The sequence below is a fragment of the Acinetobacter lwoffii genome (genome assembly GCF_019343495.1).
Classification (GTDB): Bacteria; Pseudomonadota; Gammaproteobacteria; order Pseudomonadales; family Moraxellaceae; genus Acinetobacter; species Acinetobacter lwoffii_P.
The window spans coordinates 2,766,838-2,824,508 of record NZ_CP072549.1 but is presented as its reverse complement, the minus strand read 5'-3'; the positions used below and the strand labels follow the sequence as shown (position 1 = coordinate 2,824,508).

The following is a 57,671-nucleotide window of genomic DNA, read 5'->3' as shown; positions in this document are numbered from 1 at the left end:
CCCTAACCCCAGCCCAAGCCCGAAATCTGGAACAGGTGATCAAATGCCGTGTGGTCGATCGTACTGAACTGATTCTAGATATTTTTGCCCAGCGTGCCCGTACCTATGAAGGTAAGCTGCAAGTCGAACTGGCACAGCTGCAACATTTATCTTCACGTTTAATTCGTAGTCGTGGCAATCTCGACAGCCAGAAAGGCGGGATTGGTTTACGTGGCCCGGGTGAAACCCTGCTGGAAACAGACCGCCGTTTGCTGCGTATCCGTATGGGACAACTCAAGGCACGCATTGATAAAGTCCGCCAGACCCGGATGCAAGGCCGTGTGGCTCGTCAAAAAGCGGCTGTGCCGACGGTATCTTTGGTCGGTTATACCAATGCCGGCAAGTCTACCCTGTTTAATCTGCTGGCCAATAGCGATGTCTATGCAGCCGATCAGCTGTTTGCAACCTTGGACCCTACTTTACGGCGTCTGGAATGGGATGGGATTGGCAATCTGGTGCTGGCCGATACGGTCGGTTTTGTCCGTAACCTTTCCCATTCGCTGGTGGAATCCTTTAAGGCGACTTTGGAGGAAACCGTAGAAGCCACGCTGTTACTGCATGTCATTGATTCAAGCAGCCCAGAGATGCTGGAACAGATTGAAGCCGTTGAAAAAGTGCTGAAAGAAATTGGGGCCGATGTTCCCATCCTTCAGGTTTACAATAAAATTGACTGTAGCGGTGAAGAAGCCAAAATTATTTATCGACGCCCGGGTGAACCGGAACGCGTCTATGTCTCGGCACATACTGGCGAAGGTATCGACCTGCTGCGTAAAGCGGTACATGAATCTTTGATGGGGCAACTGCAGTCCTTCGATTTAATTCTCAAACCCGCCTATGGCAAGCTGCGCAACCAGCTGTACAGCTTGAATGTGATTCAGTCTGAACATTATGATGATGAAGGCCAGCTGCATCTTCATATTCGAATTGCCCCACAAAAACTGGAACAGTTGATTAAACAGGCGCATTTACCTTTAGAGGAAATTCTGGGCAAACAGGCGCAGCAATTTCAAGGTCCACTGGAAACGTTTGAAATCCAGTCAAAGATCGAGTAAAACTTGATAAGTAAACTTATTAAATATTAATGATCATAGCAATGAACTGGATAAAACGAATAGATTGGCCAGCATGGATCGGCACCCTGTTACTTATTATTGTCTTTCGGGAAGCTTCGGTCTGGTTAATGACCCAACTGAATCATCCTGAATTAGGCAATCTGGTCGGGTTATTGAGTCTTTTAATTGCGCTGTTTACCTGGCGCTACTTTGGCAAACTCCCCGCTCGCCTCGTGGATACCAATAACAAACTGATGAAGGAAAGCGCCTTTGCTTTCCTGCCTGTCAGTGCAGGTGCACTGATGATGCTGGTACATATGGGCCAGAAAATTCCGGCCTTTCTGTTCATCATGTTTTTCAGCACCCTGATTCCTTTATGGATTTACGCCAAAATGGCCAAGCGCTGGTTATAGGAGTTCCGCATGTTATCTATTTTGTATGGCTTTGCGGTTACGCTCAGCGCCTATCTGATTGCCAAACCCTGTAACCGGTTCATACCGCAAATTCCCGTCATCGTGTTCAGCATGTTCTTTGTACTGGCGATTTTATTTGTGCTAGGCATTCCCTATGAAAATTACATGGATGAAGTTAATCCACTCTTTAACCATTTACTCGGCTATGTGACCGTCGCATTGGCTATCCCTCTGGCCGCGATGCGCTATGATGACCTGCCGCTCAAGGCCATTATCGGCATTTTAGTTTTTGCCAGTATTAGTGCTGTCGCCTTGCCGATGGGACTGGCTTATCTGCTGCATATGTCCTCTGCAGACATTATGGCGTTTGCTACCCGTGCCGTGACTACTCCAATTGCGATTAATATTGCCACCCTGCTGGATGCACCCATCAGCATGGTCATTCTGATCGTGATTCTTTCTGGTGTGATTGGTGCAGCTTTTTCTCCATTTATTCTGAGACATATCAATGATGAGCGCGCTTCCGGACTGGCTTTAGGACTGGCCGCGCATGCTATTGGTACAGCTCAGGCCTGGCAGCGCGGCAGTGTTGCAGGTCGTTATGCTGCTTTTGGCATGGCGGTAAATGCGGTCTTCACCGCGATCTGGTTGCCAACTTTTATACTTTATTTGCAAAAAATGTGACTAGTGAATCAAATTATTCATTTGTTTTATAGGGTAATCGTTCTTACTATAGAGTAAGAACACTAATCCAACCTAGGAACAGATATATGAATAAGGTTCAATTTTTTTCAACTTTACTTTTAGCCTCTTTCAGCCATCTGGCTTTGGCCTCTGACCTTTCAGGGACATGGAGAAATATTGACGACAAAACTGGTTCACCTAAAGCATTCCTCGAAATTCGTGAGACGGCTTCCGGCGTCTATGCTGCCAAGATCACAAAAATCACCCCGCGTCCTGGATATACCCCGAAAGAAAACTGTGTGTCCTGTCCTGCACCTTATACCAATAAACCTATTCTCGGCCTGGATGTGCTCACTGGCTTAAAGCACATCGGCAATAACAGTTTTGCTCAAGGCAAGCTGCTTGATCCATTATCAGGGAATCTTTATAACACCAAAGCAAAATTAAGTGCTAATGGGAAACGTCTGATCCTACGCGGCTATATCGGCGTTTCAGCACTAGGCCGTAGTCAAACCTGGATTAAGCAGGATTAATTCCTGCTTTATTAAATAAAATGTGACGGGGTTATGCTTTAGTAGATAGAAGCTTGCATTTTAATGCATTAAGTTGTATGAATATTAAACATATGCTTTTTTCATGCAATATAGATTATGAAAGTGTATTAACGTAGTTTGCATCATCGTTCACCACATGGGATTAGGTGAATGTTCATAAAAAAATAAGGATAAGGATATCGCATGTATAAAATCGCACTTTTAACTCTTTTTTCAGCTTCTTTATTCACAGGCTCTATGGCTTTTGCTCAGGAGTTATCTGGTCTCTGGCAACAGATTGATGATAAAACCGGTTCACCTAAAGCATTGATTGAAATGAAAACTCAGGCTGATGGCTCGTATACCGGAACGATTACTAAAGTCACACCTCGCCCAGGTTATACACCACGAGAAAAATGTGTCAAATGTCCATCACCTTATACTGATAAACCGATTTTGGGATTAGACGTCATTAAAGGACTAAAACCTACCACCAAAAATAACTATGCACATGGCCGGGTACTCGATCCACTCACCGGCAAAATTTATGATTTAAAAGGCCGGATTTCTGCCAATGGGAAACGACTGACTTTACGTGGATATATCGGGATATCTGCAATTGGTCGCACACAAACCTGGATTCGCCAGGATTAATAAAAACAGCACTTTTGTGTTGGGGATATTTTATTCATCTATAAAAAAGGGATAAATATAATGAAACAAACTAAATTAGGATTAATGTTCATCGCTGCACTGATGACTGGGACTGCTTATGCACAGGATCTGACTGGCATCTGGCAGCAAATTGATGATAAAACCGGCTCACCAAAAGCGATTATTGAAATTCGTCAAAATGATAATGGGACTTTTGCCGGAAAAATTATCAAAGTGACTCCACGTCCAGGCTATACTCCACAAAAGACCTGCAATAAATGTCCCGCGCCTTATACCAATCAGCCGATCATGGGCATGGATGTATTGACTGGTTTAAAACATGTGGAAGGCACCAACAATTATGAAAAAGGTAAAGTGATTGATCCATTGGCAGGTAAAGTTTATGACGCTCGAGTGCGTCTAAATGCCAATGGTAAACGTTTAACCTTGCGTGGTTATGTGGGTGTGTCCGCTTTAGGCCGTAGCCAGACCTGGATTCGCCAAGATTAATACCTAATTCTCATTATTCAAAAAAGCTGCCAAATTGGCAGCTTTTTTTAGTGTATCAACTCTATAGTATTCAGATAAGTGTTGACTATTTTAGTAAGATTTCTAACATGAGCGGGCGATGATAAAAATTCTTTGGAATGACTCTCTATGTTTAAAAAAATATTACTTGCCGCGCTTACAGCAGGATGTATGACGAATTTGTGGGCAGACGATATTACCGGGACCTGGCAACAAATTGATGATAAAACGGGGGCGGCTAAAGCGATTATCGTCATTAGCAAAGAAGCAAATAATACCTATTCAGGCAAAATTGTAAAAATCACGCCTCGCCCAGACTATAATCCACGTGAAAAATGCAATAACTGCCCTGCACCTTATACCAATCAGCCTATTTTAGGCATGACCATTTTAAAAGGCCTAAAACTGGTTGAAGGCACCAAAAATTATGACAAAGGTCGTATTATCGATCCATTGGCAGGTAAAATTTATGATGCAAAAATGCGTTTAAACAATACCGGTAAACGTTTAACCTTACGTGCCAGCATAGGCGTTTCAGTTCTAGGCCGTAACCAGACCTGGATTCGAGCAGACTAAATTTTAAAACTAAAAAAGCCACGTAATCACGTGGCTTTTTTAATAGCTTTACTTACATCACCGGATTATCCACTGCAAACATCTGCTGATCTTCTAGGCGGAATGCCATGAGTTGATTACCCCAGACACAACCGCCATCTACATTCTGAATCTTGTTCGAAATGGTTTTACCGTTCAAGGCGGCCCAGTGACCAAACAGGATCTGATGAGTTTGTGCGGCCTGTGATTCAAACTCAAACCAAGGTTTAAATCCTTCCGGCATCGGATCATCCAGCGCATCTTTAAAGCTGTATTCCAGACGTCCCTCAGCGTCAGTTAAACGCATTCGGGTGAGGTAGTTCACGATACAGCGAATACGTTCATGGCCTTGTAGCTGATCCGACCAAAGTGCGGGTTCTTTCCCGAACATTTCTTTCAGAAAATCATCCAGCACCTCGAAGTCATCATGAGCAATGATCGCTTCGACTTCTTGTGCCAATTGAGCAGTTTTTTCTGCACTCCAGATATTCGGAATCCCAGCATGCGTCAGGATAGTCTGCTCATTTGGAAATAGACACATTGGCTGTTTGCGCAGCCAGTCAATCAAGTCATCACTGTCGATCGCATCAATCACATCACGAACATTGTCTTTTTCTTTCACCGGTTTGATGCCGCGGGCATAAGCCAGCAAAGTCAAATCATGATTTCCCAAGACCGTCGCAGCCGCACCTTGTTCAGCCAGCTTTTTGATAAACCGCAATGCTGCAATTGAGTTTTCACCACGTGCAACCAAATCTCCAGCAAACCAGATAAAATCTTGTTCTGCATCAAACTGGATTTCTTTAAGCAAAGCTTTCAAGGCCTCAAAACAGCCTTGAACATCACCAATCACATAATTATATCGAGCAGTACGGTTCATCGTAATTTAAGCCACCATTTGATCTGAAAGTGCAACAAACTGTTCGAGGGTCAGGGTTTCTGGACGCGCCATCGGGTCAACACCCGCTTTTTCAAAACCCTCTTCAACCAGCATACCCTTCAAGCTGTTACGCAAGGTTTTACGACGCTGGGTAAAGACATGAGATACCAGACGTGCCAGCGCTTTTTCATTCTTCGCCACAATCGGTTTAACTTTATAAGGCTCTAAACGGAATACCGCAGAAGTTACTTTTGGAGGCGGATTAAAAGATCCAGGTGGCACTTCGAACAAGAAAGTCGGTTTACAGAAATATTGAATCATCACCGACAGACGGCCATATTCTTTGGTATTGGGTGATGCGGTAATGCGATCCACGACTTCTTTTTGTAGCATGAAATGCATGTCTTGCACTTTGTCACCAAATTCCAAGAGATGGAATAACAGTGGCGTTGAAATATTATAGGGCAAGTTACCGACCACACGTAATGGACGATCTTCCTGGAACAACTGAGAATAATCGTATCTCAAGGCATCGGCTTCAATAATGGTTAAACGTTCCGGATGCGGCACACGACCCGGCAGGCCAGCAGCTAGATCACGATCCAGCTCAAGTACGGTTAAGGCATCACATTCACCAATTAAAGGTGAAGTCAAAGCAGCCAGACCTGGGCCAATTTCTAGAATGTTCTGACCTGGACGCGGATTGACTGAGCGTACAATTTTGGCAATGACACGCTGGTCATGTAAAAAGTTTTGACCAAATCTTTTTCGAGCCTGATGCCCTTCATCTTTTGGGTTTAAGGCATTAATTTGATACATAAAAACATTTCCAACGTGAGTGATGAACAATAATCAGTGGCGCGCCAGATCGAGGGCTAAATCGACAGCAACGTGCAGGCTGGAACTTTTCGCAAGTCCCGTCCCCGCAAGGGAGAGTGCTGTGCCATGATCAACAGAAGTTCGAATAAACGGTAAGCCGAGGGTAATATTAATGGCTTCACCAAAGCCCTGTGATTTTAACACAGGTAAGCCCTGATCGTGATACATCGCCAGAACAGCATCAGCATCTTTTAGGTTTTCTGGAGTAAATAAAGTATCAGCAGGTAGGCTTAAACTCATGTTGATACCTTGGGCACGATAGCTTTCGAGTACCGGATTGATCACTTCAATTTCTTCCATCCCCAAATAACCGCCCTCCCCGGCATGCGGATTTAAACCGCAAACCAGTATATTCGGCTGTTCAATCTTGAATTTGGATTTCAGGTCGTGAATCAGAATATCAATCACCTGATGCAAGCGTTCAGGCGTAATCGCATCTGCCACGGCACGTAAAGGAAGATGGGTGGTGGTCAAAGCCACGCGTAAAGTTTTGGTGGCCAGCATCATCACCACACGTGGAACACTAGCAAATTCCTGGTAATACTCGGTATGACCACTAAAAGAAATGCCTGCTTCATTTATCACGGACTTTTGTACAGGCGCAGTCGCGACGCCGACACTTTTTCCTGACATGGCATAGTCTGCGGATCGACGCAGTTGCTCCAGTACATAAGCCGCATTGTTCGGATTCAGTTCACCCAATATCACCTCGTGCTGCACAGGCACATGCTCTACAAAAAGCTGACCGATACCTGAAGATGACTCCTGTCCTTGATATCCAATCAGCTCAACCGATAGTTTGAGTGTCTGAGCACGTTGCTTGAGCATATCCATATCCGCCAACACCACAATTGGGCGCTCATCAACACGACCTGCAAGACTCAGGCAAATATCAGGACCAATTCCGGCAGGTTCCCCACTGGTGACATATAAAGGCAGCATCATCTTCTCAATTTGGCAAAGCTAAGAAATATTATAACCCGATCACGCCTACGCTGTAGTGATCATTGCAAAGAGTACTTATAAATCAATATTTTGATACGATTGAAATTATGGTTACAAATATAGTTGCAGTTTTTGCAGCATATAATGACTTAGGTCTTTCTTTCACCATGGAGATTAGATAAAATACAGCGCTTGAAATTTCAATTTTCATTTGTGATTCTTCACGTATTCGTTTAGAATCGCGTCTCCTTTAGTTTGGACAGATTCCATAGTCCAAACCAACTATAATAGGTAGTGGTTTAATGAAAACTCTCAGCGCTAAGCCAGCTGAAGTTCAACACGACTGGTACGTTGTTGATGCTTCTGGCAAAACTTTAGGTCGCCTTGCGACTGAAATCGCTCGTCGTTTACGCGGTAAGCATAAAACTTCTTATACTCCTCACGTTGACACTGGCGACTACATCGTTGTTATCAATGCTGAAGAAATCACTGTGACTGGTAAAAAGTCACAAGATAAGAAATACTATCGCCACACTGGTTTCCCTGGTGGTATCCGTGAGACTAACTTTGAAAAGTTAATCGCTCACAAACCAGAAGCAGTTCTAGAAAAAGCTGTTAAAGGTATGTTACCTAAAGGTCCTCTTGGTTATGCAATGATCAAGAAAATGAAAGTGTATGCAGGTACTGAGCATCCACACGCTGCTCAACAGCCACAAGTTTTGGACATCTAAGGGATAACAGCACATGGCTACTAATTATGGTACAGGTCGCCGTAAGACCGCAACTGCACGTGTTTTCCTATCAGCTGGTACTGGTAAACTCGTAATTAACAACCGTACTCTTGAACAGTATTTCGGTCGTGAAACTGCTCGTATGGTTGTTAACCAACCACTTGAGCTTCTTGAAGCTACTGACAAATATGACCTTTACATCACTGTTGCTGGTGGTGGTATTGGTGGTCAAGCAGGCGCTATCCGTCACGGTATTACTCGTGCATTGATCGCTTCTGACGAAACTTTAAAACCTGCTCTTCGTCAAGCTGGTTTCGTTACTCGTGATGCTCGTGAAGTTGAACGTAAGAAACTTGGTTTACGTAAAGCTCGTAAACGTCCTCAGTTCTCTAAACGTTAATTCGTTTACCGAATCGGACAAAAAACCCTGGATTTTCCAGGGTTTTTTTATGGCGGTTAGTGGGTCATTTAGAACTTTTTTCTTGTTATTGTTCATGTACATCCTTACCCCATACCCCTTCGTGACACCAGAATGACTTCATCAAATAATAATTTGCGATCCCAATACAGATAAACAGCAAAATGACAGGAAGCTTGATCAGCATCTTATTTTCCTCCAGTTGTTTTTCTTATAATCTACCTCGGCTCAAGCCGATTGATCTTTGATGCTTGGTGCTTTTTAGGTTGAATTTTAGTATCCTAGTCTATTCATTAGAAGCTCATCAGGATTTATGTCAGTCGAAAGCGCGCCTCTTCAAGGAATCACTCTCTATAGTCATGCCGATGACTTTCGTTCCCATTGGATTCGCTATGTGCTTACCGAAAAACAGATTAAATATAACCTGATTTTGGTGGATGCCGATGATGAGGATCTGGCCAGTCTCAATCCTTATAATCAATTGCCGATGCTGATCGAAAATGAACTCAAATTATTTAATACTTCAATTATCTCTGAATATGTAGATGATCGTTATCGTCAGAATAAACTGTATGCCGATGCTCCAATGCCGCGCGCAGAGCAACGACAATATATCTGGCGCTTTGAAAATGACTGGCTGAAGCTGGCTGATATCATGTTACGCCATCCTGATACGCTAGATAAGAAAGCCAGAACTCAGGCACAAAAGCAGTTACAGGATATCCTGATTTCACTAATGCCACTATTCCAGCATTTTCCCTATTTTATGTCTGAACAATTTAGTATCCTGGATTGTATGTTGGCACCAATTTTTATCCGTCTGAAACAGATGGGCGTAGAATTACCACAGCAGCAATGCCGTCCGTTTTATTTATATTGCCAACGAATTTTTAGTCGTCCTGCCTTTGTAAAATCCATGACATTGCAGGAAAAGAACCGTTATTCAGTGCAACTCAAACATCCATAGAGAAACATCATGTCCGAACAAGAATTCAACCTTAGCCCTACCCGTCCCTATATGGCACGTGCAATCTATGAGTGGGTTTGCGATAACAATATGACGCCTTACCTGCTGGTGGATGCCACACGCCCAAATACCATGGTTCCTGAGCAGTTTATTAAAGATGGACAGATTGTTCTGAATATTGTGCCACATGCCGTGCATGCGCTGCATATGAGCAATGATGCCATTAGCTTCTCGGCTCGCTTTGGTGGCGTTTCTCGTGATATTTATGTGCCTATGGCAGCAGTACTCGGTATTTATGCACGTGAAAATGGTCAAGGTTTATTCTTTGATCCAGGTGAATATGAGCATACACAAAATGATGAAGATGCTTTAAAATCAAGCACTGAAGAACAAACTGAACAACCAAAGAAAAAACCGACTTTAAGACTATTAGATTAAAAATAATGGAGCAAGTGAATGGCTTTTGATTTAGTACAATATTTTGTTGAACAGATAGAGACTCAAAAGCCTGAGCTTCTAAAAGAATATACAAAAGAAGAAAGACGAAAATATATATCAGAAATCAATGCCTTAACTTTAGGAAAACTTATTACTGAATGGCGTCATAACCCACAAAAAATTTATAATGAAATCAATCATCCTGATGAATTATATATCCTGGAAATCGTGCGTCATCTCGCTACCAGTCCGGAAAATCAATCCACTCTGGATCGAGCCCAGCTTGAGCACAGCACTTCAGAAATTTTTCATTTACAGCTTATTGAATTAAAACAACTGCATGATACCGGCAACCATAATATCCATAGCATTCAGGAATTACTGACCGGGCAAATTGAACATTTATCTGGTCAAGCAGATGATTGGGTTTGGACAACAAACAAGCTAACAGAACTCAAAGGCTCTAAACCAATTGTGCAAGAAGAGCTATCATTGGAAGCATCAATGAAGGAGTTTAATCAAATGGTAAGCCAGAATCAGCAGCATCAAGATGTCGAAGAAGTCATTGTTATCAATACCCCAACATGGGCAAAGATTGTTGAACCCATCGTGGCGATTGTCATTCTTTGGGTATTAATCGCAGCCGTAATGCGCGTGTTTGGCTAAAATAGTCTGCAATAAAAAACCAGCGATTCGCTGGTTTTTTATTTTGTAAGGTTTATAAGATCAGCTTGTAAACTCTTATAGCGCTAGTTTTACAGAGATCCCAATAGGTCAAACAAATTAACAGGAATTCTCTGTCTCAGAAGAATCTGATCAACTTTGAGATATAGATATGTTAAATATCTTATCTAAAATTCCACGCACAAAAAAATCCCCCTCTGCCTTAGCGGAGGGGGATTTTCGAATAATGAGCTGGCGATGACTTACTCTCACATGGGTAACCCCACACTACCATCAGCGCTAAGAGGTTTCACTTCTGAGTTCGGGAAGGGATCAGGTGGTTCACTCTTGCTATGGTCGCCAGCACAACTGTTTATGGATACTTGCTTTGGTCTTATTTAGTCACTTTTCAGTGTATGCCAATGCTTTTTCCAAATCTTGCACTCGTTCAAAACAGTGTTTTGAACATCGTTCATTAACAGATATATCTGAGTTGGGTATTTTGTTCTTTAGCGTTCACTAAATCAAGCTGTTTTGCTTAATATCGAATCAATTGATCCTCACTTCTTTCGAAGTTCGTACAACAACTGTTTGGGTGTTGTATAGTCAAGCCTCACGAGCAATTAGTATTGGTCAGCTTCACATATCACTATGCTTCCACATCCAACCTATCAACGTCGTAGTCTTCAACGGCTCTTTAGGAGACATAAAGTCTCGGGGAAATCTTATCTTGAGGTAGGCTTCCCGCTTAGATGCTTTCAGCGGTTATCCCTTCCGAACATAGCTACCCGGCGATGCCACTGGCGTGACAACCGGTACACCAGAGGTTCGTCCACTCTGGTCCTCTCGTACTAGGAGCAGATCCTCTCAAATTTCCAACGCCCACGGTAGATAGGGACCGAACTGTCTCACGACGTTCTAAACCCAGCTCGCGTACCTCTTTAAATGGCGAACAGCCATACCCTTGGGACCTGCTTCAGCCCCAGGATGAGATGAGCCGACATCGAGGTGCCAAACACCGCCGTCGATATGAACTCTTGGGCGGTATCAGCCTGTTATCCCCAGAGTACCTTTTATCCGTTGAGCGATGGCCCTTCCATACAGAACCACCGGATCACTAAGACCTACTTTCGTACCTGCTCGACTTGTGGGTCTCGCAGTTAAGCGCGCTTTTGCCTTTATACTCTACGCGTGATTTCCGACCACGCTGAGCGCACCTTCGTACTCCTCCGTTACTCTTTAGGAGGAGACCGCCCCAGTCAAACTACCCACCAGACATGGTCCTCGTCCCGGATAACGGGACAGAGTTAGAACCTCAATATTACCAGGGTGGTATTTCAAGGACGGCTCCATCGCAACTAGCGTCGCGACTTCAAAGCCTCCCACCTATCCTACACAAGTAAGATCAAAGTTCAATGTCAAGCTGCAGTAAAGGTTCACGGGGTCTTTCCGTCTAGCCGCGGGTACACCGCATCTTCACGGCGAATTCGATTTCACTGAGTCTCTGCTGGAGACAGCGCCCCCATCATTATGCCATTCGTGCAGGTCGGAACTTACCCGACAAGGAATTTCGCTACCTTAGGACCGTTATAGTTACGGCCGCCGTTTACTGGGGCTTCGATCAAGAGCTTCGCTTACGCTAACCCCATCAATTAACCTTCCAGCACCGGGCAGGCATCACACCCTATACGTCCACTTTCGTGTTTGCAGAGTGCTATGTTTTTAATAAACAGTTGCAGGGGCCTGGTTTCTGAGGCTGTCGGCCGCTCAAGGAGCAAGTCCTATCACAGACAACAGCGTACCTTCTCCCGAAGTTACGGTACCATTTTGCCTAGTTCCTTCAGCAGAGTTCTCTCAAGCGCTTTGGTCTACTCGACCTGACCACCTGTGTCGGTTTCGGGTACGATTCCTGTGTAACTGAAGCTTAGAGACTTTTCCTGGAAGCATGGTATCAGCCACTTCACTGTACAAGTACAGCTTGCTATCAGTTCTCAGCATAGAGTACCCCGGATTTGCCTAAGATACATGCCTACAACCTTCCACCTGGACAACCAACGCCAGGCTGACTTAACCTTCTCCGTCCTCTCATCGCATTACACAGAAGTATTGGAATATTAACCAATTTCCCATCGACTACGCCTCTCGGCCTCGCCTTAGGGGTCGACTCACCCAGCCCCGATTAACGTTGGACTGGAACCCTTGGTCTTTCAGCGTGCGAGTTTTTCACTCGCATTGTCGTTACTCACGTCAGCATTCGCACTTCTGATACCTCCAGCAGACTTCTCAATCCACCTTCATCGGCTTACAGAACGCTCCCCTACCACGCATAATAAATTATGCATCCGCAGCTTCGGCATATAGTTTTAGCCCCGTTACATCTTCCGCGCAGGCCGACTCGACTAGTGAGCTATTACGCTTTCTTTAAAGGGTGGCTGCTTCTAAGCCAACCTCCTAGCTGTCTATGCCTTCCCACATCGTTTCCCACTTAACTATAATTTTGGGGCCTTAGCTGGCGGTCTGGATTGTTTTCCTCTTGACTACGGACGTTAGCACCCGCAGTCTGTCTCCCGGATAGTACTCATTGGTATTCGGAGTTTGCATCGGTTTGGTAAGTCGGGATGACCCCCTAGCCGAAACAGTGCTCTACCCCCAATGGTATTCGTCCGAGGCGCTACCTAAATAGCTTTCGGGGAGAACCAGCTATCACCAAGTTTGATTAGCCTTTCACCCCTATCCACAAGTCATCCCCTGGCTTTTCAACGACAGTGGGTTCGGTCCTCCAGTTAGTGTTACCCAACCTTCAACCTGCTCATGGATAGATCACCTGGTTTCGGGTCTATACCCAGCAACTAAACGCCCTATTAAGACTCGGTTTCCCTACGGCTCCCCTATTCGGTTAACCTCGCTACTGAATATAAGTCGCTGACCCATTATACAAAAGGTACGCAGTCACCGAACAAGTCGGCTCCCACTGCTTGTATGCATGCGGTTTCAGGATCTATTTCACTCCCCTCACAGGGGTTCTTTTCGCCTTTCCCTCACGGTACTGGTTCACTATCGGTCAGTCAGGAGTATTTAGCCTTGGAGGATGGTCCCCCCATATTCAGACAAGGTTTCACGTGCCTCGCCCTACTCGACATCATCATATAAGCCCTTTCGTGTACAGGACTATCACCGTCTACGGTCGCACTTCCCAGAGCGTTCCACTAGAACTTATATGACTTAATGGGCTCTTCCCCTTTCGCTCGCCGCTACTGAGGGAATCTCAATTGATTTCTTTTCCTAAGGGTACTGAGATGTTTCACTTCCCCTCGTTCGCCTTGCAACACTATGTATTCATGTTGCAATACCTACCTTATGGTAAGTGGGTTTCCCCATTCAGACATCTCCGGATCACAGGATATTTGCCGCCTCCCCGGAGCTTTTCGCAGGCTATCACGTCTTTCTTCGCCTCTGACTGCCAAGGCATCCACCACATGCACTTAATTACTTGACTATACAACCCCAAACAGTCGTTTATCCTTACAAGTAGGATAAGCAACAGATCGTGTCTTTCAACACTCTCATACAGTTGGCGTTTCGTAGATTTAACTACTGTACAGCTTCAATTAGATTCATATACCAAAACGCTTGATTCAGTTAATTTCGCTAGAACTCATTTCTTGTAGTTGCCTACTTGAAACGAGTTTGAACAAATTATTTCAACTCAAATATATTCTGTTAATGATTTTTCCAGCCTTCGTCAGGTCAGGAAACTGTGATAAATCACAGAGATTATCAAGTGCGCGTATCATAACGCTTGTACTTGCTAATCTCTAGGATCTAAACACTTGATCGCTTAAGGACTAAACTAACAATCAACTGATTGTCTATTTATTAGCTTTTGTCTTTATACATTCCGTAGGAATGTATGGTGGAGACTAGGAGAGTCGAACTCCTGACCTCCTGCGTGCAAAGCAGGCGCTCTACCAACTAAGCTAAGTCCCCAGCTTATCAATAAGTCAATGTTTCTGATTTTCCGTACTTCGTCAGTAGTGGTGGGTCTGACAAGACTTGAACTTGTGACCCCACGCTTATCAAGCGTGTGCTCTAACCAACTGAGCTACAGACCCTCAGATACATCGTATGAAGAACAACTTGTTGTGGATTCTTACCAATCGTCAATCTTTCGTTAAGGAGGTGATCCAGCCGCAGGTTCCCCTACGGCTACCTTGTTACGACTTCACCCCAGTCATCTGCCACACCGTGGTAAGCGTCCCCCCTAAGGTTAGACTACCTACTTCTGGTGCAACAAACTCCCATGGTGTGACGGGCGGTGTGTACAAGGCCCGGGAACGTATTCACCGCGGCATTCTGATCCGCGATTACTAGCGATTCCGACTTCATGGAGTCGAGTTGCAGACTCCAATCCGGACTACGATCGGCTTTTTGAGATTAGCATCCACTCGCGTGGTAGCAACCCTTTGTACCGACCATTGTAGCACGTGTGTAGCCCTGGTCGTAAGGGCCATGATGACTTGACGTCGTCCCCGCCTTCCTCCAGTTTGTCACTGGCAGTATCCTTAAAGTTCCCGGCTTAACCCGCTGGCAAATAAGGAAAAGGGTTGCGCTCGTTGCGGGACTTAACCCAACATCTCACGACACGAGCTGACGACAGCCATGCAGCACCTGTATGTAAGTTCCCGAAGGCACCAATCCATCTCTGGAAAGTTCTTACTATGTCAAGACCAGGTAAGGTTCTTCGCGTTGCATCGAATTAAACCACATGCTCCACCGCTTGTGCGGGCCCCCGTCAATTCATTTGAGTTTTAGTCTTGCGACCGTACTCCCCAGGCGGTCTACTTATCGCGTTAGCTGCGCCACTAAAGCCTCAAAGGCCCCAACGGCTAGTAGACATCGTTTACGGCATGGACTACCAGGGTATCTAATCCTGTTTGCTCCCCATGCTTTCGCACCTCAGTGTCAGTATTAGGCCAGATGGCTGCCTTCGCCATCGGTATTCCTCCAGATCTCTACGCATTTCACCGCTACACCTGGAATTCTACCATCCTCTCCCATACTCTAGCCAACCAGTATCGAATGCAATTCCCAAGTTAAGCTCGGGGATTTCACATTTGACTTAATTGGCCACCTACGCGCGCTTTACGCCCAGTAAATCCGATTAACGCTTGCACCCTCTGTATTACCGCGGCTGCTGGCACAGAGTTAGCCGGTGCTTATTCTGCGAGTAACGTCCACTATCCAAGAGTATTAATCTCGGTAGCCTCCTCCTCGCTTAAAGTGCTTTACAACCAAAAGGCCTTCTTCACACACGCGGCATGGCTGGATCAGGGTTCCCCCCATTGTCCAATATTCCCCACTGCTGCCTCCCGTAGGAGTCTGGGCCGTGTCTCAGTCCCAGTGTGGCGGATCATCCTCTCAGACCCGCTACAGATCGTCGCCTTGGTAGGCCTTTACCCCACCAACTAGCTAATCCGACTTAGGCTCATCTATTAGCGCAAGGCCCGAAGGTCCCCTGCTTTCTCCCGTAGGACGTATGCGGTATTAGCATCCCTTTCGAGATGTTGTCCCCCACTAATAGGCAGATTCCTAAGCATTACTCACCCGTCCGCCGCTAGGTAAAGTAGCAAGCTACTCTTCCCCGCTCGACTTGCATGTGTTAAGCCTGCCGCCAGCGTTCAATCTGAGCCATGATCAAACTCTTCAGTTTAATACTATGTAGTGCCTTAAAGGGCACCAATCTTGGCTCATCAATTTTCTGACAAATATTTCTCAAATAAACTTCGAGTAATTTCTACCATCAATCAATGAAAATAATTTCGATCAATCAACCAGTAAAAATCCACACAAGTTGTTCTTCATAATCTCTTAATGATCTTCTTGCTGATTCGTCACCAGCAAGCTAGGTCGGCTATATTACTCTCTATCTCTAGAAAGTCAACCAGTAATGAAAACTATTTTTAAACTTTATTTCTAAAACCCAACTCAATCAAACTTAACTAAGTCACTGTTTTATCAGAAGTTTTAATCTTCATCACCGCCGATGGATGTGCATTCTACAGCATTTCAGAAGGCTTGCAACACCTTTTTCAAGAAAATCATTTTGTATGTATATTTTTTAAGCTTTTCGTGTGTTTTCATTCATTTTTTATACAAATTTGCTTAAATGATGTCTATTCGTGAATATAACGTTTATTATTTTCATACTAATAAGTAGTGCTACTTACACAGAAAAGGCCTCAGGTTACCTTATGCATCGTTCTATTTACTTATCTATATGCTTATTTTCTTTAGCTTCAAGCGCACATGTTTTCGCTGAGGTGGCCACCGGTGTGGAAAATCTGGAAAACGAGCCTGCAAAAACGCCGCTTAGAACAAAGATATCAACCAAAGCTCAACAATTACAAACGCAACTGAAAGTTGATGCCAGTGCAGCACAGGCAGAAGAAGTTAAAGATCCTTTTCAGCCCTTAAATAGAAAGATCTATCAGTTTAATGATGCGATTGACCGCACCGTGGTACGTCCCATAGCTGTACAATATGTGGAAAAGGTTCCTCAAGACGTTCGTAACAGCTATACCCAGTTCCGCAGTAACCTAAGTGAACCTTGGAATGTGGTGAATCAGTTGATTCAAGGTCGTCCTGCCCGCGCTGCTAAATCCCTAGGTCGTTTTACCATTAATACCTTAACAACTTTAGGACTGGCTGATCCAGCACGTCGCCTTGGCTTGAGCCATGAAGAGGAAAAATTTGGAATTACTTTAGGGTATTATGGCGTGCCTTCCGGCCCTTATATCATGTTACCATTTTTAGGTCCAAGTTCTGTCCGTGGCGTAATCGGTACTGCTGTAGATAGTCAAGCTCGTCCACAAAAATACATTCTCGAAGATGAAGATGGACTTTACTGGACTGATCAGTTTTGGCGTGCCATCGATACCCGTTCAGAAATACTGGACGTTGAAGGAGTGCTGACTGGCGATCGCTATGCGCAGATTCGCGATATTTATTTACAACGTACCAATTATGCAATTGCAGAAAAGAAAGGTACAGAACAAGATACGCTTTTCCTAGAAGATGATTTTGAAGATGACAATTCTGATGATGCACCTTCTAGTGATAGCAACATTGAATCTTCAAACGAAGATCTTTAAGTTTAAGCTTCATGTATGATTGCTAGTGAAAATCTGTTCGCTAGCAATACTTTGCTTGTTATAGTACATCTTATAGCCAATCCTGGGATTGAATCACTTTTTTATGTATTTCATTCAACCGACTCGTGATATTCCTTACTTAGATCAAGTACTTGATACGCTTCCTCATGTTCAGATGATCTATCTGGATGATCATGAACTGTATGACTCTACGATTATTGCGATTGCAGATGTACATGATTATCTGAAATATAAGTGGAATCTGCCTACGATTGTACTGGCCTTAGAAAATGAAGGTACTGCTTTGGCTCAGGCCTGGGAACAAGGTGCTTTAGCCGGCTGGATCTGGAACAAGCTTCCCGAGAATCCAGATCTGGCATTACAAAAAATTGATGCACAATATAAGCGTAACCAGGATAGCCGTGACCTGCCTTCTGCTGCAGAACTACAAAAAAAATTGTTACCGAATCCGATTGAACTGACCAATTACGAGGTCGAAACCTATTTTCAGCCTTCAGCCTATCTTTCAGGGGATTGGTATGATTATTGGAAAATCAGCGACAAAGAAGTGATTTTCTATTTGGCCGATGTATCCGGACATGGCGTCACCAGTAGTTTGCTCACGTCCTGGATGGCAGCTTTCCATGGTCGCTCCAAGACGCCGCGCGAGCTGATCAAGAAGCTGAACGGTATGCTGATGCAGGAAAATATTGAAAAGCACATCACCATGATTGCCGGGATTCTTAATCTGGAAACCCATGTATTGAAATGGTCTAGCGCCGGACATTATCCACCACCAATTATATTTGAACCCAATCAAGAGCCTAAAATTCTATCTTCCAGTAGTTTCCCTTTGGGCTTAACCGAAGATCTTGAAGTTGAGGAAAATGAATGGGTATTAAGTCGCAATGCGCGCTTTATTATCTGTTCGGATGGCGCACTGGAACCCTTTGATGGTGGTTTAAATGAACAATTCTCGCAATTATTACACCATTTGCAGAATCAATCTTTTCAGGCTCCCGAACATGTGGCTGACGATATCGCCTTTTTAAGCTTTATCCGCGTAAATTAGCAGTATATTTACAGGCTTTATAAGCACTTAATTTGATTACTACTTTCAGCCACTTGAGTATCAATACACCCTATGGGATAATTTAATATCCTTCTCTGCAAATGGCATTTATATGTCAACAGGTCATGTTGAATATGCAAGTCTGAATGGAACGCATATTTTTAAGCTTATCGGCGAAGTGCGTGCCCAATCTTGTATTAGTCTAGACAAATTACTGAACAAAATTGAACAGCAAGACAACGTAGTTGGCGCTATCGTTGATCTCACCGAAACCAGTTTCATTGACAGTACCGTACTCGGTGTTTTAGCGAAACTAGGACTCAAACTTAAGCAAGTACACAATATTCAGACTGTCATGCTTTCTACCAATTCTGACATTACCACTTTGGCCAACAGTATGGGATTGAGCCAAGTGTTTGTGATTCTGAATTATTGTGGTGATCCAAATGTCTGCACACGTGCGCTGATGGAAGAACATGTCACGCATCAAAATATGCTGAATACGGTTCTGGATGCGCATAAAACCTTGATGAAACTGAATCAAAGCAATCAGAACATGTTTGAACCTTTAGTGAAACAGCTACAGAAAGAGCAAGACAATTTAGATAAAATTTCCGAGCAAAAGGTATAACCATCTTATAAGAGGACCCTATGACTTTACTTTCTGTTGTACAAATGAATTCTCAAAATGAAATTGATGCCAATTTCGTGGAGATTGAATCTTTAATTCAACAAAGTAAGGCCAATGGTGCTGCACTGATTGTTTTCCCGGAAAACTTTGTCTGTTTTGCAGCAGGAAAACAGCGCGAAACTGCTGCACAATTTGAAGTGATTCAGCAGCGTCTGGAACAACTTGCCCATCAATATGACACCTGGATCGTTGCCGGTACATTACCCTGCCCTTATCGTCCGGATGGTTCGATCATTGAAGATGGCCGGGTGCGTACCGTTAGCCTGTGTATCAGTCCGGAACGGACCGAAGCGCGTTATGACAAAATTCACTTGTTTGATGTGCAAGTCGGTGATGCTGTCGGTGGTTATCAGGAATCCAAGTTCTTTGAACCCGGCACAGATGTTGTCGTAGCCAAGACCCCTTTTGGCAATATTGGTTTGATGGTCTGTTATGACCTGCGCTTTCCTGAACTGGCATTAAATTTACGAGCCAAAGGTGCAAACCTCTTGACCGCTCCTTCTGCTTTTACCTATACCACAGGTGAAATGCACTGGCAGCTTCTTCTGCAAACACGTGCTCTAGACAGCCAATGCTCGGTGCTTGGTGCAGCTCAACAAGGCTGGCACGGTGAAAAACGTCAGACTTGGGGACATGCAGCCGCCACTAATAGTCGTGGACAGCTTCTTAATATGATCCATGCAGAAGGTGCTCAACTCATTTCCGTCGACTTTGATTTAAATGAACAGCAAAAAGTGCGTGAATCCATGCCTTTAATGCAACACCGTAGACTTATGCAACTTTCCTGAATCGTGTCATTTGCTTGCATAAAATAACAAAATCCCTGCTTATTCTTCAGGTGAAATCACCGAGCATAGAAGCTCTACGAAAAATAAACAGGGATTTAACTCATGTCATTAGAAAAAGCCGTCTATACCGCACATGCCAAAGCCACAGGGGGCCGTGATGGCCGCGCCATTTCTGACGATCAGATTCTGGACGTTCAATTGGCCGTACCCAAAGAAATGGGGGGACCAGGCGGTGGAACCAATCCTGAACAGCTCTTTGCCGCAGGATATTCTGCCTGTTTCTTAGGTGCAATGAAATTTGTTGCCAATCGTGACAAGCTCAACATCAGCAAAGATGCCTATATTGAAGGTGATGTTGGAATTGGTCCGATTCCTACCGGGTTCGGGATCGAAGTGACCTTAAATATCCATCTTGAAGGCATGGATCAGAAAGAAGCACAAAAACTGGTCGATGCTGCGCATATTGTCTGCCCCTACTCGAATGCGACCCGCAATAATATTGATGTGAACTTAAACGTAATTACTTAATTTTTTTATTTAACAGCTATCCTGAAAAAAGTTTCAGGATAGCTAGACTTCAATTATAAATTTCAACTTTTAGTCACTTCACTTTCCCTCAACATCCAACTTCGTTTTCAAAATAGCAGCAAAAACTCAAGATCTTATATATAATGATTCTTATTTGCATTTATTCGATTTATATTGCTGTTAAAGCCTATTCTGTTAAGTTCTTTCTTACTCACTGTTGCTACTGCCTCTTTTGCAGATCTTTATCTCTCAGAAAAAATCCGTCCGAAAATAAAATCTCTGCTCAATACTGAAATTAAACGCCTACCCATTCCTGCAACACCCAACAATATGATTCTGCCTGAATTTGGTAAAGGGATTATTGGTTGGGGCGCTGGCTCCAAAGATGCTGAAGCCCGTTTTCTCAATATTACTCAGGCAGATGTTGAAACAATGAAACAGGAAGGACTGAGTTTAGCAATGGCACAAGCCTGGCAGAACTTTTATGAAAATGAAACTCTGCGTAATCCGGGAAATCCGACTGCACCTTTTCGTGCACAACTCATGAAAAAAATCGTCAGTCTCTGGTAAATATCCAAAAGTCCTGACGATCATTATGATAAAGCGAGCAGATTAAAAAATTATTCTACTGCTTCGTTGGTTACTCGCAATACTTCTTCAATCGTGGTTTTTCCGGCCAATACTTTACGCAGACCATCATCACGAATGGAACCTGACTGCTGACGTACATAGCTTTCGATTTCATATTCAGCCGCATTGCCATGAATCAAACGGCGCATATGATCATCGACTGGGACAATTTCATAAATTGCAGTACGGCCACTAAAGCCAGTATTGCCACAACGTTCACAGCCTTGAGGTTGCGGTAATCTTAAATCTTGGGGATGCTCAATATTGCCAAATAGATTCTTCTCGAAAGCATCTGCCTCATGCCAGGTCGCGCAATGTGGACACAAGGTACGCACCAGACGTTGGGCAATTACCCCGATTAAAGAACTGGACAGCAGAAATGGTTCAATTCCCATATCTTTCAGGCGCGTAACCGCACCAATCGCGGTATTGGTGTGTAAGGTGGATAACACCAGATGTCCTGTCAGGGATGCCTGCACCGCAATTTCTGCGGTTTCCAGATCACGAATCTCACCAACCATGACCACATCCGGGTCCTGACGCAACATGGCTTTTAACGCACGGGCAAAAGTCATATCCACTTTGGTATTGACCTGCGTTTGTCCAATGCCTTCCAGTTGATATTCAATCGGATCTTCAGCCGTGAGGATGTTTTTAGAACCGTCATTCAGGTCAGAAAGTGCCGCATATAAGGTGGTGGTTTTACCCGAACCGGTCGGGCCAGTTACCAGAATAATCCCGTGCGGGCGATGCACTAAGGTCTTGAGTCGACCATAGTCATTATTCACCAAGCCCAAATGGGTCATGTTCAAACGGCCGGCCTGCTTGTCCAGCAGACGCATCACCACACGTTCACCATAAGAAGATGGCAAGGTTGATACACGCACATCGACTTCACGCCCCGCCAGACGCAAGGAAATACGGCCATCTTGTGGAATACGCTTTTCGGCAATATCCAGTTTAGCCATGACCTTGATACGTGAAACCAGTAGCGGGGCGAGTTCACGACGTGGCTGGACAATTTCACGTAGCTGGCCATCGACCCGTAAACGCACCGACAGTTTTTTCTCAAAAGATTCAATATGAATATCAGAAGCCCCGACACGAATCGCCTCTGAGAGCAATGCATTGATCAGACGTACAATTGGCGCATCATCTTCCTGATCCATCAGATCTTCAGCTTCCGGTACGGAATCGGCCAGACTGAGTAAATCCGGATGATCTTCCAGACCGGCAGCGACCTGTTGCGATTCGCCGCTATCGCCGGCAAAACTGGAACTGAGTAACTGGTTAAATTCCTGTTCGCTACAGAGTTGAAAATGAGCCGGATAACCGAGCAGACGGCGAGCTTCCTGCAATGCAAGCATCGAGGTATTGTCACGACGCAGAATAAAGGCCTGATCTCCCTCATAACGCAACAGCACACCATGGCGCTTGGCGAAGCTATATGGGATTTGTAATTGTTTAAGTACTTGCATCGCGGATTATAATAATGATGAAAAAATTTAAATTGAGTGTACTCTAAGCATATGACAGCGTGAAGTATGTTTTCAAAGATTTAGCAAGAAAGGGTGCCAAGATTGCCGCGAGATAAAGATGAATTAATCCCGAATACAGCGAAAATGCGCTGGTGGGGAGAACAGAATTTTGAAATAAATCAGTCTAAAGCCTGGCAGTTTGGCTCCTTGCTGTTTCGGCTGACCCGAGGGATTCAGGAATGGCGACTGGAATATTTCCGCCCTTCTGTGCAATACGATTATGAACAGCAATGGCATCAGATTGATGATCCGAATTTTGCCTTTCCCCCACCTGTGAAAATTGAACGCTATATGTTCAAATCCACGCAAAACAAATTGCAACTGATGCCACGCCTTGCAGACCGTTCTGTGGTGATTAAACCAGTCGATCCGATTTATATTCCTGCCGGACAGCGCGGTACGCTTTATATCAGCACGCCCTTATGGATTGCCGGTTTTGTCGAGGGGCAGCGCGAACCGATTTTCGATTTGCCGGTAATCTTGCCAAAAGACACCTGGTTTGGACCCAATCACCGTTCGGGGGAAATCTGTTATGCCACCGCAGTCGATGGCAGAACCGAACTGAAACAGTTACATCCGCGAGCCTTTCGTGCAGTCACGCCGATTGAGTTTCACAATACCAGTAACCAGCAATTGCGCTTTGACCGGATGAATGTTCCTGTGCCTGCCCTGCCGCTTTTTTACAGTGAAAGTACCGGCCGCTTATGGACCTCACAAATCCGGGTCTTGCATGAAAGTTCAGACCGTCCACCGCGGATTCGAGTCGAAAACCGCACGCCGCCGAATGCCGGCGAAGTCGCCTATCTGCATCCACCGCGTGATCCAGCAGGTGCGTTATTTAATATGTTTGATTCATTTTTCTAAGGGCGTCTGATGCCAAGTTCAAATATTCCGACCGAAGTCACCAACAGCCTGAAGGGAGTATTTACCAATATCAATACCGACCGTTTGACCGAAGTTTTGGTGGCGGTGGTGTTGTGCTTTATTGGTTTCCTGATTGCGCGCTTTATTTCCAATACCTTTATTCGCACCATTGGTGTACGTTTTAATGCCCATCAAAAACTGGTCTGGCGCCGCGGGATTTTCTATTTTATCTTCCTGCTGTTTGTAATGGCCAGCCTGAAAGAGGCCGGTTTTAAACTCAGTGTCTTCCTCGGGGCTGCGGGGATTTTAACGGTCGCACTGGGTTTCGCTTCGCAAACATCAGCATCCAACCTGATCAGTGGTCTGTTCCTGATTGGTGAGGGTTCCTTTGAAGTCGGTGATACCATCCAGATTACCTTGATTCGTGGGCATACCATTGAAGGCGAAGTGATTTCGATTGATCTGCTCTCGGTTAAACTTTTGACCCAAGATAATATCTATGTACGGTTACCAAATGAACAGCTGATTCGGGCGCCAGTGCAGAACCTGTCAAAATTTCCGATACGGCGTATTCCAATTACTCTGGCGATCAATTTCCATGAAGATATTATCAAGGTGCGCGAAGTACTGCTGGATGTTGCCAACAAGTATCCACTGGTTCTGGCCGACCCGAAACCAGCAGTCACCGTTACTGCGTTCCGTGAATCTTCGATTGAACTGCTGTTTGCGGTGTGGTGCCAACAGGAAAACTACCTGAAAGTACGTGATGAAATGCAGGAACGGATTCGAAACGGCTTTGTCGATAACCAGATTGAAATTCCGGTGCCAAAAATGGGCTTTGTCGATCCTCCACTTTCCCGCCCTCTAGAAAATGAAGAGATCGATCAATACGCCAATGACAAGGCTCTCAAAAGAGAGTCTGGTCTGAAATAATCCTTAGATTCCCTCTCCTTTTTTAGAGGAGAGGATTCAATCAATCAGTTTTCTCTGGCATCGGTGCAATATACGCAATCAGCAGCATTACCCCGCCCGCCAGCAAGAAGGAAATCACCCGGGTCAGGGTGCCAATATGTGACAGGTCAAATAGTACGAGCTTCAAGGTCACAATCACCAGAATACTGCCGCCTAAAATCCACATCGGTTTCAGTTTTTTGAGTGTCGCCGTCCACATGGTAATCCAAGCCAGTAATACCCAGAGTATGGTCAGACTGAGCTGAACTGTTGCATTGTTCCATAATGCCAGCTCATTAAACGGTGTCTGCAGGTACACATGCAAAGCTCTTAAAACAATATAACTGGAAAGCCATAACAGGCTTAGTACCATTAAAACTGCAATCATGCCTTTATCACGTCCCACCTTGATTTGCTGTAACAGCATCCAGATAAAACTGGCAAACATGGCAATACTGATCAGGTCAAAAGGATTAAGAATCGGCAGCCAGTAATATTGAAAAGCTTGCTGGCTAAACAGCTGTGAACAAACCAGCCAAGTTGCCATCAGCAATAAACAGCTCTTGGTTTGCCAAAGCTGCTGCCAGCCTGACTGCACATCCTGCCGATAGCACCACAGGCAGAATAATAAAGGCAAAATCACCATGCTCAGATAAGGCATGTTCGGGATCAGACATAAACTTGCCAGAGCCAGACTGCTAAAAACACCAAAACTCATCCATTCCTTGGAAAGCTGCAAGCCAGCCAGCGGTCTAAGCCACAGAATGGCCAATAATATCGTTGAAAGTGCAGAAACCCCACGTTCCAGATCACTATTCCAGACAATCACCGCATTCTGACTGCGATCCAGAGTTAGAATCGCCGCAATGACCAGCAAGGGCGAGATGCCACTCCACTTCGGCAGTAACCATGACCACTCCTGATTTTTGCGCAGGATCATTTCATTGAACATTACATAACCCAGTGTGATGATAAATAAACTCAGCACATAGGCATGCTGACTCGGAAATTCATCTTCCAGCAAGGCAAATAGCATCAAACTGGCCGCGACACTTAGGCTGCTTAAAAAACTGACACTCAGACTATTCATCTGCTGCTGGTACTGCTTTTTAAGCTGACTGATGACCACGACTGCCACATAGCACAGACTCAAAATCCAGAAAATTATTCGCGGTGTTGGATTAATCTCGACCAGATAATACAGGCTGCTGAATCCGGCCATCAGCAATAAGCCCATGCTCAGATAGTGTGCTACCCGGACATTTTTTTCCAAGGCCCATAAATAAATCAGCACACCTTCAACTGCCCAGCCAATCACACTCCATTGTTCTGTCAATAAGATCGGGGGCACCAAGGCGAGAAAAATCAGCATCAGGCTCAGATAGCTCTGCGAAATGAGCAGGATAGTTTGTTTACGGCGCAGCAGTGTCCAGCAAGCGGCAAAGACCAGTGCAAAGAACAGGCTTAATCCAGCTTGCCAGAGTTTTTGATTGGGCTGATTAAAATGAATCAGATACAGAAAAATATATGCCGTGATCGGTGCAGCAAAAATCAGCGCTAAGTCCAATACCGGTTTTAACTGAAAACGTGAGAGATCCTGTCGTGCCAGCAACTGGCTAAAGCGGAAACCTAGCCAGATAAACAGCGCACTATGTGCCAGAATCAACGCAGTCATGGCATAACGCTCATATGTATAACCATGAATCAGGCTATATATCCCGCCAACGACCGCAGTCACTAAAAAGGCAATTTGATTGAGAATCTTCCATGGCCGGAAACTGCTCAGCACTGCCACCCCGATATTGATCAGCAAATAATAGCTAATCAGCTCAACGGCAGAAGCATCGCGGGTCGGTAAGGTAAACGGCGCCAGATAAGCAATCAGCAAAGCCATCAAAGCCAGTTCGATGCTTTCCTGTTTCAGGCTTAAATATAGAGTGATGGCCAGAATAATGAGAAATAGCAATGTTGCCAACGGTAACGTGGGAATCACCAGATTGTAATAGGCAAAAAATAAGGTCAGGAACAGACTGCCCAAACCCAGTCCTTCTAGTGCCAGAGCAAAACTCCGATTTTTCTGCATCAGGCGATAACCCAGCCCTGCTATACACCCACTCGCCAGTGCAACCAGGCCCAATTTTGCAGCCAGACTGAGTTGCCAGTGCTCAGTGGCAAAACGCAGCAGTAAAATAATCCCAATCACCAAAATACTAATCGCGACTTTTAAGACTGGATTCCCCTGGAAAAGCCAGCGCTGCAGTTGATCTACCAGATGAGGAGTGTCGTTTACCTCTTGGGCAGACTCAGTTTTCACGAATGGAACAGAATCGGATCGATCTGGTGATCGCTGTAAGGGATCGGCAGAATGAGATTGTGATTGCAACTGTATCAAACGTCCTTCCAGACGTTGCAGCCACCTGAGCAAAAAGAATACCCAGGCCGTAATCCCGATTCCCATCAACCAGTCCAGTTCAGCCAACCCGCCGACAATGGCAGTAATTGATGAGATATATAAAGGAACTTTAGAATTGCGCTCCAAGGACATCTGCTGCTGTCCGGCCAATTGATTCATCGGTGCTTCTACCGCAGTGACATATTGCATCACGCTAAAGATAAACCCCAAACCACACAGATAAGTTACAATCTGATAACCCAGATACCAGGCGCTGATCCCGGCTATCAGCAGGGTAATCAGCCAGATCATGCGCAACTCATTCCGTCCTACAGCCATTCTTATATTTCTCTTTCCTGAATCGTTCCATCATACAACAGCTTGTGCTGCTTATTTCATCTTCAGCCGATATTCGCTAAGCTGTAAACTCAGACTCGCCTCAGCGAGCGCGGTAAAAATCACGTACAATAGCGCTGTATTTTGAATAAGGAATTGATTACATGCCACCATTTGTCTTGGTCGATGGCTCTTACTTTTTATTTCGTGCCTTTCACGCACTGCCACCATTAACCACGTCAACCGGTTTACATACCAATGCAATTCGTGGTGCGATTTCTGCTATTCAAAAACTGATGCGCCGGACCCAACCGACCCATATGGCGGTGATTTTCGATACCCCAGAACCGACCTTCCGGCACGAGCTGTCACCGATTTATAAAGGTGACCGTCCCAGCATGCCAACGGAATTATCCGAACAGATTCCTTATCTGCATGCCTTGATTCGTGCCTTGGGCATTCCCCTGCATACCTTACCGGGTGCCGAAGCCGATGACATTATCGGAACACTGGCCAAACGTGCCGAGGCGATGGGACATCAGGTGCTGATCTCTACGGGCGATAAAGATATGGCGCAACTGGTGACCGAAAAAGTTACCCTGGAAGACAGCTTTAAAGAAAAACCGCTGGATGTCGACGGCGTGTTTGAAAAGTTTGGCGTCTGGCCGAATCAGATTATTGATTATCTGACCCTGATGGGCGATGCATCAGATGGCATCATGGGCGTGCCAGGTGTAGGTGCCAAAACGGCAGCAAAACTGCTCACTGAATATGGCTCGATTGGCGGCATTTTAGAAAATGTCGACAAGATCAAAGGCAAAGTCGGTCAAAATATTAAAGAACATGTCGATGGCATTGCACTGGACCATCAACTGGCCAGTATTGTCATCGATCTGGATCTTAACTTTGGTTATGACGATTTAAAACTGGGTGAGCCGAATGTCGAGACCTTACGTCATTTGTACACCGAGCTGGAATTCCGTAACCAGCTGCAGTCCTTAGATCACCCGAACAACCCGAATAATTCAAATTACCAGCAGGCGGCAAAATCTATTAACGCCAAAGCGGTTACAGCACCAGAACCTCTGGAAGACCATGCGTCTGTAACCAGCAGTGATGACCAGCTAGGTCAAGCGACCTACCACACAGTATTAAGCCAGCAGGACTGGGACACACTGTTTGAGCGCTTAAGTACCGAAAAACGATTTGCCTTTGATACCGAAACTACCAGTCTGGATTATCGTATTGCACAGATTGTCGGTTTCTCGGTCGCCTTCGATGCGCAGAATGCTTATTATGTTCCCTTGGCACATGATTATGAAGGCGCACCGGAGCAGCTGAATCGTGAAGTAATTCTGGCGCAGATCAAACCAATTCTGGAAGATGAGTCTGTAAAGAAAATTGGGCATCATCTGAAATATGATGCACATGTACTGGAAAATCATGGCATTCATCTGGCAGGCTGGTATTTCGATACCATGCTGGCTTCCTATGTCCTGAATTCTGTCGCGACCCGTCATGGCATGGATGATGTGGCCCGTCTGTATTTGAGTCATCTGACCACGACTTATGAACAAGTGGCCGGTAAAGGTGCTAAACAAAAGACCTTCAACCAGATTCCACTTGAAACTGCAGCACATTATGCCGCAGAAGATGCTCATGTCACTTATCGTCTGTATGAAGTGCTGCATGAAAAACTCAAAGTCCATCCAGAACTGCTCAACATCCTGCTGAATATTGAAATGCCAGTCGCACGCATACTGACACAAATGGAAGAAAACGGCATCGAACTGGATCTGGCTTTTCTGGATCAGCTTGGGGGCGAATTTTCCAATACCATGCAAAATCTGGAAAACCAGATTATGGAAATTGCCGGTGAAAGCTTTAATGTCAGCTCACCTAAACAGGTCGGTGAAGTTCTGTTTGAAAAGCTGGGGCTAAAAGGCGGTAAAAAAACCACCACCGGACAATACAGTACCAGTGAAAGTGTACTGGAAAAAATTGAACATCCGATTGCCCAGCTAATTCTGGAATATCGTGGTTTGTCCAAGCTGAAAAGCACTTATACCGATGGCTTATGCAAACAGGCTAATCCTGATACCCACCGGGTGCATACCAGTTACCACCAGGCATTGACTGCAACTGGCCGTTTATCATCGACTGATCCAAACCTGCAGAATATTCCGATTCGTGCCGAAATTGGCCGTCAAATTCGCAAGGCGTTTGTGGCACCGGAAGGTCGTGTTTTGCTGGCAGCCGATTACTCACAAATTGAATTGCGTCTCATGGCACATTTATCTCAGGATGAAGCCCTGCTGGATGCCTTTATTCATGGTCAGGATGTACACCGCCGTACTGCTGCGGAAGTTTTGGGCATTCCGTTGGAAGAAGTGACCAATGACCAGCGCCGTCAGGCCAAGGCCGTCAACTTCGGCCTACTTTACGGTATGTCCGAGTTTGGTCTGATCCGTCAGTTGGGCTTTACCCGTCAGGAATCACAGGATTATATCAAGCAGTATTTCCATCGTTATCCGGGCATTTATGACTATATGCAACGTACCCGTCAGGTCGCATTAGAACAGGGTTTTGTTGAAACCCTGCTCGGTCGCCGTTTATATACCCCAGATATTGATGCCCGTAATATGATGGTGCGTAAAGCGGCAGAGCGTGCTGCGATTAATGCTCCGCTACAAGGTTCGGCTGCGGATATCATTAAAATGGCGATGATTGAAGTCGACAAGATTTTGCCGAAAGATCAGGCCAAAATGCTGTTGCAAGTACATGATGAACTGGTATTTGAAGTGGATGAAGACATTGCCGATGAACTCGCACCTAAACTGGCAGAAGTGATGCAATCGGTATTGCAGATTTCTGTACCATTGGTGGTAGAAGTGGGTAAAGGCAAAAACTGGGATGAGGCGCATTAATGAGCCTTTAACCCCATCTTCCTTATAGGAGGTGAGGAATATATTCCGCAAGGGGATGGAGGGGATTTTAATTTATAATCCTCATCTACAGGCAGCGATATTAAAATCTTTTCTACTATCAAGTTTTGAACGCATATTTTTCTATTTTTAGGAAATCAGCAGCACTACTGGTTAAGAGCATCCAAGTTCCCTCTCCTCTCAGGAGAGGGTTAGGGAGAGGTTAAAATCCCATCTTCTTCTTGCACTTCGATTAAAACTTGTCAAGGTTTGGCAAGTTTAACAAATCCCTCCCAACCTCCCTTTTCTAAAGGGAGGAGCAAATAAAAAGGACGCCTCAGCGTCCTTTTCTTTTCATTCAGATTAAAAACCCGTTAACAATACAATTGCCACCTGGTTCATGATCATTTCAATCACAATCAAGGCCAGAATTGCCAGGATTGGAGACAGGTCAATCATGCCCATATTCGGCATAATCCGGCGGAAAGGTGCCAGCAATGGCTCGGCAAGTTCCTGAACTACTTCAATATAAGGTGAACGGGATTGGGTAAACATCACCACCCAGCTTAAAATAATGGTAGCGAAAATCAAGTAACGACAGAAACGGATCAAATCCTGCATCATGGTGACAAAAGTCAGAATGAGCAAATGCACAGGACCATTCGGCATGCCACCAGACAGATACATCATGCCGAAAATTTTCAGCAAATACAGCACTACCAAAAGTGCCAGTGCCGCAGTATTAACCCGCCCTTTGCCCATCGTAGGGAAAATACGCCCGAATACATCTACAATTTTAGTGGCTTTCACAGTAGAAAGAACCACAGGATTGTAGGGACTGACCGCTGCCAGTTGCATTAAAAATCGGAAGAATACGAGCAAAATCGCGACGTTAATGATAATGCCAAAAATTAGCGCAGAATTTGCACCCATACTTGAACGTTCCTAAAAATTAAACTGAAGATTTGCTGCTTTCACTGAGCTCTTGTGCCAGTTCTTGACTGCGTTTTTGTGCAGCGGCAAGTGCCGCCTGAATATTTTGAGAAATCTGGGCGCGATCAAAGACTTCAAGTGCCGCCTGTGTAGTCCCATTTGGAGAAGTCACATTTTTACGTAACTCAGCCGGCGTATTCGAGCTGGTAATCGCCATTTGCGCCGCGCCTAAAGCCGTCTGCAAAGTCAGTGCGGTTGCAACTTTTTCATCCAAACCTAAATTTTTACCCGCACGAATCATACTTTCCATCATATAGAAAAAGTAAGCCGGACCAGAACCCGAGACTGCAGTGACTGCATCAATTTGTGCTTCTGAGTCAACCCAAATGGTCAGTCCGGTCGACGCCAGAACCTGACTGGCCAGCTCACGGTCACTGGTTTCCACAAATGCATTGGCATATAAACCATGTGCACCAGTCTGTACCAATGCAGGTGTATTCGGCATGACCCGGACAATACGCTCTGTCCCCAACAATGCTGATAATGTGGCAATTTCTGCACCGGCAACAATGGAAATAATCAGCTTATTATTAACCAGACCTTTTAAGGGTTGCAGCACTTGAGCCAAAACCTGAGGTTTTACCGCCAATACGACGATATCTGCATCCTGAATTGCAGCGCTATTATCCCCGGTCACATTAATTTCTTTTTCCGCCAATAAAGCACGGACTTTTTCGACCGGATCAGAAACTGTAATACGTGTTGCTGGCAAACCACGTGAAATCAGACCGCCAATTAAGGCTTGGGCCATATTACCGCCACCAATAAAACAGATATTACAATTTAAAGCTGCACTCATGTTCAATGCTCATCGTTGAGTTCTAAAGTTGAAGAAACCGACATCGGCAGCCATCCACCTGCTTCACAATATGCAGATTGGGCCAACCAAAATCCTTTAGGGGTAAACACGCCTAGCATAACATTATCTGTGCTTAATATTTGAATAGTATGCCGAGCCCAGGGAAATATTTGCGCTTCCTGAATGGCTTTTTTCAGCGGCCAGGCACCGACACGGCCATATAAATGAATTTTTTCGCCACCCTGCCTCTGTTGTAAATGCAAAGGTTGCTGCAATAATGCAGGAGATAAACCGAGCTGTGCAGGAGCGATGATAAATTTTCCTGACAAAACCTGCACGCTGTCTTTTAAAGCAAATTTTATAGTTTTCGGGCTAGTTTGAACCTGCTGCTGCTCGGCTAAATAAGTCTCTGCAGTCAGACGATGTATCTGCTGCTGATAGCGCACATAGTAAAAGCTTTGCCAATGTAGTGCCGCCTGAGCATCTTGCTTGGCATAAATCACTTCGCGTTGCAAACGCTCCACCATATCTAAGGATGGACGATACTGTTGTTTACCTTTCATCCAGGCAGAGAGTAATTGACGTTGTCGTGATTTTGAAAGCTGTAAAAATTTACCAAGATCGAGCTGCGTTTCAGTTCCACAATATGCTAAATCCTGTTGCAGCACTTCTTGTAAAATGTCTTGAGCATCCTGCATTAACTCACTGGTTCGCACCAAGGCAGCTTGCATTTTAGGATAGCGTTCGCTTAATACTGGCCACAGGGTCTGGCGTGCCCAGGCTCGGTCATAATGGGTATCAGCATTGGTCGGATCTTCAATATTCTGAACATTCAGGTCTGATGCCCATTGGCAAATCTGCTCACGGGAAATATCCAGCAATGGCCGCCAAATCGTGAGATTTTCACGTACATCGATCTGTTTCATGGCTGCTAAACCGTCAACGCCGGCACCAGACAATAAACGCAACATCAGGGTTTCCGCCTGATCCTGCTGATGATGCGCTAACACCAACATTTCATCCGCTTGCAAATGTTGCAGATAGGCCTGATAACGTGAATTGCGCGCTTGCTGTTCCAAATTGCCACTGGCGACATTGACTGGCTGAATGATGCAGGGAATATTCAATTGCTGACATTGATCTGCAACGAACTTACCCCAATCTGCGCTGAGTGCTTGTAACTGATGATCGACATAAATCGCCCGAACTTTTTCCGGGCATAAAAAAAACATCAGATGCAGCAACAGCATAGAATCTACGCCGCCACTGCATCCGATGAGAAATTTTGTCTCTGCAGGAAAATCCTGCAGCTGTTTTAAGAAACCAGACCTAAATTGTCGCTGCCAAACTTCATCAAACGTTGGTAACGTGCTTCGCATCGTGCTTGCGCTTCCATTGGTTGCAGTTCATTCAAAGCTTCTTTCAGCACTGCTTTCAAGCTGTTCATGACCTGATCCGAGTTTAAATGAGCACCCTCACCTTCATCCACCACATATTCTACAATACCCATTTTCTGCAATTTTTCTGCAGTCAGAGCCAAGGCTTCACTGGCCTGTTCAGCTTTTTCAGCAGTTTTCCAAAGAATTGAGGCACAGCCTTCCGGTGAAATGACCGAATAAATACTGTGAGAGAGCATCACCACACGGTCTGCTACCCCAATACCCAGCGCACCACCTGAACCGCCTTCACCCAGTACAGTTGCAATTACCGGTACTTTCAAATTGGAAAGCTGAGCCAGACTGGTGGCAATTGCTTCAGCCTGACCACGTTCTTCTGCACCGACACCCGGATAAGCGCCCATAGTGTCAATAAAAGTAAAGACTGGCAGGTTAAAACGCTCTGCCATGTCTAGCAGACGCTGTGCCTTACGATAACCTTCCGGGTTACTCATGCCAAAATTATGCTGTAATTTTTCACGGGTGCTACGACCACGATGCTGACCAACGATCATCACCGGTTGACCATCGAAACGAGCCAGACCACCGATCATCGCGCCATCATCACCATATAGGCGGTCACCATGTAAAGCATCAAATTCAGTGAATATTTCACCCACATAGTCCAGGAATTGTGGACGTTCTGGATGACGTGCAATCTGCACTGTCGCCCATGCTTTTGATGGAGTTGCTTTATTTTTCATAGGTTAACCGTTTTCATCCCTATAAAGGTATTAATTAACAAACTGTTCGGATTGAATCGAGAGTTCAATCTCCCAATTTTTAAATTGCTGCTGTTCATCATGCAGTTCAGCGACCAGCAATGGCCATTGCTTGGCATCACCAGACACGCTGAGTTGCCATTGTTGCGCATTTTCAACCTTGAGTTCAATGGCAGGAAGCATCTCATCGCTACGACTGTGATTGACCAAAACCGACAGACGAAGCAGCAAACATAACCATAAAAGTTTAGATCCACCGACTTTCATCACATCAATCTTGGCATCAGCGCGCAATTTACGCCGATGGTGCGCGACCAAATGTGACAAATGATTTTGATCAACCTGCGAGAAACCGGCAATATCCGAATGTTGTAATAAATACGCGCCATGACGATGATAGCCACTGTGACTGATGGCCAAACCAATCTCATGCAGATAGGCGGCACGACGTAACAGGTCACTATCTTCAACACTCAACCCGAGTTCACTGGCCACGTCATTAAACAGTTTTTGTGCAGTCTGGACCACACGCTCGGCCTGTTTGGCATCGGCATTATAACGACCAATCAGGGCATGGACGGAACGATCACGGATATCTTCATGCTTGAAACGGCCAAGCAAGTCATACATCACGCCTTCACGTAGTGCACCATCGGAATAGACCAAATGATCAATTCCCAATACATCAAAGACAGCATAGAGAATAGCAATACCAGCAGGCAAGACGGCACGACGGTCATCTTTCAGACCTTCGAATTCCATGTCCGAGACATATTTATATTTAAGTAGTTTGTCTTTAAGCTTTTCCAAACCTTCACGCGTCAACTGTTCGCGATCATTGCTCCAGCCCATATTGACGCAAATCTGGCGGCAGGCTTTAATGGTACCACTCGAGCCAACGACAGCATCCCAACCGGCTTCTTTATAAGTATTGGCAATTCCGGAAATTTCTTTACGCGCCGCAGTGACTGCTTTATCAAAAGCTTTGGCGCTGATTTCCCCATCCTGAAAATAGGCCTTGGTAAAGGCTACACAGCCCATTTGTACCGATTCGGTATGAATCGGCTCGAATTCTTCACCGATAATCAGCTCAGTTGAACCGCCACCGATGTCAACCACCAAACGACGACCGCTGTTGGCCATGGTATGCGATACACCCAGATAAATCAGACGGGCTTCTTCACGACCGGCAATAATTTCGATCGGTTTCGGTAAAATTTCTGCGGCTTTCTGAATAAATTCATGGCCGTTTTTGGCTTGACGCAACGCATTCGTCGCCACAATCCGTAATCGGTTCGGCTGAACTGCACCTAAACGACCTACAAAACGGGCCAGACAGGCCAAACCGCGTTGCTGTGCGGCTTCGGTTAAATTTTTATTTTCGTCTAGTCCTGCGGCAAGCTGAACTTTTTCTGACATTGATGCCACTTTCTTCACTTCACCATGATCTACACGGGCGATGGCCAAATGAAAGCTGTTTGATCCCATATCGATGGCGGCAAGTAATTCTTCATCAATCAAAAAGTCAGACATTCCAGAAATAAACCTTTAACGAATTGTGCTTAGAGTAATTCACATGCATGCAATTTAAAAGCCATTTGTAGCGACAATTTAATGCCTTATTCTTTTTTGTATCGGGAATAATAGTGAGACACGATCATCACTATCGTGATCATCCATTAGACAAAATAACATTAAGCATTGAAAATTTACAGATTCCCCTACATTGTTAAAGATGGCTATGTAATACTAATAATTAGTTATCTTTAAAATATTAATCTGGAGCACATTCCATGTCTGGCAACATCGTAAACACTACTGACGCAAACTTCGAAGCAGACGTTCTTCAATCAGACGTTCCTGTACTGGTGGACTTTTGGGCAGGCTGGTGTGCACCATGTAAAGCAATTGCACCTGTACTTGAAGTGCTTGCTGATGAATACCAAGGTAAAGTTAAAATCGTGAAAGTTGACGTAACTTCTTGCGAACAAACTGCTGTGAATTTCAACATCCGTAACATCCCGGCTTTGTTGATGTTCAAAAATGGTGAAGTTGTTGCGACTCAAGTCGGTGCTGCACCAAAATCTAAACTGACTGCATTTATTGATGACAATATCTAAGCACAGCATTTTTAGTAAAAATACGCGACTCATGCTCGCGTATTTTTTTCGGCTATAAATTGACAAACCTGGCATTTTCTCTTATATTCGCTACTCAAGAGATAAAGGATCCTAAATCCTGTCAATTTCTTACAAGACACATTACATAAGATGCCGCTCGGCAATAGAAATTGTTTTCCACATTTTTCTTTGAAACACTCAAACAGATCTCTGAATTGTTCTTTTGCAAATTCAATTGCTTTCGTTTGAATGCTGGTATGCGGCCGAATGTTACTCCCTTTCTAACCTGTACCTCAGAACTTTGATTCTATCTGACCACCTATGAATTTAACCGAACTCAAGAAAAAACCGATTGGCGAACTCATCAAGATTGCCGAGTTTATGGGCCTCGAAGGTATGGCTCGTAACCGTAAGCAAGACATTATTTTTGCCATCTTAAAACGTCATGCAATGAATGGCGAAGAGATTTTTGGTGATGGCGTTCTAGAAATTTTGTCAGATGGTTTTGGCTTTTTACGCTCAGCCGCAGGTTCTTATTTAGCAGGTCCTGACGATATCTATGTCAGCCCTTCTCAAATTCGTCGTTTTAACCTCCGTACTGGCGACACCATTACTGGCACCATTCGCCCGCCGAAAGAAGGCGAACGTTATTTTGCTTTACTTAAAGTCAATCAAATTAACTACGACACACCTGAAAATTCACGTAACAAGATTCTGTTTGAAAACCTGACGCCATTATTCCCGACTGAACAGTTGGTGATGGAGTTAGGCAATGGTACCACTGAAGATTTAACCACCCGTGTGATCGACTTGGTGGCCCCGATTGGTAAAGGCCAGCGTTCAATTATTGTGGCTCCGCCGAAAGCGGGTAAAACCATGCTGCTGCAAAGCATTGCACAGTCCATCGTTCGCAATAATCCTGAAGTTATTCTGATCGTTCTCCTGATTGATGAACGTCCAGAAGAAGTGACCGAAATGGAACGTACGGTTCGTGGTGAAGTCGTGGCTTCTACCTTTGATGAATCTCCTGCACGTCACGTTCAAGTTGCTGAAATGGTAATTGAAAAAGCAAAACGTCTGGTTGAACACAAGAAAGATGTGGTGATTTTGCTTGACTCGATTACCCGTTTGGCGCGTGCCTATAACACCGTGATTCCTTCATCAGGCAAGGTATTAACCGGTGGTGTAGATGCGCATGCCTTAGAACGTCCTAAACGTTTCTTTGGTGCTGCACGTAATATCGAAGAAGGTGGTTCACTGACCATCATTTCTACTGCCCTGATTGAAACCGGTAGTAAAATGGATGAAGTGATTTACGAAGAATTCAAAGGTACAGGTAACCAGGAAATTACCCTTGATCGTCGTATTGCTGAAAAACGCGTGTTCCCTGCAATGAACATCAAGAAATCTGGTACTCGTCGTGAAGAACGCCTGATGTCAGAAGATAATCTGCGTAAAGTCTGGATTCTGCGTAAGCTGCTGCATACTCAAGACGAATTGGCGGCAATGGAATTCTTACTAGATCGTATGAAAGAAACCAAGACCAATGATGATTTCTTTGATCAGATGAAACGCAAAGCTTCAAATTAAAATTTCAAATGAAAGGTCACCTAAGCGGTGGCCTTTTTTAGGTTGACATAAATTACAGAATGAAACAATCGAGCCTGATTTATGTAAACTTATTTTTAAGTTTTTGATTAATAAAATATTCAGATTAAAAATTGTATAACTTTTAAGTGTTTAACAAGCCTTTCTCCAATCTAAATCTTTCATTCCATTGTTATTTTCTGTTAAAAACTTCTTATTTTTTATCGTTTTTCCGTACTTTTTTGATCATTGCCAGTAGCAATTAAAAATGCGCAGTGATAGCATATTTGCAGACCAGTTAGACTGCTCCTGCGTTGTTAGTCCCTAACACAATTAGGAACAATAAAAGCACTTAACAGACTAACTTTGGTTTTTTTTAATCTCAATTTTTAGAGAGTGATGCCATGTTATTCAAAAAAATCGCTATTGCTGCTGCAGTTGCTACTACTCTAGCTTTCGTTGGTTGTGCTAAAAAAGCTGACGAAGCTGCTACTGACGCTAACCAAGCAGCTTCTGAAGCTGTAGAAGCTGCTTCTGAAGCTGAAGCTGCTGCTGATGCTGCTGCTGTAGAAGCTACTTCTGAAGTTGCTGCTTCTGAAACTGCTGCTGCTGCTCAAGCTGACGCTGCTGCTGCAGTTGCTACTGATGCTGCTGCTACTGCTACTGCTGCTTCTGAAGCTGCTGCTCAATAATCTTTTAGATTATTCAGTACAAAAAAAGAGAGCCTTTGGCTCTCTTTTTTTATTTTAAATACTGAAATTTAAAAATATTAGATTCCAGTTTTAAAAAAGCAGAGCAGATCAGTTGACCTGCTCATTTCCAACACGTTGACGGAACTTCTGTCCGGCACGGAAGGTGACCACGCGGCGTGCAGAAATCGGAATCTCTTCACCCGTTTTCGGGTTACGGCCCGGACGTTGACGCTTATCACGCAACTCGAAATTACCAAAACCCGAAAGTTTTACTTGCTCGCCTGAGATGAGCGCCTGGCTAATCTCATCGAAGAACAACTCAACCATTTGTTTTGCTTCACGACGGTTTAAACTCGTGAGCTCACTTAAATGATCAGCCATTTCTGCTTTAGTTAGTGCTGTCATGAAGCCCTCAATGTCGCTTGGTAAGTGTTTTCTAACACTTGAAGGATATTATCCATACCTGATTTAATTTCAGCATCTTCCAGTGTACGGCTTGGATGCTGCCAGAGAAGTGCAAATGCCAGTGAGCGTTTCCCTTCTTCTACTCCTTGTCCAGTGTACACATCGAACAACCAAGTTGAGTCTAAAAGCTCTCCGCCTGTTTTTTCGATAAGTCCCTGAATTTCGCTAACATTAATCTTATCATTAATTAAAAGCGCAATATCACGTCGAACCGATGGAAAACGTGATAATTCTGTAAAATTAGATACATAAGTTTGCAAAACAGCCGCTTGATCCAATTCTGCTACCCATGTGGTTGCCAGATCAAGTTCGTCTTCAAGTGAGGGATGTAAACGCCCCAAGTAACCAATTGATTGACCATTCACGAGAATTTCTGCGGATTGTCCTGGATGCAACCAGCTACGCTCTGAACGCACATATTCTACTTTGACACGACCAGCAGCCAGAATTTCTTCTACATCACCCTTAAAGTCAAAGAAGTCCATTGGCTGTGCCTTACCATGCCAAGACTCAGCATGACGTAAACCAGTCGCAATCAATGCAAAAGTTGGAATCTGTTTTAAATCATGGATGCTGCTGGCTTCTTGATAGTCGAAACGCAGACCGAGCTCAAAGAAACGTACACGGCTTTGCTGGCGGTTGACATTGTACTGAACACAAGGAATCAGGCTAGATAGCAAGGTTGAACGCATCACTGCCAAATCACTTGAAATTGGATTAGCTAATGCTAATGGATTCACACTGGAATTAAGTTGCTTTTCAAGTTTTAGGTCTGAGAAGCTAAAGCTGATCGCTTCTTGGTAACCTAAAGTTACGGCAGTTTGACGGAGTTGGCCCAACTCAAATTGATCTTGGTATTTCGCCAATTTCACATCAATCACAGGCAGACTGATTTGAATATTGTCATAACCGTGAATACGTGCCACTTCTTCAATCAAATCTTGATAGATCACCATGTCATAACGATGTGATGGCGGCACTACAGACCACTCACCTTCTGCTTTTACTGTAACTTCACAACCTAAACGGGTTAAAGCATCAGTAATGAACGCTGAGTCAACACTATAACCTAGCAGTTGATCGACTTGGGCTTGATTCAATTCAATTGCGTCACGTGTTGGCAATAGAGCCGCATTTTCGGCAACTGTAATTGGTCCGAACTCACCGCCCGCAAGTTCAGCAATCAATTGTGATGCGCGGTGCATAGCGATCAATGGCAATTCAAAATCGACACCACGTTCATAACGCTGAGAAGCATCGGTATGCAAGCCAAAGCTACGTGCACGACCCGCAATATGCAGTGGCGCGAAGAATGCAGATTCCAGGAAAATTTCAGTGGTTGCATCGCTGACTGCTGAAGACAAGCCGCCCATAATACCGGCAATGGCTAATGCTTTTTCATCATCTGCAATCACCATCACTTTTTCGTTGAGTTCAACTTCTTGTTCATTGAGCAAAACTAACTTTTCAGCTTCCGTCGCTTGACGTACATGTACCGCACCTTGAACTTTACCGCCATCAAATGCGTGTAGCGGTTGACCAAGCTCGATTAATACATAGTTGGTAATATCGACCAGAATGCTGTGCTGACGGATACCTGAACGCGCCAATGCACGCTCCATCCATACAGGAGTCACAGCCTTGGTATTGACGTTCTTGATGACACGACCCAAGTAACGTGGGCAGCCTTCAGTCGACACAACGACTTTCTTTTCGTCGCTAATAGTCGCAGCTACTTCTTTAATTTCAGGGGCAGTCACTGGCAATTGGTTGATCACACCAATTTCACGCGCGATCCCGCGAATACTGAAGCAGTCCCCACGGTTAGGCGTAATGCTGATGTCAATCACATTGTCATCAAGATCCAGATATTCACGAATGTTCATACCTACTGGTGCATCTGCAGGCAGCTCTAAAAGACCGTCGATTTTATCTTCCAGATCGATTTCTGAAGCGCCGCACAGCATGCCTTGTGACTCGATACCACGTAGCTTGCCTTTTTTGATTTTGAAATCACCTGGCAGTACTGCACCAATGATCGCAACTGGCGCTTTCATGCCGGCACGTACGTTTGGCGCACCACATACAATTTGTAGAGGCTCACCAGAACCGATATTGACAGTGGTCACACGTAAACGGTCAGCATCCGGATGCTGTTCTACTGTCAGGACTTCCCCCACCACTACACCAGTAAAGGGTTTAGCTGCAGGCGCAAGTTCATCGACTTCCAGACCCAACATGGTCAGTTGATCAGAAAGTTTTTCGCTATCGATGGCTGGGTTAACCCATGTGCGTAGCCAATTTTCGCTAATTTTCATACATTCATTTCCTTAATCTCCCCAAACTATTAATTTCAACAGTTCCCCCTTTCTTGCGTGAGTTTTAAAAGCAGTGCTTTAAAACTCACTCAGGGGATTTAGGGGAGATTTTTAAAATCTAAAAATAATCTATTTTCCCCTCACCCAATCTCAGGGAGAGGATTAAAAAGTTTTAAGCAAACTGGCGTAAGAAACGCACATCGTTTTGATAGAACATACGCAGGTCGTTAATGCCATAACGCAGCATCGCAAAACGTTCAACACCCAGACCAAAAGCAAAGCCTTTATATTTTTCAGGATCAATGCCCGCAGCTTGCAGCACATTCGGATGCACCATACCGCAGCCCAATACTTCTAACCAGCGACCGCGTTCATCCATAATATCCACTTCCGCACTCGGCTCGGTGAACGGGAAATAAGATGGACGGAAACGTACTTTCAAATCTTTTTCGAAGAATTCGTTCAGCAGGTTAATCAGCAAACCTTTCAGTTCCGCGAAGCTGGTATTTTCAGCCACGTATAAACCTTCGATCTGATGGAACATCGGTGAGTGGGTTTGATCCGAATCACAACGGTAAACACGGCCCGGACACACGATCTGGATTGGTGGCTGCTGTGTTTCCATGGTACGAATCTGCACACCAGACGTATGCGTACGCAGCAAATGGTTCACATCAAAATAAAAAGTATCGTGCATGGCACGCGCCGGGTGATGACCCGGAATGTTCAGTGCTTCAAAGTTGTGATAGTCATCTTCAACTTCAGGACCCGTTGCAACCGTAAAACCTGCCTTGGTAAAGAACTGGCAAATACGCTCTTGCACCTGGGTCACTGGATGGATACTGCCCACCTGCTGACCACGACCTGGTAAAGTAATATCAATGGTTTCGCTTGCCAGTTTTTGTTCTAAGGCAGCTTTATGCAATTCTGCCTGACGTGAGGTCAATGCAGCGGTAATAGTTTCACGTACAGCATGGATTTGTGCGCCGAAGACTTTACGTTCTTCAGGATCCATTTTACCAAGCGACTTAGATTGTTCCGCGAGCTGGCTTTTTTTCCCCGTAAATTGCACTCGTACTTGATCAAGTGCAGCAAGGTCTTGAGCTGCTGCAATCGCAGCGAGCGCTTCAGTGGTCAGGGCTTCCAGTGACATAGTAACTCTCAAAGCAACAGGTTAAAAAATATTTTAAAAACCCCACATTCTAACAGTTTTTAGACACTTTGATGAAGATGCGTTTTAAGGAAAATTAGATTGGCATGATTAAATATAAAAAGTATAAGATAAACACAATATCAATCAGATCAAATCACTATGGCACTCGATCAAATTTGGAAACAGCAACTAACCCTCGTCACTTACGGCAATGAGTATTTGACTCAAGACCTGAGTTTCAATCGTTGGATTCAACATTCCATTTTTAATCAGCATCAGTTTGCCTTTCGGGATCTGATGTCACAACACCTGCTGGCTCAGCATTTTCAGATCTGGCTGGAAGGCCTGAAAAAACAAGGCGTGCGTCGCCTTAGCTTGCATCGCTCTGATTTACTGGTTGATGAAAAAAATCCGAATGCCAATGTCGAGCTACTGCCACTGGCACATTTTATTGTCAGTCATGGTGCCAAAGCCAAAACCGCCTGGATCATTGGCAAAGAACTCCCTGAATGGTACAGCGCAGACAATGATTACGAAGCGCCTAAATCACAGCAATCTCCTTTACGCCATGAAACATTCTGGTGTTATGAGCTGAATCCTAAACTGGCCAAGCGCATTGATGTCGATCTGGAAGCCCCAAACTGGGATGATATTCAGGCCTATACCGATCATGAACTGTTTGAAAGTAGCCTTGCCCAAGATTTTACCGAACCTGCATATACCAATTTGCCTTATTACGGCACCATGCCTGCCATTCAAGCCGATAGCGAAAGTCATTTGGCCTTAATTCCCACTGACTATTCAGCGGATTATGCTCACCAGACTTTGTACCGCCTAGACGCCTTAAATGACTTTATTCAAACGAAAATCCAGCATCCCTATCGTGCAGATGGCGAAGTACTCAGCCCGGAGCAGCAACTTAACCTGCGACATTTTTCGCAAAAAATTGATGATTTAAGTGCTAAATTCATCAGCAAAGTCGCCAATCACTATAAAACTGCACAGCTAACACCAAAAGTTGCACCTGACCCATTTGTCGGTATGAGTACCGAAGACCGCTCACCAAAAATTTCTAAAGCAGAAAAACCTCAGGACCCAGGCAAATCCAGTTCATCTGCAAATGTGCTGACCTTAATTGTGATCACTGTGATTATCTGTCTGATTGGCTACTATTTCGGCCTTTAACATTTTGCCAGAAAAGCTTGAACATCACGGGCAGAATTCAATGGATATTTTGATATTCATGAGCAGGCATCAACTTGAAATAATGCTGACGATTTTGTGATGGTTTTCATCATCCATCAGATGATGGAATCACGACTGAGTATCTGTCTTAAAATTTCAGCATTATTTGAATGAGCCGAAGCTGTCATTTGCTGATCGGCCGGAAATGCTCTCTTAATTGACCGGTGGAGATATTGAGATAAAAAGATAAATCAGCCATACATTTCTAAGGGCTGATTTATTTTCTATCGTCTTTTCCCAGGTTTTAGATTTTTCTACGTTGAGCCAGCTGGGCCAGAGTATTCAAAAATTAAATGTCCCACTGATAACATAAGTCTTTAAGATTCTCGCCCAGATCGCTGGCATCTCCTTCACTGACAAAATAGGCGCCGGTCTTTTCATAAAAATAACGACTGGAATTCAGGTTCAATACGCTGCACTGCATATACTGGTAGGATTTTTCTCGACTTAAACCCAGACCCAATTGAACCAAATCACGTCCAATGCCGCGACCTTGAATATTTTGAAGCAAATAAAGTGCTCTCAATTCACTAATTGGTGCATCCACTGGAAAATTAAAGGCAGCAAATCCGAGCACCTGAGCATTTTCTTCATAGACAAATACCTGTCGATTTTCCTGTTCAAGCACAGAACGCTACAAGGCGGCTCTTTGTTCTACACACAATGCATCTAAAATTTCTTGTTTGATGATGTTTTTATAGCTTTCACGCCAGCTTTGTACGTGCACTTGGGCAATCGGCAGGACATCGTGTTGGGTGGCAAGTCGAATCATTATTTTTAAGCCTTATTTTTGATTATGTAATTTAACAATGACTAAAAAATATAGGATTTACAATATTGATTTTTAAATAATATTTAAAATGACTACTTTTATTTAAGCATAAAAAAGACCGCTAAAAGCGGTCTTTTCAAGTCATAAAGACTTATGCAGCCAATGCATCTTTAGCTTTAGAAGCTAAAGCAGCAAACGCAACTGCGTCATGCATAGCGATGTCAGCAAGTACGCGACGGTCGATAATCACTTGAGCTTTTTTCAAGCCAGCAATCATACGGCTGTATGACAAACCATTTTGACGAGCACCAGCGTTGATACGTGCAATCCACAAAGCGCGGAATTGACGTTTCTTTTGACGACGGTCACGGTAAGCATATTGACCAGCTTTGATTACCGCTTGGAACGCTACGCGGTAAACGCGTGAACGAGCACCATAGTAACCTTTAGCGCGAGCAAGAATTTTTTTGTGACGGCGATGAGCCTGTACACCACGTTTTACACGAGCCATTTATAATCTCCTTAGATGTACGGGCACATACGACGAACTGAAGCAACGTCACTTACGTGAACCATTACACAGCCGCGCAATTGACGAATACGCTTAGCAGATTTTTTGGTCAAAATGTGGCGTTTGAACGCTTGTTTACGCTTAAAACCGTTAGCAGTCGCTTTAAAGCGTTTAGCTGCACCACGGCGAGTTTTCATCTTAGGCATAACAACCTCTTTTGAACACCTGTTCGGCTCGTTTGCACCATTACAAAACGACCTGCAGGTAAGGGAGCGAGTATTCTAAAGCATCTTTGTTTAAAACAAAAGCATCTTCACCCAATAAGCGAATTTAAAGAATGATTTCGCTCTGAAATAATATCCAAGACTGGATCAGGAAAATTATTTTCAAGTTTAGAACATGGCAAAGGCCGCATAGACAAACAGATAACGTCCAATTTTAGCGATGCTGACCATCAGCAGAAAACGGACGAGGTTTTCTTTTAATAGTCCCGCAATCAGGGTAATCGGATCACCAATGATAGGCACCCAGCTCAGCAGTAAAGACCAGTAACCATATTTCTGATAGGTCTTTTGCGCCTTGAGCATCTTATCTGCTGAAACCGGAAACCACTTTTTATTTTTATAATGCTCAATCTTGAGTCCCAGATACCAGTTCACACAAGAACCCAGTATATTCCCCAAACTGGCCACCGCAATTAACAGTACCTCACTCTGCTCACCCTGCACTAAAAGCCCCAGTAGCACAGCTTCAGACTGTAAAGGCAGTAAGGTCGCTGCACCAAAGGCAGATAGAAACAGTAAAAACAGGCTCATTACAGCATTAACGGCTCAAGCCCATTTTTTTCTTGGCTTTACTATATTCCCAACTGGACCAAACGACTGCAGTCACCATCGCCATGATCCGCGCCCATTTATACTGCTCATTGAGCGGTGCAATTGCAGCACGTAAAATCTGCTGATCTTTGGTATTTAGGGCAGCAATCACCTGATCGATATGCACAATTTCAGCAACATACAGCACTAAACATGCAGCAATGCCGAAAAGAATGCTCCAGTAAATTCGGGTATTACTTTCAACAATCTTGGTAAAGTTCAGAAGAAAATCGTTCATATATCCATCCAATAAAAAACCACCGTAAGGGTGGCTTTATTTGCTTAAGGCTATTTTAGCATAAAGGCAGATGCTTAACTGACCTGTATCGCCAGCGCTTTCTGAACCGCAGGACGAGCATTCAAGCGATCAATATATTTGGAAACTTCAGGATAATCTTCCAGATTGATCTGCTGCCAGTCGTGTCGCAATAACCACGGAAATATCGCCATATCAGCAATCGAGTATTCGCCGGCAACATAATCCTGCCCGACCAGCTGCTTATTCAACACCCCATATAAACGCTTGCTTTCATTGACATAGCGCTCTGTGGCATAAGCAATCCGCTCAGGTGCAAAACGGCTAAAGTGATGATTTTGCCCGAGCATCGGCCCCAAACCGCCCATTTGCCACATCAGCCACTGTTCAACCTGAATACGCTTCACTTCATCAGTTGGATAAAACAGACCTGTTTTGCGACCTAGATATTGCAAAATCGCACCTGACTCAAAAATTGAAATGGCGCGGCCATGTGGCCCATCCTGATCAACAATTGCCGGGATTTTATTATTGGGAGAAATAGCCAGAAAATCGGACTGGAACTGGTCATTTTCCAGAATATTGATGGGAATAATTTGATATTCCAGCCCCATTTCTTCTAGAGCAATACTAATTTTATGGCCGTTGGGGGTGCTCCAATAATATAAATCGATCATTTTCTTTTAATACTCCCTTCACTTTTGCTGTGCGATGATGTACTCAACATAGAGGATTTAGAAAGAAACAACAAGTCTGCATTTAAAAATTATTTTTCAATAAATATCAAAATGTTATTAAAAAATTATATAATTTTTTATTTTTAATCTTGAAAATTTCAACCCCAAACACATATTTATTTCTGCATAAGGATTGCGTCAATCTTATGCCCTGTCGATGTCTGACATGACAGATCTTATTTTCTTGTTTTTATAACTTTGCTTAAGTGAGAAGGTTCTAATCATGAGTAACTTAAATCTTCATCCATTATTTCGTCGTAGTATTGGTTTTGATCGCTTGAATGACTTTATTGATTACGCCATGCAAAGCGATGCGCCAAATTATCCACCGTATAATATCGAAAAGCATGGTGAGAATAATTACCGTATCGTGGTGGCAACTGCGGGTTTTCGTCAGGAAGAACTCGACATTCGTCTGGAAAATAAGTTGCTGACCATCTTGGGTAAGCCTGAAAACCAGAGCAATGACAGTATTGAATTCCTGCACAAAGGCATTGCGCGACGTGCATTTAAATTATCTTTACGTCTGGATGAATATATTGAAGTACAACAGGCAGACTATGAAAATGGTTTATTGATCATCGACTTGCAGCGCATTATTCCAGAAGAAAAATTGCCGCGTCAAATCCCGATTGGCAATAAACTGCTTATTGCAAATGATGAAAAATCAGTGGAATAAGCTCGATTAAGTACGCAAAGGAAGGTCCGCAAGGACCTTTCTTTTTGGCTACAGATTCCTTAAGCTCATTGAGGCAATACGCTTTCTGATCATAAAAATAAACCATGAATGTGCCAGAAAACATCCTGTTTCATCAAGCTAGCCCGATCATGCGCGCTATGGGATATTTACTGTTTTGTTATCCGGTCGGAATATTCAGCATTTTTTATTTCAGCAGTGTGCGTAGCAATTCCAGTTTTTTCCAAGGACTATTATTTTTATGGCAGGAGTCTCCTGACTTTTATATTTATATTGGCGGCTTTCTTGGTCTTTCGCTGCTTATGCTGGGAACTAAACTGAAAATCACCTCACAAGCTATTTATTATACTTTGGCCGGTTTCCGCATCAGCCTGTGCTTAAAACGACATTCAGTACAGTATAGTTTTCTGAATCCGCGCTATGCTTCTCTCAAAGCACATCTCAAAAGCTGGCTCTATAACATGCCAGCGCATGTGATTAGTCAACGTGATGGCACTTTGGATTTTAAATTGCATCAATCCGGTCTAATAAATCAAATTTGTCTTGGATTTTTCCGGATTCAGCTGTCGATGTTTTCCCGCCCGCAAGCTCAACAGATTATGCAGGCCATACAAAGTGCCTGGAACTTTAGAGCATAAAAAAAGCCCTGCATATGCAGGGCTTTTTTCGCTTAATGAGTGCTTACTTTTTCTTTTTAGGACCAAGTAACATACCCATTTGACGGCCTTCCATTTTCGGCATCTGCTCAACAGTACCGAATTCAGCCACGTCAGCTTCAATTTTTTGCAATTGAGCTAGACCCAACTGTTGGTGCGCCATTTCACGACCACGGAAACGAAGCGTGATTTTCACCTTGTTACCTTCTTCAAGGAACTTGATGATTGCACGTAGTTTTACGTTGTAATCGCCAACATCAGTACCCGGGCGTAGCTTGATTTCTTTCACCTGGACTTGATGTTGTTTTTTCTTCGCTTCTTTCTGCTTTTGCTTAAGATCAAACAAATGCTTGTTGAAGTCCATGATCTTACATACTGGTGGCTCAGCGTTTGCTACGATCTCTACAAGATCAAGCTCAACACTTTCTGCTGCGCGCAGGGCGTCAGCTAAGCTTACAATCCCTTTCTGCTCACCATTTTCGTCGACAAGACGGACTTCTTTCGCACGAATTTCATCATTCAAGGCAGGACGGTTTGATTTGTTACCGCCCTGTTGATTACGGTCAGGCTGTTTAATCGCTGTTACTCCACAATGTACCGGCCGCGTTCGGCTACGGCTGCTTTTACTAGGTCAACGAAAGCATCGATTGACATAGTACCCAAATTTGTTCCTGAGCGGGTACGCACGTTTACGGTACCTTCCTCTACTTCACGGTCCCCAAGTACCAGTAAGTAAGGAATACGCTCTAATGTACGTTCACGAATCTTAAAGCCGATTTTCTCATTTCTCAAGTCAGAAATTGCACGGATACCGTTTTCTTTAAGTTTTGCGACGACTGACTCACATGCCTCAGCTTGAGAATCGGTAATGTTCATCACACACGCTTGCATTGGTGCCAACCAAGGTGGCATGAAGCCTGCGTAGTGTTCGATCAGTATACCAATAAAACGCTCGAAACTGCCAAGAATTGCACGATGTAACATTACTGGCTGATCGCGGTCATTATCTTCAGTGACATAAGAAGCATCTAGACGTTCTGGCAAGTTAAAGTCACACTGAATGGTACCACACTGCCAGACACGACCTAAGCAGTCTTTCAGAGAGAATTCAATCTTCGGACCGTAGAATGCGCCTTCGCCTGGTTGAAGTTCCCACTCAAGACCTGCAGCATCTAAAGCATCTGCCAAAGATTTTTCTGCCATATCCCAAAGTTTGTCATCACCCACACGTTTTTCAGGACGCGTCGACAACTTCATTTGTACTTCTTCGAAGCCAAAATCTTTGTATACATCCAGTGTCAATTTGATAAAGTCTGCAACTTCAGGACCAATCTGTTCTTTGGTACAGAAAATATGCGCGTCATCCTGAGTAAAGCCACGCACACGCATAATGCCATGTAAAGAACCTGATGGTTCGTTACGATGACATGAACCAAACTCTGCCAAACGTATAGGAAGATCACGGTATGACTTCAAGCCTTGGTTGAACACTTGCACGTGACAAGGACAGTTCATTGGCTTCACCGCATAGTTGCGATTTTCAGAATGTGTGGTGAACATGTTGTCTGCATAGTTTGCAGCATGTCCTGATTTTTCCCAGAGCGTGAAATCAACCACCTGAGGGGTACGGATTTCTTCGTAGCCATTGTCTTGCTGAACTTTACGCATGTATTGTTCAAGCACTTGATAAATGGTCCAGCCATTTGGATGCCAGAACACCATACCGGGTGCTTCTTCTTGCATATGGAACAAATCAAGCGCTTTACCAATTTTACGGTGATCGCGTTTTTCTGCTTCTTCAATACGTTTTACATACGCTGCAAGCTGTTTCTTGTCTGCCCAAGCGGTACCGTAAATACGTTGTAACTGTTCGTTTTTCGCATCACCGCGCCAGTAAGCGCCAGAGATTTTAGTTAGCTTGAATGATTTTAAGAATTTAGTGTTTGGAACGTGCGGACCACGACACATATCCAAATAATCCTGATGGTAGTACAAGCCCATTTGAGTTTCTTCAGGCATGTCTGCAATCAAGCGTAATTTGTATTCTTCGCCACGTGCTGTGAATTCTGCAATCACTTCATCACGAGGAGTCATTTTTTTCACAACTTCATAGTCTTGATCGATGAGCTTTTTCATACGCTCTTCAATCGCTGCCATGTCGTCTAATGTGAATGGACGTGGCATCCAGATGTCATAGTAGAAACCTTCTTCAATGACAGGACCAATTACCATTTTCGCTTCTGGGAACAATTGCTTAACAGCATGACCGACCAAATGCGCGCAAGAGTGACGGATAATTTCCACGCCTGCTTCGTCTTTAGGCGTGATAATTTGTAAGGTTGCATCTTCAGTAATCAAGTCAGACGCGTCAACAAGACGATCGTTTACACGACCTGCCACTGTATTTTTTGCAAGACCAGGTCCGATGCTAAGCGCAACGTCCATCACAGATACGGCGTGATCAAATTGTTTTTGATCGCCATTGGGTAAAGTGATAATTGGCATAAGAAAATCCTTAAGGAGTGATGCCCCGTACCATGGGGCATATCACCGCGAGATTATGATCGAGGAGAACCTCAAAAGATAAAAACGGTGGATAAATAAAAATCGACTTGAATTTTACACGTCTTAGCCACGGGATTAAACCTTTTCACCTAGAAAATTCGCGATTTGGCTCATTTTGAATTTATTTGCCAATACTTTGCCTTTACTCAGATCAGGAAATTTTCGGCTTTGTTTTTATTCTCTAAAGCTATCCCATATTTCGAATTTGCTCTGTATGTAAGCATAAAGCTGAGCGAATTGCGGAATAATCGCTTCACTCTGAGTCGGCCTTAAAAACACATAATCATCCACTGCAATGTCACACGGTTTAGGCACCTGAAGCATTTCCTGATTGCTGCTGCGGCCATACAACACATGCGGCCGGCTTTTTTCAGAATAAATATAATCTGCTCGCCAATAACCACCATACACAAACAAAGCTTTATATTTATGTGGAAGATGATTCAGTAGCTCCAAACCGGGCAATTGGCTATAGGGCAAAACTTTCAATACTGGAGTGGCAATCCAGAGTGCACATTTGAGTTCCGATAAATGATCCAAATCAAAATCACTCGGCTTGACCAACATGGAACCAAAAGCCAGATCATTGCATTCGCTCTGCTGGCAATGCTGCATAAAGGTCGGACTTCCACCTCCGTTAAAGCACAGACCCTCATGCCATAAATCCGGGAATTGCTGCTGAAGAATGGCTTTGTAGTGTTGATAAGTGTGTTGCGATTGTTGATAACTTTTTTCAGGACTTGTTATGATTTTTGGTAACTTTGCGACATGCGCGTCATAGCCCATCAAACCTGATAGTTTTAAATGCTTTGAATGTTGTTGAATCAGCTTAAGCAATGCCACAAATTGCTGCGAATTTTGTACTCCACCACGATGCAAACCGACATCAATTTCAATATTTACATTCAAACTGATGTCGAGTTGTTGAGCGAGCTGCAGATATTGTTGTAATCGCCCCAGATCATCAATCAGCCATTGAATATAAATATCGTGTTGACCATTGCTTTGATAAAACAGTTCTACTGCCCGGATCGGCATAGACTTACCCAGCAAAATATCGGCTTGTTCAAAGGCTTGGATAATCTCTGCGAGATGCGGAAGATGAAACAGCATAAAACGCTGAGTATTCAGTTTTTCACTAGCCAGTTTAAGCAACTGCATATTGGCCAAGGATTTCACCACCAAGCGTGGTTTTAACTGCGTAGGTAATTTTGACTGTACATAGTCCAAATTATATTGATAAGTTTTTACATCTAAAATCAGTTGCGGCGTGCCTGTTCCCTGCTGTTTTAAATCCTGGGTTAATTGCTGAAAATAATTCGGTTGCATCGCCATTTCCTAATTTTCAGGCAAAAAAAGCTGCTTTAAGTACGGATTTAGCCATTTTTGCTTGGGATCCAGTTGCTGACGCAGCGTCATAAAATCGTCCCATTTCGGGTATAAATTCCGAAGTGAAGCTGCGCTCATGGAATGCAATTTCCCCCAATGTGGCCGTCCCTGATATTTCTGCAAAATAGGTTCGACCAAATCAAATACGGCATGGTAATCCTGTTTATAAAACTGATGGATGGAAATAGAAACTGAATCACGCTGATAAAAAGGACTCAGCCAGATCTCATCGCCTTTGACATAACGGAACTCGATCGGGAAAAACATCGGCACCTGATGTTTACGTAAAATATGCAGAATCTCGTCCAGACACTGCAAGCCAAACTCAACCGGAAGCTGATATTCCATTTCATTAAATCTGGTCTTACGCGGAGTTGGAAAAATTCTGGATGAACAGTCTACATAACGAGTCGGTTTGACAAATACGCCGAGCAGTTTTTGCAGATAGGGATTTGTCTTTGGGAAGAGTCGCGTCAATTCCGAACATAGAGTCAATAAAATATCTTCCGGAGGCCAGCTCTCTGTTCTCGGCTGAATGGTTGCATCCGTTTCATCCAGAGTTTTCAGCATCACTTGATCGGCATGTAAAAAAGCCCAAAATTCAATATGCCGGCGCTGATGTTTCCATTGATCAATATGGGTAAATATGTCTTTTAATGAACAGAGCCGAATCTGTTCTTTTAGTTTATATCGTGGCCGATTTTGCAGGGTGATTTGGGTCAATACACCCAAGCTGCCCAATGCCACCCGTCCAGCCTGAAATATCTCAGCATTCTGCTCACGATGACATTGCAACAGCTCTCCATCCGCGGTCAGTAATTCAAAGCCTTCCACGAAAGCAGAGATGCAAGGTAAATCGATGCCCGTGCCATGCGTTCCGGTAGAAATCGCTCCGGCCAGACTTTGCTGGTCTATATCGCCCTGATTGATTAAGGCCTGATTGATCGGTACCAGATCTTTCCCCAAATCATATAAACGCGTCCCGGCCCGCACGGTGCATTGGGTTTTCTCTTGATCAAAGGCAACGATACCTTTTAACAAATCGAGATTAAGCAACACCTCATCTGTTTTGGCCAATGGGCTAAATGAATGTCCTGCACCCACTGCACGAATGTGTGCATGGGTCTTCACTAAACTTTGTAATTCACTGATCTGGCTGGGCTGAACAATCCGAGCGGCACTGAACTGGCTCCCCGACCAGTTTCGCCATACGTCATTCGCCTGTTGTATTTTCATTATTATTCTCTGGCTCATATTATTTTAATGATTCAACTAGAGTAAAATACCTAAAAAATCAAACTTGGGAACCCATGCGTTCAAAACATTTAAGCAGGGTGAAATATTTTTACTACTATTCAAATACTTAAAATTTGTAAAATCGTACTCGACTAAAGCATAAATGCAAGATTTCTGAGAAATACATATCTTTTCAACAGGATATGAAAATAAATATAGAACGGAGTTTTACAATGGTTAGCGCATATGATGAATTACCGCGTACCCCCGCGAATTTTGTAGCCTTATCGCCTTTACGCTATCTTGATCGTGCAGCTTATATCTATCCAAATCAGAACGCGATTATTCACGGTAAGCGCCGGATCACTTGGCGTGAAAAATACAACCGTTGTCGTCAGTTTGCCAACCAACTCCAAAAATTAGGCATCGGTAAAAATGATACTGTGTCTGTTCTACTGCCTAACGTCCCTGCCATGATCGAAGCGCATTTTGCTGTGCCGATGGCAGGCGCAGTTCTGAATACCTTAAATACCCGTCTGGATGCCAAGACCCTTGCTTTCATGCTAGAACATGCTGAAAGTAAAGTGTTATTGGTCGATCCTGAATTTACCGCACTTGCGACTGAAGCACTTGCTCTAGTTTCACAAGACATTTATGTCATTGATGTGGCCGATGTAGAGTTTGAAGGTGAAGATCAACGTATTGGTCAAATTGAATATGAAGAATGGATTGCGCAAGGCGATGCAAACTTTGAATGGCATCTACCACAAGATGAATGGGATGCCATCAGCTTAAGCTATACCTCTGGAACCACAGGCAACCCGAAAGGCGTGGTCTATCATCATCGCGGTGCCTACATTAACGCAGCCAGTAATATTATTGCCTGTGGCATGACACCACGTGCCACCTATTTATGGACACTGCCGCTATTCCACTGTAATGGTTGGTGCTTTGCCTGGACCATGGCAGCCAACGGCGGAACCAACGTTTGCTTGCGTAAAGTCGATGCTGAACTGATCTTTAAACTGATTGCCGAACATAAAGTCGATTACTTCTGTGGGGCACCGATTGTCCTGTCGATGCTGATTAACACACCTGAAGAGAAAAAGACCAAAATTGATCACCGTGTCGAAGTGATGGTGGCGGGTGCCGCACCTCCAGCAGCAATCATTGAAGGCATGCGCAATATTGGCATTAACGTGACCCATGTCTACGGCCTGACAGAAACCTACGGTCCTTCTGCACTGTGCGCATCCCAAGCCGGCTGGAGTGATTTATCTATTCAGGAACAAGCACAGTTGCACTCCCGCCAAGGCGTACCTTATCCATTGCAAGATGGCATGAAAGTGCTTGATCCGGATACCATGCAGGAAGTGCCACATGATGGTCAGACCATGGGTGAAATCATGTTCCGTGGCAATATCGTGATGAAAGGTTATCTGAAAAATCCTGAGGCGACCGCTGAAGCCTTTGCCGGTGGCTGGTTCCATACAGGAGATCTGGCAGTTTGCCAACCGGATGGCTATGCCAAAATTACCGACCGCTCTAAAGACGTGATTATTTCCGGCGGAGAAAATATTTCTTCACTTGAAGTGGAGGAAGTGCTGTATCAGCATCCGGCGGTGCTGACTGCGGCGGTAGTCGCCAAGCCTGATCCACGCTGGCAGGAAGTTCCTTGTGCCTTTATCGAACTCAAAGAAGGAAAAAAAGCCACAGAAGAAGAAATTATGGAATTCTGCCGTGAGCATCTGGCCCGTTTTAAAGTGCCTAAGGATGTGGTGATTACCGAAATTCCAAAAACTTCGACCGGAAAATTGCAGAAATTTGTTTTACGTGAATGGGCCAAAGAGCGCGCGCAAGGTGAATTTTCTTAATTCCATACAGGCATGTTTTTTCAAAATCTACTCAATAAAAAATCGTGCTAATTTTTATTAGCACGATTTTTTAACTTATCCTTTTGTGAGATTTAACCTCATCCAACCCTCTCCTATAAGGAGAGGACTTTAAGGAGCTTACATCTCTACCATTTCCACGCCATCAATACGGGCAACAGTCATCAAATCTTTATCACCACGACCTGAAACCGTCGCAATAATAATTTGATCTTTATCCATGGTCGGTGCAAGTTTAGTGACATAAGCCATAGCATGTGCGCTTTCTAACGCCGGAATAATGCCTTCAATCTTGGTCAAGTCGCGGAAACCCTGTAAAGCTTCCTGGTCATTGATTGGTACGTATTTCACGCGATCCATATCTTTCAGGAAACTATGTTCCGGACCCACACCCGGATAATCCAGACCTGCAGAAATTGAATGGGTTTCGATGATCTGGCCTTGTGCATCCGACATCAGGTAAGTTCGGTTACCATGCAGGACACCGATATGACCGGCATTCAACGGCGCAGAGTGCTTGCCTGATTCAATCCCATGACCTGCTGCTTCAACGCCGTACATTTTCACGTCTTGATCGTTCAGGAATGGATAGAACAAGCCCATTGCATTGGATCCACCACCGACACATGCTACCAGTGCATCTGGCAGACGGCCAGCCTGTTCCAGAATCTGACGGCGTGCTTCACGACCAATGATCGACTGGAAATCACGAACCAACTGTGGATATGGGTGTGGACCTGCCACAGTACCAATCACATAATAGGTTGAATCAACATTGGTCACCCAATCACGCATGGCTTCATTCATGGCATCTTTTAAGGTTTTAGAGCCACTTTCTACCGGCACAACCGTCGCACCTAATAAACGCATACGGTAGACGTTCATCGCCTGACGTTTTACATCGTCTGCGCCCATAAATACTACGCATTCAAGACCTAAACGTGCTGCAATCGTTGCCGTTGCTACACCGTGCTGGCCTGCCCCTGTTTCGGCAATAATACGTTTCTTGCCGGAAAGCTTCGCCAGCAAAGCCTGACCGATTGTATTATTTACTTTGTGCGAACCGGTATGGTTCAGGTCTTCACGTTTCAGGTAAATCTGTGCGCCACCCAACTCTTTCGACCATCGTTTAGCATGATATAAAGGACTCGGACGACCGACGTAAAACGCCATGTCACGGTCAAATTCTGCCAAAAACTGCGCATCATCTTTCATACGGAAATAGAGCTTTTCCAAGTCTTCTAAAGCCGCCATGAGTGTTTCTGACACAAAACGTCCGCCATGAATACCGAAATGCCCGCGTTCATCCGGGAATTGGGTATAGTCAACTGCCTGACTGTTCTGGCTAGTACTTTGCTGATCCACGATGGACTCCTTGCATAAAGCGTTCTATGAGTTGTTGGTCTTTAATACCTTTTGCGGACTCGACACCGCCACTCACATCGACGGCATACGCCTGTGTGGTGAGAATTGCCTGTTCAATATTGTCAGGATTTAAACCGCCTGCCAAGATCAAGGGAATATTGAGTTTGGGAAATGTGTCCCAATCGAAGCTGTGCCCTGTGCCACCTTTCAGATCAGGATGCCATGCATCTAATAGCACTGCGCTTGCGCCTGCATCTTGATAACCTTGAATTTCTGCAACCACATCCAGATCAGGTTGCACCTGAATGGCTTTATACCAGCGGCGTCCGACCTGCTGGGCGATGGCCTGACATTGTTCAGGTGTTTCATCGCCATGAAATTGCAAAATATCGAGCGGAACGGTTTTAAGAATATGCTGAATTTCATCTGCGCGACTATTTACAAATAAACCTACGGCCTGCACATAAGCCGGAACCGCCCGGATCAGGATTTCAGCCTGCTCTAAAGTAACATGTCGTGGACTCGGTGGATAAAACACAAACCCTATCGCATCACAGCCAGCATTGACTACGGCATGTACATCTTCAACTCGGGTGATTCCACAAATTTTGGCACGGGTTCGCATATTATGTTGGCTCTAGATCTACCAATGTATTGAACAATCTGTAAGATTGGGGCAAATCATTGTAATGCAATTTTTCTGACTTGCGTAAAAGTTCATCCGGATTATTCTCTATGCAGATTGTATATAACTCATACTGACTTTATACTGCGCTCACTTTGCAGCAAGTCCAAGCCTTCAGGCTTTAGGGAAGCTGGTGTAAATCCAGCACTGCCCCCGCAACGGTAAAAAATGAAACGTCTATCAATTTAAACTCTTCGGTTTACACCACTGCATCTTGATGTG

54 protein-coding genes, 2 tRNA genes, 3 rRNA genes and 1 riboswitch (2 of these 60 only partly in view) are annotated in these 57,671 nt (G+C 44.3%); of the genes, 28 read left to right on the top strand and 31 right to left on the bottom strand.

Annotated elements, in window-relative coordinates; translation table 11 throughout:
• The 7 genes from hflX to J7649_RS13220 form a co-directional block, all read left to right on the top strand.
• A protein-coding gene (gene hflX / locus J7649_RS13250) for a ribosome rescue GTPase HflX (RefSeq protein ID WP_219308542.1) crosses the window boundary here: on the top strand, positions 1-1,091 show its 3' portion. 250 nt of this gene lie to the left of the window's left edge; only the last 1,091 of its 1,341 coding nucleotides appear in the window; the start codon falls outside the window, past its left edge; the stop codon is at positions 1,089-1,091.
• Positions 1,092-1,132: 41 nt separating this feature from the next.
• Complete coding sequence (locus J7649_RS13245) at positions 1,133-1,504, top strand: hypothetical protein (RefSeq protein ID WP_004281691.1); 372 nt, start codon at positions 1,133-1,135, stop codon at positions 1,502-1,504.
• A 9-nt stretch (positions 1,505-1,513) separates the two neighbouring features.
• Positions 1,514-2,188, top strand: a complete 675-nt coding sequence (locus tag J7649_RS13240) for an LrgB family protein (protein ID WP_044111685.1) — start codon at positions 1,514-1,516, stop codon at positions 2,186-2,188.
• 86 nt (positions 2,189-2,274) lie between these two features.
• Positions 2,275-2,721: a DUF2147 domain-containing protein gene (locus J7649_RS13235; RefSeq protein WP_219308540.1), complete on the top strand. Its 447-nt coding sequence runs from the start codon at positions 2,275-2,277 to the stop codon at positions 2,719-2,721.
• Positions 2,722-2,925: 204 nt separating this feature from the next.
• Positions 2,926-3,375 carry a DUF2147 domain-containing protein gene (locus J7649_RS13230; protein WP_219308539.1) on the top strand — a complete coding sequence of 150 codons (450 nt, stop codon included), beginning with the start codon at positions 2,926-2,928 and terminating at the stop codon, positions 3,373-3,375.
• 60 nt (positions 3,376-3,435) lie between these two features.
• Positions 3,436-3,885, top strand: a complete 450-nt coding sequence (locus J7649_RS13225) for a DUF2147 domain-containing protein (RefSeq protein ID WP_004645963.1) — start codon at positions 3,436-3,438, stop codon at positions 3,883-3,885.
• Between the two features lie 147 nt (positions 3,886-4,032).
• Positions 4,033-4,479, top strand: a complete 447-nt coding sequence (locus J7649_RS13220; RefSeq protein WP_004281686.1) for a DUF2147 domain-containing protein — start codon at positions 4,033-4,035, stop codon at positions 4,477-4,479.
• Positions 4,480-4,531: 52 nt separating this feature from the next.
• Here J7649_RS13220 and J7649_RS13215 read toward each other — a convergent pair whose 3' ends face one another.
• The 3 genes from J7649_RS13215 to pdxA are packed head-to-tail and all read right to left on the bottom strand — an operon-like array spanning position 4,532 to position 7,198.
• Positions 4,532-5,377 (bottom strand): symmetrical bis(5'-nucleosyl)-tetraphosphatase, encoded by an 846-nt coding sequence (locus J7649_RS13215; RefSeq protein WP_005248006.1) that lies wholly within the window; start codon positions 5,375-5,377, stop codon positions 4,532-4,534.
• Between the two features lie 6 nt (positions 5,378-5,383).
• Positions 5,384-6,196, bottom strand: a complete 813-nt coding sequence (gene rsmA, locus J7649_RS13210; RefSeq protein WP_004645966.1) for a 16S rRNA (adenine(1518)-N(6)/adenine(1519)-N(6))-dimethyltransferase RsmA — start codon at positions 6,194-6,196, stop codon at positions 5,384-5,386.
• Between the two features lie 33 nt (positions 6,197-6,229).
• Positions 6,230-7,198, bottom strand: a complete 969-nt coding sequence (gene pdxA / locus J7649_RS13205; RefSeq protein ID WP_219310124.1) for a 4-hydroxythreonine-4-phosphate dehydrogenase PdxA — start codon at positions 7,196-7,198, stop codon at positions 6,230-6,232.
• A 305-nt stretch (positions 7,199-7,503) separates the two neighbouring features.
• Between pdxA and rplM the strand changes: the two genes are divergently transcribed.
• From rplM to J7649_RS13180, 5 genes are all read left to right on the top strand, one after another.
• A complete protein-coding gene (rplM, locus tag J7649_RS13200) occupies positions 7,504-7,932 on the top strand; it encodes a 50S ribosomal protein L13 (protein WP_004281682.1) in 429 nt (142 codons plus the stop codon).
• Between the two features lie 13 nt (positions 7,933-7,945).
• Positions 7,946-8,332, top strand: coding sequence for a 30S ribosomal protein S9 (gene rpsI / locus J7649_RS13195; protein WP_004281681.1), 387 nt, complete (start codon positions 7,946-7,948; stop codon positions 8,330-8,332).
• Between the two features lie 331 nt (positions 8,333-8,663).
• Positions 8,664-9,317, top strand: a complete 654-nt coding sequence (locus J7649_RS13190) for a glutathione S-transferase N-terminal domain-containing protein (RefSeq protein ID WP_153566430.1) — start codon at positions 8,664-8,666, stop codon at positions 9,315-9,317.
• Positions 9,318-9,326: 9 nt separating this feature from the next.
• Positions 9,327-9,755 carry a ClpXP protease specificity-enhancing factor gene (locus J7649_RS13185; RefSeq protein WP_004281679.1) on the top strand — a complete coding sequence of 143 codons (429 nt, stop codon included), beginning with the start codon at positions 9,327-9,329 and terminating at the stop codon, positions 9,753-9,755.
• Positions 9,756-9,773: 18 nt separating this feature from the next.
• Positions 9,774-10,421, top strand: a complete 648-nt coding sequence (locus J7649_RS13180) for a hypothetical protein (RefSeq protein ID WP_004281678.1) — start codon at positions 9,774-9,776, stop codon at positions 10,419-10,421.
• A 247-nt stretch (positions 10,422-10,668) separates the two neighbouring features.
• Here J7649_RS13180 and rrf read toward each other — a convergent pair.
• The 5 genes from rrf to J7649_RS13155 all read right to left on the bottom strand — a co-directional run bounded on the left by rrf (position 10,669) and on the right by J7649_RS13155 (position 16,128).
• Positions 10,669-10,783, bottom strand: a 5S ribosomal RNA gene (gene rrf / locus J7649_RS13175).
• Positions 10,784-11,020: 237 nt separating this feature from the next.
• Positions 11,021-13,914: ribosomal RNA gene (locus J7649_RS13170) — 23S ribosomal RNA — on the bottom strand.
• Between the two features lie 415 nt (positions 13,915-14,329).
• Positions 14,330-14,405 (bottom strand) — tRNA-Ala (locus J7649_RS13165).
• A gap of 48 nt (positions 14,406-14,453) precedes the next feature.
• Positions 14,454-14,530: transfer RNA gene (locus J7649_RS13160), tRNA-Ile, on the bottom strand.
• A 60-nt stretch (positions 14,531-14,590) separates the two neighbouring features.
• Positions 14,591-16,128: ribosomal RNA gene (locus J7649_RS13155) — 16S ribosomal RNA — on the bottom strand.
• Together the 16S, 23S and 5S rRNA genes with 2 tRNA genes alongside form the textbook arrangement of a ribosomal RNA operon.
• A gap of 541 nt (positions 16,129-16,669) precedes the next feature.
• Here J7649_RS13155 and J7649_RS13150 point away from each other — a divergent pair.
• From J7649_RS13150 to J7649_RS13125, 6 genes are all read left to right on the top strand, one after another.
• Positions 16,670-17,569, top strand: coding sequence for an MlaA family lipoprotein (locus J7649_RS13150; protein ID WP_219308536.1), 900 nt, complete (start codon positions 16,670-16,672; stop codon positions 17,567-17,569).
• Between the two features lie 103 nt (positions 17,570-17,672).
• Positions 17,673-18,641 carry an RsbU family protein phosphatase GigA gene (gene gigA / locus J7649_RS13145; RefSeq protein ID WP_004732911.1) on the top strand — a complete coding sequence of 323 codons (969 nt, stop codon included), beginning with the start codon at positions 17,673-17,675 and terminating at the stop codon, positions 18,639-18,641.
• A 112-nt stretch (positions 18,642-18,753) separates the two neighbouring features.
• Positions 18,754-19,272 carry an anti-anti-sigma factor GigB gene (gigB, locus tag J7649_RS13140; protein WP_219308534.1) on the top strand — a complete coding sequence of 173 codons (519 nt, stop codon included), beginning with the start codon at positions 18,754-18,756 and terminating at the stop codon, positions 19,270-19,272.
• 20 nt (positions 19,273-19,292) lie between these two features.
• Complete coding sequence (locus tag J7649_RS13135; protein WP_219308531.1) at positions 19,293-20,120, top strand: carbon-nitrogen hydrolase family protein; 828 nt, start codon at positions 19,293-19,295, stop codon at positions 20,118-20,120.
• 102 nt (positions 20,121-20,222) lie between these two features.
• On the top strand, positions 20,223-20,648 hold the full coding sequence (locus tag J7649_RS13130; RefSeq protein WP_005107792.1) for an organic hydroperoxide resistance protein: 426 nt from the start codon (positions 20,223-20,225) through the stop codon (positions 20,646-20,648).
• 177 nt (positions 20,649-20,825) lie between these two features.
• Positions 20,826-21,218 carry a DUF4951 domain-containing protein gene (locus J7649_RS13125; RefSeq protein WP_219310122.1) on the top strand — a complete coding sequence of 131 codons (393 nt, stop codon included), beginning with the start codon at positions 20,826-20,828 and terminating at the stop codon, positions 21,216-21,218.
• Between the two features lie 50 nt (positions 21,219-21,268).
• Here the strand turns inward: J7649_RS13125 and gspE are convergent, their stop codons facing one another.
• The gene (gspE, locus tag J7649_RS13120) at positions 21,269-22,756 is read right to left on the bottom strand and encodes a type II secretion system ATPase GspE (protein WP_219308529.1); all 1,488 of its coding nucleotides are present in this window, start codon (positions 22,754-22,756) and stop codon (positions 21,269-21,271) included.
• A gap of 144 nt (positions 22,757-22,900) precedes the next feature.
• Between gspE and J7649_RS13115 the strand changes: the two genes are divergently transcribed.
• Together J7649_RS13115 and J7649_RS13110 are read left to right on the top strand one after the other, a co-directional pair.
• Complete coding sequence (locus J7649_RS13115; RefSeq protein WP_086044916.1) at positions 22,901-23,680, top strand: hypothetical protein; 780 nt, start codon at positions 22,901-22,903, stop codon at positions 23,678-23,680.
• Between the two features lie 9 nt (positions 23,681-23,689).
• Complete coding sequence (locus tag J7649_RS13110) at positions 23,690-24,613, top strand: mechanosensitive ion channel family protein (RefSeq protein WP_219308520.1); 924 nt, start codon at positions 23,690-23,692, stop codon at positions 24,611-24,613.
• A 40-nt stretch (positions 24,614-24,653) separates the two neighbouring features.
• Here J7649_RS13110 and J7649_RS13105 read toward each other — a convergent pair whose 3' ends face one another.
• Positions 24,654-27,362, bottom strand: coding sequence for a DUF2339 domain-containing protein (locus tag J7649_RS13105; protein ID WP_219308518.1), 2,709 nt, complete (start codon positions 27,360-27,362; stop codon positions 24,654-24,656).
• Between the two features lie 161 nt (positions 27,363-27,523).
• On the opposite strand from J7649_RS13105, the gene polA reads away from it, so the two are divergent.
• Positions 27,524-30,286, top strand: coding sequence for a DNA polymerase I (polA, locus tag J7649_RS13100; protein WP_219308516.1), 2,763 nt, complete (start codon positions 27,524-27,526; stop codon positions 30,284-30,286).
• Positions 30,287-30,646: 360 nt separating this feature from the next.
• Here the strand turns inward: polA and J7649_RS13095 are convergent, their stop codons facing one another.
• Genes J7649_RS13095 through ppx form a run of 5 tightly spaced genes read right to left on the bottom strand, consistent with a single transcriptional unit; the run spans position 30,647 to position 35,766 of the window.
• Entirely contained in the window at positions 30,647-31,216 is a 570-nt protein-coding gene (locus tag J7649_RS13095; RefSeq protein ID WP_064094707.1) for a YggT family protein, read from the bottom strand.
• Between the two features lie 19 nt (positions 31,217-31,235).
• Positions 31,236-32,075 carry a pyrroline-5-carboxylate reductase gene (gene proC, locus J7649_RS13090; protein ID WP_004647533.1) on the bottom strand — a complete coding sequence of 280 codons (840 nt, stop codon included), beginning with the start codon at positions 32,073-32,075 and terminating at the stop codon, positions 31,236-31,238.
• Between the two features lie 2 nt (positions 32,076-32,077).
• Complete coding sequence (tilS, locus tag J7649_RS13085) at positions 32,078-33,454, bottom strand: tRNA lysidine(34) synthetase TilS (protein WP_219308513.1); 1,377 nt, start codon at positions 33,452-33,454, stop codon at positions 32,078-32,080.
• Entirely contained in the window at positions 33,391-34,215 is an 825-nt protein-coding gene (locus J7649_RS13080; RefSeq protein WP_219308510.1) for an acetyl-CoA carboxylase carboxyltransferase subunit alpha, read from the bottom strand. The genes tilS and J7649_RS13080 overlap by 64 nt, the downstream gene beginning before the upstream one ends.
• Positions 34,216-34,245: 30 nt before the next feature.
• Entirely contained in the window at positions 34,246-35,766 is a 1,521-nt protein-coding gene (gene ppx, locus J7649_RS13075) for an exopolyphosphatase (protein ID WP_004278264.1), read from the bottom strand.
• Positions 35,767-36,026: 260 nt separating this feature from the next.
• Between ppx and trxA the strand changes: the two genes are divergently transcribed.
• The 3 genes from trxA (at position 36,027) to J7649_RS13060 (ending at position 38,632) form a co-directional block, all read left to right on the top strand.
• A complete protein-coding gene (trxA, locus tag J7649_RS13070) occupies positions 36,027-36,353 on the top strand; it encodes a thioredoxin (protein WP_004278266.1) in 327 nt (108 codons plus the stop codon).
• Between the two features lie 321 nt (positions 36,354-36,674).
• Positions 36,675-37,943 carry a transcription termination factor Rho gene (gene rho, locus J7649_RS13065; protein ID WP_004278267.1) on the top strand — a complete coding sequence of 423 codons (1,269 nt, stop codon included), beginning with the start codon at positions 36,675-36,677 and terminating at the stop codon, positions 37,941-37,943.
• 401 nt (positions 37,944-38,344) lie between these two features.
• Positions 38,345-38,632, top strand: coding sequence for a hypothetical protein (locus tag J7649_RS13060; protein ID WP_219308508.1), 288 nt, complete (start codon positions 38,345-38,347; stop codon positions 38,630-38,632).
• Positions 38,633-38,740: 108 nt separating this feature from the next.
• On the opposite strand, the gene J7649_RS13055 is transcribed toward J7649_RS13060, so the two are convergent.
• From J7649_RS13055 to pheS, 3 genes are all read right to left on the bottom strand, one after another.
• The gene (locus tag J7649_RS13055) at positions 38,741-39,037 is read right to left on the bottom strand and encodes an integration host factor subunit alpha (protein WP_004278269.1); all 297 of its coding nucleotides are present in this window, start codon (positions 39,035-39,037) and stop codon (positions 38,741-38,743) included.
• Positions 39,034-41,415 carry a phenylalanine--tRNA ligase subunit beta gene (pheT, locus tag J7649_RS13050; protein WP_219308506.1) on the bottom strand — a complete coding sequence of 794 codons (2,382 nt, stop codon included), beginning with the start codon at positions 41,413-41,415 and terminating at the stop codon, positions 39,034-39,036. Before pheT ends, J7649_RS13055 begins: the two co-directional genes overlap by 4 nt.
• A 172-nt stretch (positions 41,416-41,587) precedes the next feature.
• Positions 41,588-42,568: a phenylalanine--tRNA ligase subunit alpha gene (pheS, locus tag J7649_RS13045; protein ID WP_219308504.1), complete on the bottom strand. Its 981-nt coding sequence runs from the start codon at positions 42,566-42,568 to the stop codon at positions 41,588-41,590.
• 159 nt (positions 42,569-42,727) lie between these two features.
• Between pheS and J7649_RS13040 the strand changes: the two genes are divergently transcribed.
• Positions 42,728-43,753, top strand: coding sequence for a hypothetical protein (locus tag J7649_RS13040; RefSeq protein ID WP_219308502.1), 1,026 nt, complete (start codon positions 42,728-42,730; stop codon positions 43,751-43,753).
• A gap of 349 nt (positions 43,754-44,102) precedes the next feature.
• Here the strand turns inward: J7649_RS13040 and J7649_RS13035 are convergent, their stop codons facing one another.
• The 7 genes from J7649_RS13035 to J7649_RS13010 form a co-directional block, all read right to left on the bottom strand.
• The gene (locus J7649_RS13035) at positions 44,103-44,441 is read right to left on the bottom strand and encodes a GNAT family N-acetyltransferase (protein ID WP_005250784.1); all 339 of its coding nucleotides are present in this window, start codon (positions 44,439-44,441) and stop codon (positions 44,103-44,105) included.
• Between the two features lie 6 nt (positions 44,442-44,447).
• Entirely contained in the window at positions 44,448-44,585 is a 138-nt protein-coding gene (locus tag J7649_RS16805) for a hypothetical protein (RefSeq protein ID WP_228738644.1), read from the bottom strand.
• A gap of 151 nt (positions 44,586-44,736) precedes the next feature.
• The gene (gene rplT, locus J7649_RS13030) at positions 44,737-45,096 is read right to left on the bottom strand and encodes a 50S ribosomal protein L20 (protein ID WP_004647525.1); all 360 of its coding nucleotides are present in this window, start codon (positions 45,094-45,096) and stop codon (positions 44,737-44,739) included.
• A gap of 11 nt (positions 45,097-45,107) precedes the next feature.
• Positions 45,108-45,302, bottom strand: coding sequence for a 50S ribosomal protein L35 (gene rpmI / locus J7649_RS13025; protein ID WP_004278281.1), 195 nt, complete (start codon positions 45,300-45,302; stop codon positions 45,108-45,110).
• Between the two features lie 186 nt (positions 45,303-45,488).
• Positions 45,489-45,911: a YqaA family protein gene (locus tag J7649_RS13020; RefSeq protein ID WP_005250780.1), complete on the bottom strand. Its 423-nt coding sequence runs from the start codon at positions 45,909-45,911 to the stop codon at positions 45,489-45,491.
• A 7-nt stretch (positions 45,912-45,918) separates the two neighbouring features.
• Positions 45,919-46,209, bottom strand: coding sequence for a hypothetical protein (locus tag J7649_RS13015; RefSeq protein ID WP_004647523.1), 291 nt, complete (start codon positions 46,207-46,209; stop codon positions 45,919-45,921).
• 74 nt (positions 46,210-46,283) lie between these two features.
• A complete protein-coding gene (locus J7649_RS13010; RefSeq protein WP_219308500.1) occupies positions 46,284-46,904 on the bottom strand; it encodes a glutathione S-transferase family protein in 621 nt (206 codons plus the stop codon).
• Positions 46,905-47,187: 283 nt separating this feature from the next.
• On the opposite strand from J7649_RS13010, the gene J7649_RS13005 reads away from it, so the two are divergent.
• Together J7649_RS13005 and J7649_RS13000 are read left to right on the top strand one after the other, a co-directional pair.
• Positions 47,188-47,643 (top strand): Hsp20 family protein, encoded by a 456-nt coding sequence (locus J7649_RS13005; protein WP_004278288.1) that lies wholly within the window; start codon positions 47,188-47,190, stop codon positions 47,641-47,643.
• 104 nt (positions 47,644-47,747) lie between these two features.
• Positions 47,748-48,299 (top strand): hypothetical protein, encoded by a 552-nt coding sequence (locus tag J7649_RS13000; protein WP_219308498.1) that lies wholly within the window; start codon positions 47,748-47,750, stop codon positions 48,297-48,299.
• A 43-nt stretch (positions 48,300-48,342) separates the two neighbouring features.
• Here J7649_RS13000 and infC read toward each other — a convergent pair whose 3' ends face one another.
• The 4 genes from infC to J7649_RS12980 all read right to left on the bottom strand — a co-directional run bounded on the left by infC (position 48,343) and on the right by J7649_RS12980 (position 53,507).
• Entirely contained in the window at positions 48,343-48,894 is a 552-nt protein-coding gene (infC, locus tag J7649_RS12995; RefSeq protein ID WP_071850398.1) for a translation initiation factor IF-3, read from the bottom strand.
• A 5-nt stretch (positions 48,895-48,899) separates the two neighbouring features.
• Positions 48,900-50,822 carry a threonine--tRNA ligase gene (gene thrS, locus J7649_RS12990; RefSeq protein WP_071850399.1) on the bottom strand — a complete coding sequence of 641 codons (1,923 nt, stop codon included), beginning with the start codon at positions 50,820-50,822 and terminating at the stop codon, positions 48,900-48,902.
• 234 nt (positions 50,823-51,056) lie between these two features.
• Complete coding sequence (locus tag J7649_RS12985) at positions 51,057-52,211, bottom strand: alanine racemase (RefSeq protein ID WP_219308495.1); 1,155 nt, start codon at positions 52,209-52,211, stop codon at positions 51,057-51,059.
• Positions 52,212-52,220: 9 nt separating this feature from the next.
• A complete protein-coding gene (locus tag J7649_RS12980) occupies positions 52,221-53,507 on the bottom strand; it encodes a D-arabinono-1,4-lactone oxidase (RefSeq protein WP_219308493.1) in 1,287 nt (428 codons plus the stop codon).
• 233 nt (positions 53,508-53,740) lie between these two features.
• On the opposite strand from J7649_RS12980, the gene J7649_RS12975 reads away from it, so the two are divergent.
• Positions 53,741-55,381: an acyl-CoA synthetase gene (locus tag J7649_RS12975; protein ID WP_004732963.1), complete on the top strand. Its 1,641-nt coding sequence runs from the start codon at positions 53,741-53,743 to the stop codon at positions 55,379-55,381.
• 138 nt (positions 55,382-55,519) lie between these two features.
• Here the strand turns inward: J7649_RS12975 and trpB are convergent, their stop codons facing one another.
• Together trpB and J7649_RS12965 are read right to left on the bottom strand one after the other, a co-directional pair.
• Positions 55,520-56,764, bottom strand: coding sequence for a tryptophan synthase subunit beta (gene trpB / locus J7649_RS12970; protein ID WP_219308491.1), 1,245 nt, complete (start codon positions 56,762-56,764; stop codon positions 55,520-55,522).
• Positions 56,745-57,389 (bottom strand): phosphoribosylanthranilate isomerase, encoded by a 645-nt coding sequence (locus J7649_RS12965; protein WP_219308489.1) that lies wholly within the window; start codon positions 57,387-57,389, stop codon positions 56,745-56,747. Before J7649_RS12965 ends, trpB begins: the two co-directional genes overlap by 20 nt.
• A gap of 145 nt (positions 57,390-57,534) precedes the next feature.
• A riboswitch (cobalamin riboswitch) is annotated at positions 57,535-57,671 on the top strand (it continues 74 nt past the right edge of the window).

Excerpts from the sequence above, each read along its gene's own strand:
- J7649_RS13245 (WP_004281691.1), top strand. The coding sequence starts at position 1,133 with ATGAACTGGATAAAACGAATAGATTGGCCAGCATGGATCGGCACCCTG.
- J7649_RS13240 (WP_044111685.1), top strand. The coding sequence starts at position 1,514 with ATGTTATCTATTTTGTATGGCTTTGCGGTTACGCTCAGCGCCTATCTG.
- J7649_RS13235 (WP_219308540.1), top strand. The coding sequence starts at position 2,275 with ATGAATAAGGTTCAATTTTTTTCAACTTTACTTTTAGCCTCTTTCAGC.
- J7649_RS13230 (WP_219308539.1), top strand. The coding sequence starts at position 2,926 with ATGTATAAAATCGCACTTTTAACTCTTTTTTCAGCTTCTTTATTCACA.
- J7649_RS13225 (WP_004645963.1), top strand. The coding sequence starts at position 3,436 with ATGAAACAAACTAAATTAGGATTAATGTTCATCGCTGCACTGATGACT.
- J7649_RS13220 (WP_004281686.1), top strand. The coding sequence starts at position 4,033 with ATGTTTAAAAAAATATTACTTGCCGCGCTTACAGCAGGATGTATGACG.
- J7649_RS13215 (WP_005248006.1), bottom strand. The coding sequence starts at position 5,377 with ATGAACCGTACTGCTCGATATAATTATGTGATTGGTGATGTTCAAGGC.
- rsmA (WP_004645966.1), bottom strand. The coding sequence starts at position 6,196 with ATGTATCAAATTAATGCCTTAAACCCAAAAGATGAAGGGCATCAGGCT.
- pdxA (WP_219310124.1), bottom strand. The coding sequence starts at position 7,198 with ATGCTGCCTTTATATGTCACCAGTGGGGAACCTGCCGGAATTGGTCCT.
- rplM (WP_004281682.1), top strand. The coding sequence starts at position 7,504 with ATGAAAACTCTCAGCGCTAAGCCAGCTGAAGTTCAACACGACTGGTAC.
- rpsI (WP_004281681.1), top strand. The coding sequence starts at position 7,946 with ATGGCTACTAATTATGGTACAGGTCGCCGTAAGACCGCAACTGCACGT.
- J7649_RS13190 (WP_153566430.1), top strand. The coding sequence starts at position 8,664 with ATGTCAGTCGAAAGCGCGCCTCTTCAAGGAATCACTCTCTATAGTCAT.
- J7649_RS13185 (WP_004281679.1), top strand. The coding sequence starts at position 9,327 with ATGTCCGAACAAGAATTCAACCTTAGCCCTACCCGTCCCTATATGGCA.
- J7649_RS13180 (WP_004281678.1), top strand. The coding sequence starts at position 9,774 with ATGGCTTTTGATTTAGTACAATATTTTGTTGAACAGATAGAGACTCAA.
- J7649_RS13150 (WP_219308536.1), top strand. The coding sequence starts at position 16,670 with ATGCATCGTTCTATTTACTTATCTATATGCTTATTTTCTTTAGCTTCA.
- gigA (WP_004732911.1), top strand. The coding sequence starts at position 17,673 with ATGTATTTCATTCAACCGACTCGTGATATTCCTTACTTAGATCAAGTA.
- gigB (WP_219308534.1), top strand. The coding sequence starts at position 18,754 with ATGTCAACAGGTCATGTTGAATATGCAAGTCTGAATGGAACGCATATT.
- J7649_RS13135 (WP_219308531.1), top strand. The coding sequence starts at position 19,293 with ATGACTTTACTTTCTGTTGTACAAATGAATTCTCAAAATGAAATTGAT.
- J7649_RS13130 (WP_005107792.1), top strand. The coding sequence starts at position 20,223 with ATGTCATTAGAAAAAGCCGTCTATACCGCACATGCCAAAGCCACAGGG.
- gspE (WP_219308529.1), bottom strand. The coding sequence starts at position 22,756 with ATGCAAGTACTTAAACAATTACAAATCCCATATAGCTTCGCCAAGCGC.
- J7649_RS13115 (WP_086044916.1), top strand. The coding sequence starts at position 22,901 with ATGCGCTGGTGGGGAGAACAGAATTTTGAAATAAATCAGTCTAAAGCC.
- J7649_RS13110 (WP_219308520.1), top strand. The coding sequence starts at position 23,690 with ATGCCAAGTTCAAATATTCCGACCGAAGTCACCAACAGCCTGAAGGGA.
- J7649_RS13105 (WP_219308518.1), bottom strand. The coding sequence starts at position 27,362 with ATGGCTGTAGGACGGAATGAGTTGCGCATGATCTGGCTGATTACCCTG.
- polA (WP_219308516.1), top strand. The coding sequence starts at position 27,524 with ATGCCACCATTTGTCTTGGTCGATGGCTCTTACTTTTTATTTCGTGCC.
- J7649_RS13095 (WP_064094707.1), bottom strand. The coding sequence starts at position 31,216 with ATGGGTGCAAATTCTGCGCTAATTTTTGGCATTATCATTAACGTCGCG.
- proC (WP_004647533.1), bottom strand. The coding sequence starts at position 32,075 with ATGAGTGCAGCTTTAAATTGTAATATCTGTTTTATTGGTGGCGGTAAT.
- tilS (WP_219308513.1), bottom strand. The coding sequence starts at position 33,454 with ATGCGAAGCACGTTACCAACGTTTGATGAAGTTTGGCAGCGACAATTT.
- J7649_RS13080 (WP_219308510.1), bottom strand. The coding sequence starts at position 34,215 with ATGAAAAATAAAGCAACTCCATCAAAAGCATGGGCGACAGTGCAGATT.
- ppx (WP_004278264.1), bottom strand. The coding sequence starts at position 35,766 with ATGTCTGACTTTTTGATTGATGAAGAATTACTTGCCGCCATCGATATG.
- trxA (WP_004278266.1), top strand. The coding sequence starts at position 36,027 with ATGTCTGGCAACATCGTAAACACTACTGACGCAAACTTCGAAGCAGAC.
- rho (WP_004278267.1), top strand. The coding sequence starts at position 36,675 with ATGAATTTAACCGAACTCAAGAAAAAACCGATTGGCGAACTCATCAAG.
- J7649_RS13060 (WP_219308508.1), top strand. The coding sequence starts at position 38,345 with ATGTTATTCAAAAAAATCGCTATTGCTGCTGCAGTTGCTACTACTCTA.
- J7649_RS13055 (WP_004278269.1), bottom strand. The coding sequence starts at position 39,037 with ATGACAGCACTAACTAAAGCAGAAATGGCTGATCATTTAAGTGAGCTC.
- pheT (WP_219308506.1), bottom strand. The coding sequence starts at position 41,415 with ATGAAAATTAGCGAAAATTGGCTACGCACATGGGTTAACCCAGCCATC.
- pheS (WP_219308504.1), bottom strand. The coding sequence starts at position 42,568 with ATGTCACTGGAAGCCCTGACCACTGAAGCGCTCGCTGCGATTGCAGCA.
- J7649_RS13040 (WP_219308502.1), top strand. The coding sequence starts at position 42,728 with ATGGCACTCGATCAAATTTGGAAACAGCAACTAACCCTCGTCACTTAC.
- J7649_RS16805 (WP_228738644.1), bottom strand. The coding sequence starts at position 44,585 with ATGATTCGACTTGCCACCCAACACGATGTCCTGCCGATTGCCCAAGTG.
- rplT (WP_004647525.1), bottom strand. The coding sequence starts at position 45,096 with ATGGCTCGTGTAAAACGTGGTGTACAGGCTCATCGCCGTCACAAAAAA.
- rpmI (WP_004278281.1), bottom strand. The coding sequence starts at position 45,302 with ATGCCTAAGATGAAAACTCGCCGTGGTGCAGCTAAACGCTTTAAAGCG.
- J7649_RS13020 (WP_005250780.1), bottom strand. The coding sequence starts at position 45,911 with ATGAGCCTGTTTTTACTGTTTCTATCTGCCTTTGGTGCAGCGACCTTA.
- J7649_RS13015 (WP_004647523.1), bottom strand. The coding sequence starts at position 46,209 with ATGAACGATTTTCTTCTGAACTTTACCAAGATTGTTGAAAGTAATACC.
- J7649_RS13010 (WP_219308500.1), bottom strand. The coding sequence starts at position 46,904 with ATGATCGATTTATATTATTGGAGCACCCCCAACGGCCATAAAATTAGT.
- J7649_RS13005 (WP_004278288.1), top strand. The coding sequence starts at position 47,188 with ATGAGTAACTTAAATCTTCATCCATTATTTCGTCGTAGTATTGGTTTT.
- J7649_RS13000 (WP_219308498.1), top strand. The coding sequence starts at position 47,748 with ATGAATGTGCCAGAAAACATCCTGTTTCATCAAGCTAGCCCGATCATG.
- thrS (WP_071850399.1), bottom strand. The coding sequence starts at position 50,822 with ATGCCAATTATCACTTTACCCAATGGCGATCAAAAACAATTTGATCAC.
- J7649_RS12985 (WP_219308495.1), bottom strand. The coding sequence starts at position 52,211 with ATGCAACCGAATTATTTTCAGCAATTAACCCAGGATTTAAAACAGCAG.
- J7649_RS12980 (WP_219308493.1), bottom strand. The coding sequence starts at position 53,507 with ATGAAAATACAACAGGCGAATGACGTATGGCGAAACTGGTCGGGGAGC.
- J7649_RS12975 (WP_004732963.1), top strand. The coding sequence starts at position 53,741 with ATGGTTAGCGCATATGATGAATTACCGCGTACCCCCGCGAATTTTGTA.
- J7649_RS12965 (WP_219308489.1), bottom strand. The coding sequence starts at position 57,389 with ATGCGAACCCGTGCCAAAATTTGTGGAATCACCCGAGTTGAAGATGTA.